At 73.0% G+C, this 56,773-nt stretch carries 48 protein-coding genes and 1 pseudogene (2 of these 49 cut by a window edge); 31 read left to right on the top strand and 18 right to left on the bottom strand.

The features are described 5' to 3' along the window. Positions 1–1,051, bottom strand: the 5' portion of a protein-coding gene (locus DEU31_RS07750) for an amidohydrolase family protein (RefSeq protein ID WP_133676690.1). It extends 449 nt beyond the left edge of the window; the window shows 1,051 of its 1,500 coding nt (coding positions 1–1,051); its start codon is at positions 1,049–1,051; its stop codon lies off the left edge, out of view. Positions 1,052–1,148: 97 nt separating this feature from the next. Here DEU31_RS07750 and DEU31_RS07745 point away from each other — a divergent pair, with 97 nt between their 5' ends. From DEU31_RS07745 to DEU31_RS07720, 6 genes are all read left to right on the top strand, one after another. Continuing rightward, on the top strand, positions 1,149–2,072 hold the full coding sequence (locus DEU31_RS07745; RefSeq protein ID WP_010549966.1) for an ABC transporter ATP-binding protein: 924 nt from the start codon (positions 1,149–1,151) through the stop codon (positions 2,070–2,072). Between the two features lie 47 nt (positions 2,073–2,119). Further along, entirely contained in the window at positions 2,120–2,926 is an 807-nt protein-coding gene (locus DEU31_RS07740) for an ABC transporter permease (protein WP_133676689.1), read from the top strand. Positions 2,927–2,949: 23 nt separating this feature from the next. Next, complete coding sequence (locus DEU31_RS07735) at positions 2,950–4,110, top strand: histidine kinase (RefSeq protein ID WP_243733774.1); 1,161 nt, start codon at positions 2,950–2,952, stop codon at positions 4,108–4,110. Then, the gene (locus DEU31_RS07730; protein ID WP_133676687.1) at positions 4,107–4,730 is read left to right on the top strand and encodes a response regulator transcription factor; all 624 of its coding nucleotides are present in this window, start codon (positions 4,107–4,109) and stop codon (positions 4,728–4,730) included. The genes DEU31_RS07735 and DEU31_RS07730 overlap by 4 nt, the downstream gene beginning before the upstream one ends. A 33-nt stretch (positions 4,731–4,763) precedes the next feature. After that, a complete protein-coding gene (locus tag DEU31_RS07725) occupies positions 4,764–5,702 on the top strand; it encodes a Na+-dependent transporter (protein ID WP_010549970.1) in 939 nt (312 codons plus the stop codon). Positions 5,703–5,798: 96 nt separating this feature from the next. Continuing rightward, positions 5,799–7,613 (top strand): ABC transporter ATP-binding protein, encoded by a 1,815-nt coding sequence (locus DEU31_RS07720; RefSeq protein WP_133676686.1) that lies wholly within the window; start codon positions 5,799–5,801, stop codon positions 7,611–7,613. Positions 7,614–7,622: 9 nt separating this feature from the next. Here the strand turns inward: DEU31_RS07720 and DEU31_RS07715 are convergent, their stop codons facing one another. From DEU31_RS07715 to DEU31_RS07705, 3 genes are read right to left on the bottom strand one after another with little or no spacing between them, the layout of a single operon-like run. Further along, the gene (locus DEU31_RS07715; protein WP_133676685.1) at positions 7,623–8,417 is read right to left on the bottom strand and encodes an ABC transporter permease; all 795 of its coding nucleotides are present in this window, start codon (positions 8,415–8,417) and stop codon (positions 7,623–7,625) included. After that, positions 8,414–9,133 carry an ATP-binding cassette domain-containing protein gene (locus DEU31_RS07710; protein WP_010549973.1) on the bottom strand — a complete coding sequence of 240 codons (720 nt, stop codon included), beginning with the start codon at positions 9,131–9,133 and terminating at the stop codon, positions 8,414–8,416. The genes DEU31_RS07715 and DEU31_RS07710 overlap by 4 nt, the downstream gene beginning before the upstream one ends. Beyond that, entirely contained in the window at positions 9,130–9,489 is a 360-nt protein-coding gene (locus DEU31_RS07705) for a hypothetical protein (protein ID WP_010549974.1), read from the bottom strand. Before DEU31_RS07705 ends, DEU31_RS07710 begins: the two co-directional genes overlap by 4 nt. A 73-nt stretch (positions 9,490–9,562) precedes the next feature. Between DEU31_RS07705 and DEU31_RS07700 the strand changes: the two genes are divergently transcribed. Beyond that, positions 9,563–10,144 (top strand): helix-turn-helix domain-containing protein, encoded by a 582-nt coding sequence (locus DEU31_RS07700; RefSeq protein ID WP_010549975.1) that lies wholly within the window; start codon positions 9,563–9,565, stop codon positions 10,142–10,144. Here DEU31_RS07700 and DEU31_RS07695 read toward each other — a convergent pair. From DEU31_RS07695 to DEU31_RS07685, 3 genes are read right to left on the bottom strand one after another with little or no spacing between them, the layout of a single operon-like run. Next, positions 10,099–11,013 (bottom strand): SRPBCC family protein, encoded by a 915-nt coding sequence (locus DEU31_RS07695; RefSeq protein WP_010549976.1) that lies wholly within the window; start codon positions 11,011–11,013, stop codon positions 10,099–10,101. The two genes, DEU31_RS07700 and DEU31_RS07695, sit on opposite strands and share 46 nt — an antisense overlap. A gap of 24 nt (positions 11,014–11,037) precedes the next feature. After that, complete coding sequence (locus tag DEU31_RS07690) at positions 11,038–11,361, bottom strand: metalloregulator ArsR/SmtB family transcription factor (protein ID WP_010549977.1); 324 nt, start codon at positions 11,359–11,361, stop codon at positions 11,038–11,040. A gap of 12 nt (positions 11,362–11,373) precedes the next feature. Continuing rightward, positions 11,374–12,318, bottom strand: a complete 945-nt coding sequence (locus DEU31_RS07685; RefSeq protein ID WP_133676684.1) for a bile acid:sodium symporter — start codon at positions 12,316–12,318, stop codon at positions 11,374–11,376. 92 nt (positions 12,319–12,410) lie between these two features. On the opposite strand from DEU31_RS07685, the gene DEU31_RS07680 reads away from it, so the two are divergent. The 5 genes from DEU31_RS07680 (at position 12,411) to DEU31_RS07660 (ending at position 17,353) form a co-directional block, all read left to right on the top strand. After that, entirely contained in the window at positions 12,411–13,631 is a 1,221-nt protein-coding gene (locus DEU31_RS07680) for an SPFH domain-containing protein (protein WP_133676683.1), read from the top strand. A 31-nt stretch (positions 13,632–13,662) separates the two neighbouring features. Continuing rightward, complete coding sequence (locus DEU31_RS07675; protein ID WP_243733773.1) at positions 13,663–15,015, top strand: TFIIB-type zinc ribbon-containing protein; 1,353 nt, start codon at positions 13,663–13,665, stop codon at positions 15,013–15,015. Between the two features lie 42 nt (positions 15,016–15,057). Beyond that, positions 15,058–15,378, top strand: coding sequence for a hypothetical protein (locus DEU31_RS07670; protein WP_133676682.1), 321 nt, complete (start codon positions 15,058–15,060; stop codon positions 15,376–15,378). Continuing rightward, positions 15,378–17,033 (top strand): FAD-binding dehydrogenase, encoded by a 1,656-nt coding sequence (locus DEU31_RS07665; RefSeq protein WP_133676681.1) that lies wholly within the window; start codon positions 15,378–15,380, stop codon positions 17,031–17,033. The genes DEU31_RS07670 and DEU31_RS07665 overlap by 1 nt, the downstream gene beginning before the upstream one ends. A 65-nt stretch (positions 17,034–17,098) precedes the next feature. Continuing rightward, positions 17,099–17,353: an addiction module protein gene (locus DEU31_RS07660; RefSeq protein ID WP_133676680.1), complete on the top strand. Its 255-nt coding sequence runs from the start codon at positions 17,099–17,101 to the stop codon at positions 17,351–17,353. A gap of 382 nt (positions 17,354–17,735) precedes the next feature. Here the strand turns inward: DEU31_RS07660 and DEU31_RS07655 are convergent, their stop codons facing one another. Continuing rightward, positions 17,736–18,617 carry an NAD(P)-binding domain-containing protein gene (locus DEU31_RS07655; protein ID WP_029360300.1) on the bottom strand — a complete coding sequence of 294 codons (882 nt, stop codon included), beginning with the start codon at positions 18,615–18,617 and terminating at the stop codon, positions 17,736–17,738. A 71-nt stretch (positions 18,618–18,688) separates the two neighbouring features. Between DEU31_RS07655 and DEU31_RS07650 the strand changes: the two genes are divergently transcribed. Together DEU31_RS07650 and DEU31_RS07645 are read left to right on the top strand one after the other, a co-directional pair. Next, the gene (locus DEU31_RS07650; protein ID WP_010549986.1) at positions 18,689–19,909 is read left to right on the top strand and encodes an endonuclease/exonuclease/phosphatase family protein; all 1,221 of its coding nucleotides are present in this window, start codon (positions 18,689–18,691) and stop codon (positions 19,907–19,909) included. Further along, on the top strand, positions 19,906–20,766 hold the full coding sequence (locus tag DEU31_RS07645; RefSeq protein ID WP_133676679.1) for a sulfurtransferase: 861 nt from the start codon (positions 19,906–19,908) through the stop codon (positions 20,764–20,766). Before DEU31_RS07650 ends, DEU31_RS07645 begins: the two co-directional genes overlap by 4 nt. 12 nt (positions 20,767–20,778) lie before the next feature. On the opposite strand, the gene DEU31_RS07640 is transcribed toward DEU31_RS07645, so the two are convergent. Continuing rightward, positions 20,779–22,572 (bottom strand): alpha/beta-hydrolase family protein, encoded by a 1,794-nt coding sequence (locus DEU31_RS07640; RefSeq protein WP_010549988.1) that lies wholly within the window; start codon positions 22,570–22,572, stop codon positions 20,779–20,781. A gap of 61 nt (positions 22,573–22,633) precedes the next feature. Here DEU31_RS07640 and DEU31_RS07635 point away from each other — a divergent pair, with 61 nt between their 5' ends. After that, on the top strand, positions 22,634–23,575 hold the full coding sequence (locus DEU31_RS07635; protein WP_133676678.1) for a phosphoglycerate dehydrogenase: 942 nt from the start codon (positions 22,634–22,636) through the stop codon (positions 23,573–23,575). A gap of 17 nt (positions 23,576–23,592) precedes the next feature. On the opposite strand, the gene mtnN is transcribed toward DEU31_RS07635, so the two are convergent. Next, a complete protein-coding gene (gene mtnN, locus DEU31_RS07630; RefSeq protein ID WP_053916449.1) occupies positions 23,593–24,318 on the bottom strand; it encodes a 5'-methylthioadenosine/S-adenosylhomocysteine nucleosidase in 726 nt (241 codons plus the stop codon). 124 nt (positions 24,319–24,442) lie between these two features. On the opposite strand from mtnN, the gene DEU31_RS07625 reads away from it, so the two are divergent. After that, on the top strand, positions 24,443–25,378 hold the full coding sequence (locus DEU31_RS07625; RefSeq protein WP_010549991.1) for an alpha/beta hydrolase fold domain-containing protein: 936 nt from the start codon (positions 24,443–24,445) through the stop codon (positions 25,376–25,378). Between the two features lie 9 nt (positions 25,379–25,387). Here DEU31_RS07625 and DEU31_RS07620 read toward each other — a convergent pair whose 3' ends face one another. Together DEU31_RS07620 and argS are read right to left on the bottom strand one after the other, a co-directional pair. Continuing rightward, on the bottom strand, positions 25,388–26,095 hold the full coding sequence (locus DEU31_RS07620) for a lysoplasmalogenase family protein (RefSeq protein ID WP_133676677.1): 708 nt from the start codon (positions 26,093–26,095) through the stop codon (positions 25,388–25,390). 133 nt (positions 26,096–26,228) lie between these two features. After that, positions 26,229–27,986 (bottom strand): arginine--tRNA ligase, encoded by a 1,758-nt coding sequence (argS, locus tag DEU31_RS07615; RefSeq protein ID WP_133676676.1) that lies wholly within the window; start codon positions 27,984–27,986, stop codon positions 26,229–26,231. An 81-nt stretch (positions 27,987–28,067) separates the two neighbouring features. Here argS and DEU31_RS07610 point away from each other — a divergent pair, with 81 nt between their 5' ends. The 9 genes and pseudogenes from DEU31_RS07610 to DEU31_RS07570 all read left to right on the top strand — a co-directional run bounded on the left by DEU31_RS07610 (position 28,068) and on the right by DEU31_RS07570 (position 37,486). Next, the gene (locus DEU31_RS07610; RefSeq protein ID WP_010549994.1) at positions 28,068–28,487 is read left to right on the top strand and encodes a YccF domain-containing protein; all 420 of its coding nucleotides are present in this window, start codon (positions 28,068–28,070) and stop codon (positions 28,485–28,487) included. Positions 28,488–28,489: 2 nt separating this feature from the next. Next, a complete protein-coding gene (locus tag DEU31_RS07605) occupies positions 28,490–28,987 on the top strand; it encodes a flavin reductase family protein (RefSeq protein ID WP_010549995.1) in 498 nt (165 codons plus the stop codon). Beyond that, positions 28,984–29,919: an alpha/beta hydrolase gene (locus DEU31_RS07600; RefSeq protein ID WP_133676675.1), complete on the top strand. Its 936-nt coding sequence runs from the start codon at positions 28,984–28,986 to the stop codon at positions 29,917–29,919. Before DEU31_RS07605 ends, DEU31_RS07600 begins: the two co-directional genes overlap by 4 nt. Beyond that, positions 29,916–31,367 carry an alcohol acetyltransferase gene (locus DEU31_RS07595; protein ID WP_133676674.1) on the top strand — a complete coding sequence of 484 codons (1,452 nt, stop codon included), beginning with the start codon at positions 29,916–29,918 and terminating at the stop codon, positions 31,365–31,367. Before DEU31_RS07600 ends, DEU31_RS07595 begins: the two co-directional genes overlap by 4 nt. Continuing rightward, positions 31,364–32,029 carry a DUF6320 domain-containing protein gene (locus tag DEU31_RS07590; RefSeq protein WP_010549998.1) on the top strand — a complete coding sequence of 222 codons (666 nt, stop codon included), beginning with the start codon at positions 31,364–31,366 and terminating at the stop codon, positions 32,027–32,029. Before DEU31_RS07595 ends, DEU31_RS07590 begins: the two co-directional genes overlap by 4 nt. Before the next feature lie 113 nt (positions 32,030–32,142). After that, positions 32,143–33,840: a hypothetical protein gene (locus DEU31_RS07585; protein ID WP_133676673.1), complete on the top strand. Its 1,698-nt coding sequence runs from the start codon at positions 32,143–32,145 to the stop codon at positions 33,838–33,840. A 40-nt stretch (positions 33,841–33,880) separates the two neighbouring features. Further along, a complete protein-coding gene (locus DEU31_RS07580; protein WP_133676672.1) occupies positions 33,881–35,194 on the top strand; it encodes a solute carrier family 23 protein in 1,314 nt (437 codons plus the stop codon). Between the two features lie 21 nt (positions 35,195–35,215). Continuing rightward, a pseudogene (locus DEU31_RS07575) lies at positions 35,216–35,377 on the top strand (iron chelate uptake ABC transporter family permease subunit); the annotation flags it as partial. A gap of 195 nt (positions 35,378–35,572) precedes the next feature. Continuing rightward, a complete protein-coding gene (locus DEU31_RS07570) occupies positions 35,573–37,486 on the top strand; it encodes a BCCT family transporter (RefSeq protein WP_010550004.1) in 1,914 nt (637 codons plus the stop codon). A 37-nt stretch (positions 37,487–37,523) separates the two neighbouring features. Here DEU31_RS07570 and DEU31_RS07565 read toward each other — a convergent pair whose 3' ends face one another. The 4 genes from DEU31_RS07565 to DEU31_RS07550 form a co-directional block, all read right to left on the bottom strand. Continuing rightward, positions 37,524–38,552 carry an ornithine cyclodeaminase gene (locus DEU31_RS07565; protein WP_133676671.1) on the bottom strand — a complete coding sequence of 343 codons (1,029 nt, stop codon included), beginning with the start codon at positions 38,550–38,552 and terminating at the stop codon, positions 37,524–37,526. A gap of 124 nt (positions 38,553–38,676) precedes the next feature. Beyond that, positions 38,677–39,699, bottom strand: a complete 1,023-nt coding sequence (gene adhP, locus DEU31_RS07560; protein WP_133676670.1) for an alcohol dehydrogenase AdhP — start codon at positions 39,697–39,699, stop codon at positions 38,677–38,679. Positions 39,700–39,865: 166 nt separating this feature from the next. Then, a complete protein-coding gene (gene adh / locus DEU31_RS07555) occupies positions 39,866–41,389 on the bottom strand; it encodes an aldehyde dehydrogenase (RefSeq protein WP_133676669.1) in 1,524 nt (507 codons plus the stop codon). A gap of 94 nt (positions 41,390–41,483) precedes the next feature. Beyond that, on the bottom strand, positions 41,484–42,746 hold the full coding sequence (locus tag DEU31_RS07550; RefSeq protein WP_133676668.1) for a helix-turn-helix domain-containing protein: 1,263 nt from the start codon (positions 42,744–42,746) through the stop codon (positions 41,484–41,486). 237 nt (positions 42,747–42,983) lie between these two features. On the opposite strand from DEU31_RS07550, the gene DEU31_RS07545 reads away from it, so the two are divergent. Then, a complete protein-coding gene (locus DEU31_RS07545) occupies positions 42,984–44,600 on the top strand; it encodes an NAD-dependent epimerase/dehydratase family protein (RefSeq protein WP_010550009.1) in 1,617 nt (538 codons plus the stop codon). A 218-nt stretch (positions 44,601–44,818) separates the two neighbouring features. Then, the gene (locus DEU31_RS16775) at positions 44,819–44,971 is read left to right on the top strand and encodes a hypothetical protein (RefSeq protein WP_157998636.1); all 153 of its coding nucleotides are present in this window, start codon (positions 44,819–44,821) and stop codon (positions 44,969–44,971) included. A 10-nt stretch (positions 44,972–44,981) separates the two neighbouring features. Here the strand turns inward: DEU31_RS16775 and pulA are convergent, their stop codons facing one another. Next, a complete protein-coding gene (gene pulA / locus DEU31_RS07540) occupies positions 44,982–50,870 on the bottom strand; it encodes a pullulanase-type alpha-1,6-glucosidase (protein WP_133676667.1) in 5,889 nt (1,962 codons plus the stop codon). A 212-nt stretch (positions 50,871–51,082) separates the two neighbouring features. Here pulA and glsA point away from each other — a divergent pair, with 212 nt between their 5' ends. The 4 genes from glsA to DEU31_RS07520 are packed head-to-tail and all read left to right on the top strand — an operon-like array spanning position 51,083 to position 54,933. Further along, positions 51,083–52,135 carry a glutaminase A gene (glsA, locus tag DEU31_RS07535; RefSeq protein WP_133676666.1) on the top strand — a complete coding sequence of 351 codons (1,053 nt, stop codon included), beginning with the start codon at positions 51,083–51,085 and terminating at the stop codon, positions 52,133–52,135. Then, a complete protein-coding gene (locus DEU31_RS07530) occupies positions 52,132–52,611 on the top strand; it encodes a GNAT family N-acetyltransferase (protein WP_133676665.1) in 480 nt (159 codons plus the stop codon). The genes glsA and DEU31_RS07530 overlap by 4 nt, the downstream gene beginning before the upstream one ends. Before the next feature lie 10 nt (positions 52,612–52,621). After that, complete coding sequence (locus DEU31_RS07525; RefSeq protein ID WP_133676664.1) at positions 52,622–53,452, top strand: DUF5926 family protein; 831 nt, start codon at positions 52,622–52,624, stop codon at positions 53,450–53,452. After that, positions 53,449–54,933, top strand: a complete 1,485-nt coding sequence (locus DEU31_RS07520) for a glycosyltransferase (protein ID WP_133676663.1) — start codon at positions 53,449–53,451, stop codon at positions 54,931–54,933. The genes DEU31_RS07525 and DEU31_RS07520 overlap by 4 nt, the downstream gene beginning before the upstream one ends. Here the strand turns inward: DEU31_RS07520 and DEU31_RS07515 are convergent, their stop codons facing one another. Next, a protein-coding gene (locus DEU31_RS07515; protein ID WP_166649425.1) for a hypothetical protein crosses the window boundary here: on the bottom strand, positions 54,934–56,773 show its 3' portion. The gene runs 155 nt beyond the window's last position; only the last 1,840 of its 1,995 coding nucleotides appear in the window; its start codon lies beyond the right edge, outside the window; the stop codon is at positions 54,934–54,936.

Genomic DNA, 56,773 nt, shown 5'->3' with positions numbered 1-56,773 from the left:
CCGAGGCGATGACGGAGAGCGCGGCCATGGCGTCGATGTCGTCGTCGGTGAGCATCTGGGCGTGCTCGATCCTCGCCGCGATCCCCACCTCGGCGATCGCGGCGAGGGCGACCTGCGCGGCGGCGTCCCCGATCGCATGGACGGCGGCGGTCAGGCCGCGCCGACGGGCTTCCGCGAGGGCGTCGCGCAGCGCCTCCGGACCGACGCTGAGCACGCCGTGGCCGGCGTAGCCGTGCCCGTCGGTGTAGGCCTCGCGGGTGTAGGCCGAGTGGGAGCCGAGCGCCCCGTCGACGATCACCTTCAGCGGCCCCATCGTCACCAGGCCCGACGGATCCAGCGCCGTGCCCGTCGGTCCCGGTGCCGCGGCGAGCTCCTCGGGGTACACGGCGGTGCGGATACGCATCCGTGGGCTGCGGTGCGGCCAGGACTCCCAGGGCCTGCCCCACTCCATGTCCACCAGGCCCACGACCCCGCGCTGCAGGGCCTGGCGCTGCAGCATCGCCGCGCCGGTCGCCACGGACTCGGCGACCCCGGGCAGCTCGGGCAGGTGCGGGGCGAGCGCGAACCAGTCCTCCTCGGCGACGATCCCGTCCCGCGGCGGCAGGCCCAGGGCGTGCAGCGCCGCGGAGTTCAGCCAGGCGTGATGGGCGTCGCCGCCGATCAGCACCGTCGGCACCGAGCCGGTCGCCTCGTCGAGCGCCGGCACCGTCGGCGGGATCGCGAAGTCGACCAGGCGGTGTCCGAAGCCGATCAGCGCCGCGCCCGCCGCCCCGGTCTCGCGCCGCGCGGCGAGCTCGGCGCGCACCCGCTCCAGGAGCACTCCGACGCTGCCGGCGCCGGTGGTCTCGAGGCGGGCATGGGCCTGGGCGAGCTGCCCGGTGTGCACGTGCTGGTCCCAGAGCCCCGGGATCGCGAGCGCACCGCCCGCGTCGAGGACCTCCTCGCCGGCGCGGCGCGGCAGCGACGCACCGACCTCGACGATCACCCCGTCGTCGATCCGCAGGTCCGAGGGGACGGCGGCGTCGAGGGCAAGCACCTGTCTGATCAGCACCGATCCAGCGTAGCCCGCCGCGCCCATGACGACTGTCATGGGGCGGACGTGATCGCGGGGGCTGGGGGCCGGGGGTGCGCGAGGGAAGGGTGGAGCCATGACCACCACCACCCTCACAGATGCACTCAGCCTCCGCGGCGTCACCCGCAGCTACGGCGAGGTCCGCGCCCTCGACGGACTCGACCTCGAGATCCGCCCCGGCGAGATCGTCGCGCTGCTCGGCCCGAACGGTGCCGGGAAGTCCACCGCCATGGAGATGATGCTGGGGCTCGCGACCCCGGAGCAGGGCAGCGTCCGCGTGCTCGGCACCGATCCCACCACCGCGACCCGCACCGGACTGATCGGCACGATGCTGCAGGCCGGGGCGCTGCTGCCCGACCAGAGGGTCCGCACCATGCTGAGGATGCTCCACTCCCTGCAGGCGCATCCGATGCCGATGGCCGAGGTGGTCGCCCAGGCCGACATCGCCGAGCTCATGCCGAGGCGGATCAGCGCCCTCTCCGGCGGCCAGTCCCAGCGGGTCCGCTTCGCGATCGCGCTGCTCGGCGACCCGCAGGTGCTGCTGCTGGACGAGCCGACCGTCGGCATGGACATCGGCGCCCGACGCGCCTTCTGGCAGCAGATGCGCCGGGTCGCCGCGAGCGGCCGCACCGTCGTCTTCGCGACCCACCACCTCGAGGAGGCCGAGCGGGAGGCGGGCCGCGTGGTCGTCATGGACCGCGGCCGCGTCGTCGCCGACGGGACCGGGGCCGAGATCGCCGCCGTCGTCGCCGGGCGGGTGATCACGCTGCGCGGGGTCGCCGCGGAACGGGTCGCGGCGCTGCCCGGGGTGGACAGCGCCGGGGCCGACGAGACCGACGACCGACGGGTCCGCGCCGTGTGCACCGACTCCGACGCCGCGCTCGCCGCGCTGTTCACCGGACCGCTCGCCCGCGAGGTCCACGACGTGCTGGTCGCGGCGCCGGGCCTCGAGGAGGCGTTCCTGCGGATCACCGAGCACGAGGACGAGGCAGCGCGATGAGCGCCGCCGACCCCGCCGCCCGCCCCGCCCATGACAGGAGTCCAGCCATGACCGCCCCCTCCGACCTCACCGTCCTCAGCTCCGCCCCCGCGCCGCGCACCGACGCCGCGCCCTCGGCCGCGACCCGCACCCTGCGCTACGCCGCCCACACCACCGCCATGACCCTCACGAACGTCGCCTTCATGGTGTTCACCATCGCGCTGCCGGTGGGGATGTATCTGCTGTTCTCGATGATGTTCGGCGCCGAGGCCGAGGGACAGGCGCGCGGGATGATCATGATCAACATGGCCGCCTACGGCGGGCTCGGCGCCGCGGTCACCGCCGGTACCCAGATCCAGGAGGACCAGCGGAACGGCTTCCTGCGCCAGCTGGTCGTCGCCGGGCTCTCGCCCCGCTCCTTCCTCGTCGGCTCCGTGATCGCCGCGAGCGCCGTGATCGTGCCCGCGCTCGCGGCCGTCGGCCTCGTGGGGCTCGCCACCGGGGTCGAGGCCTCGCCCGGCCGGTTCCTGCTCACCCTCGTGGTGCTGTGGCTGGGCCTGCTGCCTACGATCCTCATCGGGCTCGTGCTCGGCATGGTGCTCCGGGGCGCCGCCGCGATGGCCGGCGGCGTGGTGACGATGATGGCGATGGCGATCTTCGGCGGGCTGTGGATGCCGCTGGAGATGTTCCCGCAGTGGATGCAGGAGCTCGGCCGGCTCCTGCCCACCTACTGGATCGCGAGCCTGGGGGAGTGGTCCCTGCAGGGGGCGGAGCTGCCGGTGACGGGCCTGGTCGTGATCGGGGTGTGGACCCTCGTGCTCGGGGTGCTGTGCATGGTGAGCATGTCCCGGGCGGTGGGTCTGCAGCGGCGATGAGAGACGCTGGCACAATGACCGCCATGAGCACCCCCGACGCCCCGGACTGGGGGCGGTGGGCCCGCGACCCCGCCGAGCCGGGGGAGGAGGCCGCCGCCCGGCCCCTCACCCCGCGCGGCGTGCTCCGGGCCGCGCGCGAGTCGGGCGGGCTCGCGTTCTCCCTCCCGCCGGTGATGTTCGTGCTGGTCCCGATCGTGGTCGGCTGGATGCAGGCACCCGGGCCCACGATGGTGCTCGCCACCGCGCTGCTGCTCCTGTACGGGGCGATGTTCGCCGCCACCACCGGGATCGCGCTGTACCCGCGGCGGGTGCGCCTGATCTGGTTCGCGCTGTGCACCGGGATCCTGCTGGTGCTGATCCCGGTGATCGGCCTGAACGTGCTCTACATGGTGATGTTCCAGGCCATGACGCATGTGCTGCTGCTGCCCTGGCGGTGGGCGGTGCCCTCGATGCTGCTGATGAGCCTCGCCGTCATGGCGATCGCGCTCGTGGCCGGCCAGCCGATCGCGGCGGGCTTCGCCGTGATGGGCACGATCATGTCCTGGGGCATCGGGCACGGCATCCGTCAGCAGGTGCTGCAGGAGCAGCTCGAGGCCGCCCACCGCCGCAACGCCGTGCTCGCCGTCGCCGCGGAGCGGGAGCGGATCGGGCGGGACCTCCACGACCTCGTCGGCCACTCCCTGACCTCGCTGACGATCTCCGCCCAGCTCGCGCGGCGCCTGCTGGATAGCGACCCCGAGGCCGCCCGCGCCCAGCTCGAGCACATCGAGACCACGACCCGCCAGGCGCTCGCCGACGTGCGCGCCACCGCCTCCGGCATGCAGACCGTGCGCGCCGCGACCGAGATCGCCTCCGCCCGCACCGTGCTCGGCACCGTCGGGATCCAGGCCGAGGTCCCCACCGCCCTGCCGCCCCTGCACGAGGACCTCGCCGAGCTGTTCGGCTACGTGATCCGCGAAGGGGTCACCAACATCGTGCGCCACTCCCGCGCCACGCGCGCCCGGATCACCGTCGAGGAGGACGCGGTGACCGTCGCCGACGACGGCATCGGCATCCCCCACGGCGCCTCCCGCAGCGGCCTGCAGGGCCTCGAGGCCCGCGTCGTGCTCGCCGGGGGACGGCTCCGGGTCGAGACCTCCGAGACCGGCACCACCCTGAGGGCGACCATGGACCGGGCGACATGATCCGCGTCGCCGTCGCCGACGACCAGGCCATCCTCCGCGGCGGCCTCGCCGCCCTGCTGCGCCTGGAGCCCGACCTCGAGGTGGTGGGGGAGGCTGCGACCTGCGCCGGGACGCTCGAGATGGTCCGGCAGGCAGAGCCCGACGTGCTGCTGCTGGACGTGCAGATGCCCGCCGGGGCCGACGGCGCACCGGCCGACGGGATCGGCGTGGCCGAGCAGCTGCAGGGCACCGACGGCGCCCCGCGGATCATCGTGCTGACCACCTTCGGCAGAGCCGGCTACCTGCGGCGGACGATGGAGGCCGGGGCCAGCGGGTTCATGGTCAAGGACACCCCGGTCGAACGGCTCGTCGACGCGATCCGTCGCGTCCACCAGGGACTGCGGGTGGTGGACCCCGAGCTCGCCGCGCAGTCCCTCGCCGTCGGTCCGAGCCCCCTGACCGCGAAGGAGACCGAGGTGCTGCAGGCCGCGGCCGTCGGCGGCACCACCGCCGCGATCGCCGGGCGGCTGTTCCTCTCCGAGGGGACGGTGCGCAACCACGTCTCCGCCGCGATCGGGAAGCTGGGGGTCGCGAACCGGGCAGAGGCGGTGAGGACCGCCTCGGACAACGGCTGGATCTGAGCCCCTGCCACGGGTGACGCGTAGTCTGCCGGGGTGGATTCGATCGAGGTCCTGCTCGGCGCGCTGATCGACATCAGCGTGCCCGCCTTCGCGATCGCCTCCATGCTCTCGATGGGGCTGCGTACCCCGCTGCGCGCCTTCCGCGACCAGCTGCGGGACCGGCGCACCGTCCTCGCCGTCCTCGGCGCGAACTTCGTCGTCGTCCCGGCCGTCGGCACCCTGCTCATCTGGCTGCTCGCCGGCCTGCTGCCGCACCACACGGGGGAGGGGTTCGTCATCGCGCTGTGCGCGGCCGGCGCCCCGTTCGTGCTGCAGCTCGGGGCGATGGCCCGTATCCCCTACGGCGAGACCGCGGGGCCGATGGCGGTGCTGCTGCTCGGCTCGATCGCCTTCATGCCGCTGGTGGTGCCCTTCCTCCTGCGGGACGTCGAGGTGCACGGCTGGTCCGTCGCCCAGCTGCTGCTGGGCACGATGCTCTCCCCGATGATCGCCGGCATCGTCATCGCCGCGGTCTGGCCGGGACGCGCCGATCTCTTCGCCCGGATCGCGGGCGGCGTCGCCGCGGTCTCGGCGGTGCTGATGTTCCTCTCCGGCTTCGGCGCGAACTCCGGCCTCGTGCTGGACCTGCTGCTCTCCCCGGTGCTCCTCGTCGCCGCGGGTCTCGTCGCCCTCGCCTTCGTGGCGGGCCGCTTCGCCGGCGACCTCGCCGGGGACACCCTCACCGTCCCCGACGGTCCCGCGATCCTCACCAGCCAGCGCAACATCGCCGCCGCGCTGCTGGTCGCGCGCACCGGGGCGGAGGGCAGCGAGCAGACCGGCTCGATCGTCGTCGCGATCCTGCTGCTGAGCGCTGTCGGGTTCGTGATGCTCGTGCCCTATGCGCTCGCCACCGGCTGCGTCCGTCGACGCCGGGCGGGGGAGCGGGCCACGCTCGGGGTGCTGCTGGGGATCGTCGGACCGAAGGACGAGTGAGCAGGCACGAGGGAGCCGGCCGGTTCGCTCAGGGCGTCGCGCCCGGGTGAGGCGGCTCATGGACCGCGCCGCGCCGCCTCCGTAAGGTGGTGGGACGTGGCATCCCTCCTGCGCATCGTGCGCTTCACCCGTGCTCTCGCCCCGCTGTACACCGCGATCATCCTCTGCTCGGTGCTCACCGCGGCGGCGGCCCTCGCCGTCCCCTTCCTGATCGGCCACGCGACCGACACGGTCGCCGGGGCCGTCGGTGGGCAGACCCCCACCGGCACCGCGGTGCGCGCCGTGGTGCTGATCGCGGCCGCCGTGCTGGTCGCGGAGCTGTTCAACACGGTCGTGTCGAACATCGGCGGCTGGTTCGGCGACGTGATGAGCAACCGGATGCGCACGATCCTCTCGGTGCGCTACTACGACAAGCTCCTCCACCTGCCCCAGCGCTGGTTCGACGGGGAGATCACCGGCACGATCGTGGCGCGGCTGAACCGCTCGATCACCGAGATCACCAACTTCGCGAAGATGATGTCGAACTCCTTCGCGTCGATGCTCATCACCACGGTCGCGGTGCTCGCGATCAGCGCCTGGTACGCGTGGCCGCTGACCGTGCTGCTGCTGATCGTGTTCCCGCTGTACGTGTGGCTGACCTCGCTCACCTCCGTGAAGTGGCAGCGGCTCGAGGGGGAGAAGAACGAGCAGGTCGACATCGCCTCCGGCCGCTTCGCCGAGGTCGTCGGCCAGATCCGGGTCGTGAAGTCCTTCGTGCGCGAGCGCTCGGAGCTCGAGGACTTCCGTCGCCGCTTCGGGTCCACCGACGCCACCACCCGCGCCCAGTCCACGCACTGGCACCGTATGGACGTGATCCGCCGTGCGGTGCTGAACCTCGTGTTCTTCGGCATCTACGTGATCATCTTCGTGCGCACGGTCCAGGGCTCCTTCACACTCGGCGAGATGGTGCTGCTGGTGCAGCTGATGAGCATGGCCAAGGCCCCGGTGGAGTCGATGAGCTGGGTGATCGACTCCTCCCAGCGCGCCATCGCCGGGTCCAAGGACTACTTCCGCGTGATGGGGACCGAGGTCGACCCGCGCACCGCCGCGATGCTCGCCCGGTCCGAGGACGACGTGCCGCCGCCGGCCATCGAGCCGGTGCCCGGCGCCCCGGTGGTCCGCTTCCGGGACGTGTCCTTCGCCTACGAGGACGGGGAGGACGTGCTGCACGGGATCGACTTCTCCGTCGCCCGCGGGGAGAAGATCGCGCTGGTCGGGGAGTCCGGCGGCGGGAAGTCCACGATCGTGAACCTGCTGCTGGGCCTGTACGAGCCGCGCGCGGGCGAGGTCGAGGTGGTGGGACGCACCAGCGCCGAGCTGCCGCTGGACGAGCTGCGCTCCCGCATCGGCGTGGTCTTCCAGGACGCCTCCCTGTTCTCCGGCACCCTGCGGGAGAACATCGCCTACGGCCGGCCCGGCGCGAGCGACGAGGAGGTCGCCGACGCGGCCCGCCGCGCGAACGCCGACGGCTTCGTGCGCCGCTTCCCCGGCGGCTACGAGCAGGTGATCGGCGAGCGGGGGCTGAAGCTCTCCGGCGGACAGCGCCAGCGCATCGCCGTGGCGCGCGCGATCCTCAAGGACGCGCCGGTGCTCGTGCTCGACGAGGCGACCTCGGCCCTGGACACGAAGGCGGAGCGGCAGGTGCAGAAGGGCCTGGACGAGCTGATGGAGGGCCGCACTTCCCTGATCATCGCCCACCGCCTCTCGACCATCGCGAGCGTGGACCGGATCATCACGCTCGAGGACGGGCGGATCGACGAGATCGGCACCCCCGCCGAGCTCGCCGCCTCCGGCGGGATCTACGCCCAGCTGCTGGACCTGCAGAACAGCGGCGACCGCAAGCGCCTGGCGCGCTTCGACATCACAGGCTGAGGGCGTCGCTCAGGCGAGGTCCCGCCGCAGGGGGAGCAGGACGGCCGCCCCGGCGGCGAGGGCCGCGTAGCCCAGCAGCACGAGCGCCCCGAGCAGCGGGGGCAGCAGCGGCGAGGAGGCCACCGCGGTCTGCGCGCTGACCGCGTCGGCGACATAGGTGAAGCGGGTCAGCGCCGCCGCGGCGCCGCCCGGCAGGAAGGGATGCACCGCGCTCACCCCGGGGATCAGCATCAGCAGGTGCTCCAGGAGGTGGAAGTACCCCAGCGCGATCCCGATCGCGAGCAGCTGATGGCGGGCGAGCGCCCCGATCCCGACGCCGAGCACCATGTGCACGGCGGCCGCGAGCGCGAGCTGCAGCAGGATCCACGCCAGCTCCCCGGGCGGCACGCCGAGCCGCTGCCCGTGCAGCGCCGCCCCGAGGACCACGGCGAGGCCGGAGACGAGGGAGGAGACCAGTCCGTAGCCGAGCCCGAGCAGGGCGTAGGCGGCGAGCTTGGCCCCCAGCACCCGCTCGCGGTGGGGCTCGACCAGGAAGCTCGTGCCGATCGTGCGGTGTCGGTACTCGGCGGTGACGGCGACGGTGCCCAGCAGCACCGGGACGAACATCATCAGCCCGCCGAGCCCGAGCACCGTGCCCACGCCCTCGGCGGTGTCCAGCCCCGGCATCGGCGGGTCCGCGCTCTCCGGCCCGATCAGGGACAGCAGCACGGCCAGGCCCCCGCCGCACAGCACCGCGCACAGCAGCGTCCACAGCGGGAGCCGGGTGGCGCTCAGGCGGAGCAGCTCCGCGTGGAGGTGCCTCATGACGCGGCCCCCGCCCCGGTGGCGGCCAGCACGGCGCGCTCGAGGGAGCCGGCCGTGGCGACCAGGTCCTCGAGCGTGCCGGACCAGGCGGTCCTGCCGGCGTCGAGCAGGACCACGTCGTCCACGCTCTGCTGCACCTCGGCGAGCACGTGGCTGGACAGCAGCACGGTGCGGCCGCGGGCGGCCCGTTCCCGCACCAGGGACCGCAGCCAGGCGATCCCCGCGGGGTCGAGCCCGCTGGATGGCTCGTCGAGCACCAGCACGTCGGGGTCCCCGAGCAGGGCGGTCGCGAGCGCCAGGCGCTGGCGCATGCCGGTGGAGAAGGTGCCGATCCGAAGCCCCGCGAACCCCTTGGCGTCGACCTCGGCGAGGACCGCGCCGACCCGCTCGCGGGGGAGCCCGCCGAGCCGCGCGTAGGTGCGCAGATGCCCTCGGGCGGTCATCCGCGGGTGGGCGGAGGCGAGGTCGATCACCGCGCCGACGGTGCGGGAGGGGAAGGGGAGGTCCCGGTAGGGCCGGTGGGCGATGAGCGCGCTGCCGCGGTCGGGTCGCACCAGCCCCAGCAGCATCCGCAGCGTGGTGGTCTTCCCGGCCCCGTTCGGTCCCAGCAGGCCGGTGACCCGTCCCGGACGGGCCGTGAAGCTCACCTCGTCCACGGCGCGGAGCGTTCCGAAGCTCTTGGACAGGCCGCGGGCCTCGACCGTCACGGGGGTCATGACCGCACCGCCGAGGTGAGGGTCGCGGCCAGGCGCGCCGCATCGGGGGCGCTCAGCAGCAGCTCGTCGAAGCCGGTCGCGGCACGGTCCACGCCCACGCGCAGCAGCGGCATCCCGCGTCGCATGGAGACCAGGCGGCGCAGCCCGGAGGGGTGGCGGAAGATCCCGAGCTTGCGCCGGCCGGAGACGACCAGACCGGAGCGGATCCCGAGCGTCTCGGAGGTCCAGCCGGGCTCGACCCGGACGTCGCGCAGGGCGTCCATCGGGATCTCGAGGCGATCGCGGCGGACCATCAGGGACTCCCAGCCCGGGAAGTCGAGGCGGAGGCGGGTGCTGTCGGCGGTGACGGTGGTCATGGCGGGGCTCCTGCCCTCGTAGAATGGTCTCGTACTGCAAACATTATCAGCATGAGAACGATAGGGGAAGAGCATGCCCGATCCTGTCGATCCCGCACGGCTGTCCGAGGTGATCACGCATCCCGTCCGGCTGCGGATCATCCAGCAGGTCGGCGGTCGTCGCCTGACCACCGCCCAGCTGCGCGAGGCCCTGCCCGAGGTCACGCAGGCCACCCTCTACCGCCACGTCGGCGCGCTGCTGGAGGCCGGGTTCCTGGCCGTGGTCGACGAGCGGCGGGTGCGCGGCGCCGTCGAGCGCACCCTCGCCCTCGGCGACCAGATGGCGCACGTGGACCAGGACGGGCTGCGCGCCATGGACGCGGCCCAGCTGCGCGCCGCCTTCCTCGCCTTCCTCGGCGAGCTCGCGGCCGACTTCGATCGCGTCGTCGAGGACGAGGATCCCGCGCTGCGCGGGATGATGGGCTTCGGTCGCGGGCCCGTGTACGTGGACGAGGAGGACCTCGCACGGATCCAGGACGGCTTCGCCGAGCTGCTGGCCCCCTATCTCGAGGACCGCGGTGAGGGGAAGCGGCGCGTCGGCCTCGCGACAGTGCTCCTGCCCGAGGTCGATCAGAAGGAGAGGTCGAGCGCGTCGAGCGTGTCGCCCCAGCCCTGACGATAGTTCTCGGCCGGGGCGTCGTCCGCCCACGGGCCCGTGTGGCGGATCGTGAGCAGGGTGCTCCCGTCGTGCTCGCCGACGAGATGGAGGTCCACCGCCTCGTCCTCGGAGTCCCCGTCGGCGTCCCGCCAGGTCCAGGTGAAGGACAGGCGGGTCGGCTCGTCCACCTCGAGGTAGGTCCCCTCGAGCGTGATCCCGACGGCGGGGGCCTGGATCCGGTAGGCGCCGCCGGGGCGGACGTCGGCCTCGATCATCACGTCCGGCCACTGGTTCCACCACCATGTGCGCAGCCCCTCGGCGGAGGCGAATGCCCGCCAGACGCGGTCGACGCCCGCCGCGAAGCGCCGCTCGATGTGCAGGGGTGAGCGGGTGAGTAGTCGGAACGTGCGCACTCCCTCGGCCTCGATCTCCTCGTCCGGGAGGGCCTGCGGGGAGCCCTCATCGAGGGCGCGGGCGAGGGACTGCAGCGTCTGCTCCCAGCCGCCGCCGTAGCCGGCGGCGTGCCCGGGCTCGGCGAGCGCGTGGTGCAGGCGCAGCTCGGCGCCGCCCTCGCCGAGGGGGACGATGCGGGCGGTGATCACGCTCTCCGCCTCGCCCTGCCAGGACCAGGAGACCTGCACCAGGTCCTCCTCGCAGGCCAGCACCCGGCCGACGGCGACGTCGTCGGGGTCCTCGCTGAGGGAGGCCGTGAAGGCGTCGCCGACGGCGGCGGGGTCGCCGTCGATCTCGCCGAACCAGCGGGCCAGACGGCTGGGGTCGTGGAGCGCCCCGCGGAGGTTCTCGGGGGCGGCGTGATAGCTGCGGCGGAAGACGAGCTCGGGATGCTCGGGGGTGCCGATGAGGGCGTGGGCGGTGGGACGGTGCACGGGGTGCTCCTCGCAGAGGTGACGTCAGCGATGACGCTCGTGGCGGGCGAGCTCGGTCTCGAGCGCGTCCAGTCGTCCGGGCCAGAGGTGCGAGTAGCGGTCCACCCAGGCGGTGACCTCCTCGAGCCCGCCGGGCGCGAGGGAGTACAGCCGATAGGACCCCTCGCGACGCGACTGCACGACGTCCGCGTCGCGCAGCACCCGGAGCTGGTTGGACACGGCCGGCTGGCGGATGCGGAACTCCGCGGAGACGGCCTCGCCGATCGTGCCCGCCGACTGCTCCCCGTCGCTCAGGATCTCGAGGATCCGCCTGCGCACGGGGTCGGCGAGCAGGGCAAAGGAATTCACGCCGCGATGATATCAGCGATCAGTGATATCGGGAAGGGGGAGCAGCCGCGGCAGCACCCGCACCAGCACCACCATCCCGACCAGCTCCACCAGGGTCTGGGCCACCACGGCCGCAGGTGCGAGCGGGGAGGGCGTCGCCAGCGCCAGCGGGAGCACGACGAGGGAGTTCCGGGTCGCGCCGGAGAAGGTCACGGCGCGGGCCGAGGCGGCGTCGAGGTGCGCCAGGCGCGCGAGCAGCAGCCCGGCGACCATCATGAGGGCGAGGAAGGCGACGTAGATCGGCACGACGGCCGCCAGGGCCGCGCCCGCCCCGAGCGCGCGCGGGGCCTGCGAGGCCGTGACCGTCAGGAGCACCACCAGCATGAGCGGCACCATCGCCGGGGCGAGCACGAGGCGCGGGGCGAGACGCTGCAGGAGCGCGGCGAGCAGCAGCGGCAGCAGCACCAGCAGCACGAGGGCCCGCACGAAGGGTCCCGGATCGAACAGGCCCACCGCGGCGTCGCCGCCGAGCAGCGGCACCAGCACGGGCAGGGCGAGGACCTGGGCGAGCATCAGCAGCGGCGTCGCGGCGAGGAGCTTCTCGTGCGCGCCGCGGGCCAGAGCCGTGAACACCACGACGTAGTCGATGCACGGCGCGAGCAGCACCAGCAGCGCTCCGATCAGCAGATCGGGCCGGTCGCGCAGCGGCAGGGTCAGGGCCCAGACGACCGCCGGCACCACCAGGAAGTTCATCGCCAGCAGGGCGAGCAGGAAGCGCCTGTCCGCGAGGGTCTCGCCGAGACGGACGAGCGGGATGCCGTGGAAGGTCACCAGCAGCAGCGCCGCGATCGCGGGCTCGACCGCAGGGGCGAGGACGGGGGCGGTCCCCGGAGCGGCCCCGCCGAGCAGGACGCCGACGGCGATCGCGGCGAGGTAGAGGGGGACCTGTCGGCGCTCGAGCAGCTGCAGCAGGTCCATGCGGGGAACTGTATCCGGGCCCTCAGCGGACGCCCGGGGACGGGCGGTAGCATGGCCGCGATCACAACTTCGGGGGCGACGAAGGAGCTCACATGGGATTCATCCAGGCATTCAAGGGCGCGGTCGGCGGCATGCTCGCCGATCAGTGGAAGGACTTCCTCACCGTCCCGAACGGGCTGCCGCAGACGGCGGCGCTGTTCCCGGCGGTCCCGCAGGGCACCAACGCCGGCCGCGGCTCGAACACCCGCGGCTCCGAGAACGTCATCACCAACGGCTCGAAGATCCTCGTGCCCCAGGGGTACGGACTGATCACCGTGGTCGACGGCCGCGCGACGGGCCTGGTCACCGAGGCCGGCGGCTACGAGTTCAACGACTCCTCCCCGGACGCCCGCTCCGTCTTCGCGGGCGAGGACCTGCTCGCCTCGACCGTGGGCACCTCCTGGGAGCGCTTCAAGTACGGCGGCCGCCCCTCCTCGCAGCAGCTCGCCTTCTACGTGAGCCTCAAGGAGATCCCCGACAACCGCTTCGGCACCCAGTCGGAGATCTACTGGGACGACGCGTATCTCAACGCGCAGGTCGGTGCGGTCACGCGCGGCTCCTACACGCTGCGGATCATCGACCCGCTGCTGTTCGTGCACAACTTCGTGCCCGCCTCGTTCATCTCCGCGAACGCCCCGGTGTTCGACTTCTCCGATCCCGACAACGCGGCCGGGAACCAGATGTTCCAGGAGGTCGTCGGCTCCCTCGCCCAGGCGTTCTCCCGCTACACGAACGATCCCGACAAGGGCAACCGCATCTCCCGCATCCAGGGCGACTCGGTCGGCTTCGCCCAGTCGCTCTCCGCCGCCGTCGAGGAGGGCTACCGCTGGTCCAGCGATCGCGGCCTCGCGATCGTGAAGACCGCGATCGTCTCGATCGAGTACGACCAGCGCACCCGCGAGCTGCTGGCCGACGTGCAGAAGGCCGACGCGCTCTCCGGCGCCCGCTCGCAGTCCTTCATGAACCAGGCCGCGGCGCGCGGCGTGCAGGCCGCGGGCGAGAACGGCGGCGGCGCGGGACTGGCGATGTTCGGGGCGGGCATGGGCGCCGCCGGCGGGATGGTCAACCCCGTCCAGCCGTGGGCGCCGCCCGGCCAGCAGGGCGCCCCGCAGCAGCAGGCCCCCGCCGAGGGTCAGCAGGCCCCGCAGCAGCAGGCCGCTCCCGCGCAGGAGGACCCCGTCGCGAAGCTCGCCCAGTACAAGCAGATGCTGGAGCAGGGGCTGATCAGCGAGGAGGACTACGAGGCGGCGAAGAAGGCCGCGCTCGGCCTCTGAGCCGCGCCCGCACTCCCGGAGCACTCTCTCGATGACCTCACCCCCTCCGCAGGATCCGCAGGGCCCGCCGTGGGCGCGCCCGCCGCAGCCGCCCCGGGCCCCGCAGCCCGGAGGCGCGGCGTCGTCGAGCACCGACGCCCCGATGCTCGGGGACGAGGCCGTCGCGCGCGCCGCCGAGGCCGCCGCAGGCCACAGCTCCGAGCGGATCATCGACACGAGCTCCGGCCGGGACGACGGGCTGAACAAGTGCCCGCGCTGCGGCAGCACCGAGATCCAGTACTCGCTGACCGCGAAGGCGCTGGTGTGCTCGTACTGCCGCCACAGCTGGAACGAGGACATCGCCGAGCAGCGCTTCGGGCTCGACTCCTCGATCGCGGAGCTGCGCGGCCACACCATGGCCTCCGGCACCGCGGACGTGCGCGAGGACCTCACGACCGTGACCCTGAAGTGCCAGGGCTGCGGCGCGGAGATCGTCCTCAACGTCGACCAGCAGATGCAGGCCCGCTGCCACTGGTGCCGTCAGACCCTCTCGATCAACTCGCAGATCCCCAACGGCGCGGTGCCGGACGCGGTGCTGCCCTTCCTGCTCACCCGCGAGGAGGCGGTCGAGCGGATCGACGCCTTCGCCGGGAAGCGCAAGACCTTCGCGCTGGGCCGCTTCACGCAGGAGTTCGTGCCTGAGAACGTGATGGGCGTGTACATCCCGTATCTCGTGGTCGACGGGAACATGCACGCCGTGCTGCGCGGCACCGGCGAGGTCACCACCCGCGAGTACACGGTGCGGCGCCGCGTGGGCAAGGACAACTACGTCACCGAGACCTACTACGACGCGGACGTCTACGCCGTCCAGCGCGCCTTCGACCTGCTGGTCGACGACCTCACCGTCGAGTCCGCGAGCCGGTTCGACGCGGACGAGAACGAGGAGGCGACCAACAACATCCTGAGCGCCGTCCAGCCCTACGACACCGAGAACGCGGTCACCTACAACTCGAACTACCTCAAGGGCTTCACCTCCGAGCGGCGCGACCTGAACGTCCGGGACGTCGACGCCGAGGTGGAGGACAAGTTCCTCGCGATCGCCCGGGCGAAGGCCGCCCCCACCATCTCCCGCTACGACCGCGGGGTGCGCTGGAAGGAGGAGGGCGTGGCCGTGCACGGCACGCGCTGGGTGTCGATCTACGTGCCGGTGTGGCTGTACAGCTACGCCGACTCCGCCAAGGGCGAGGGCGCGCTCACCCACTACATCGCCGTCAACGGCCGCACCGGCACCACGATGGGCTCCGTGCCCGTCTCCCATCCGAAGATCTTCGCCGCCTCCTGCGCCGCGGGCACCGTCGCCGCCGTGGTCGGCGCGCTCGCCGGGCTCGCCTACATGTTCTTCTGATGAGCACGCCGACCACGACCGACCACCCCCGAGGAGGCCCGCATGCACCCGCTGCTCGCTGAGATCGCCGCGGACCCGACCGCCGCGATGCTGCTGGCCGACTCCGGGGACGGCGCCGCCGGGATCGCCTTCCCCTTCCTGCTGGGCCCGGCGGTGTTCCTGGGCACCTACCTCGGCATCTACCGCTATTACCGCAACCAGGACAAGCGGCACGAGTTCGAGAAGAAGACCGACGTCGCCGTCGGCAACCTCCGCACCGGCGACCGGCGCGTCGGGACCAACAACCGCCAGAAGAGCCGCACCATGTCCGGCGTCAACAGCCGCGACCATCTCGAGCGCGTCCGACGGATCAGGGTGGAGTGATGGCGGGGACGGAGGTCGTCGTCGTCGGAGCCGGGCTGTCGGGCCTGGTCGCCGCGACCGAGATCGCCGACGGCGGACGGCGCGTGCTGCTGCTGGAGCGCGAGGGGGAGCAGGACCTCGGCGCGCAGGCGTGGTGGAGCTTCGGCGGGCTGTTCCTCGTGGACAGCCCCGAGCAGCGCCGCTTCGGGATCCGCGACTCGCTCGAGCTCGCCCGACAGGACTGGCTCGGATCCGCCGCCTTCGAGCAGGGGGCCGACGACACCTGGCCGCGCCGCTGGGCCGAGGCGTACCTGCAGTTCGCCGCGGGGGAGAAGCGCGACTGGCTGCGGTCGATGGGGCACCGGCTCTTCCCCGTCGTCGGCTGGGCCGAGCGGGGCGACGGCCGCGCCGAGGGGCACGGCAACTCCGTGCCCCGCTTCCACCTCACCTGGGGGACGGGGCCGGGCCTCGTCGAGCCCTTCGCCCGGCGGCTCGCCGCGCACCGCGAGGCGGGGCGGATCGCGCTGCGCACCCGGCACGCGGTGGAGGACCTGCTGCTGGAGGAGGGGCGCGTGGTCGGGGTGCGCGGCAGCGTGCTCGCGCCCGACGGCTCCCCGCGCGGCGCCGGCTCGACCCGCGAGGTCACCGGCGAGTTCGAGGAGCGCGCCCCGGCGGTGCTGCTCGCGACCGGCGGGATCGGCGGGAACGAGGAGCTGGTGCGCTCGCTGTGGCCCGAGGAGCTCGGCACCATGCCGGAGGACTTCGTGCACGGGGTGCCGGCGAGCGTGGACGGCGCCGGGATGCTCGCCGCCGAGCGGGCCGGAGCGCGCTGGATCCACCGTGACCGCATGTGGCACTACACCGAGGGGATCCGCAACTGGGACCCCGTCTGGCGCGGCCACGGGATCCGGATCCTGCCCGGACCGTCCTCGCTGTGGATCGACGCGCGCGGCCACCGCCTGCCCGCCCCCGCCTATCCCGGCTTCGACACCACGGGCACCCTGCGCCATCTGCGCACCACCGGCCACGACCACTCCTGGTTCGTGCTGACCCGGAAGATCATCGAGAAGGAGCTCGCGCTCTCCGGCAGCGAGCAGAACCCGGACCTGACCGGCAAGGACTGGAAGCAGGTGCTCGGACGGGTGCGGCCCGGCGCGCCCGGCCCGGTGCAGGCCTTCCTCGACCGCGGCGAGGACTTCCTCCAGGCCCGCGACGTGGAGGGGCTCGTCGACCAGATGAACGCGCTGGTGGGGGAGGACCTGATCGACGCCCGTGCGCTCGAGCGCACGATCCGTGCCCGGGACGCCGAGGTGGGCAACCGCTTCTCGAAGGACACCCAGATCACCGCGCTGCGCGGCGCGCGCGGCTATCTCGGCGACCGCCTGATCCGCACCGCCTCCCCGCACCGGCTGCTCGATCCCTCGGCGGGTCCGCTGATCGCGGTGCGCCTGCACGTGCTGCTGCGCAAGACCCTCGGCGGTCTCGAGACCGACCTCGGCGGCCGCGTGCAGCGCGAGGGCGGCGCCGCGCTGCCCGGCCTCTACGCGGCTGGCGAGGCGAGCGGCTTCGGGGGCGGCGGCATCCACGGCCACAACGCGCTCGAGGGCACCTTCCTCGGCGGCTGCCTGTTCTCCGGCCGGCAGGCCGGGCAGGGGATCCTCGCGGACCTGCGCTGAAGCGCACTGTCCACAAGAAGGTCCGCGCACTGGTACAGGGTGAACGAGCTTCGTAGACTCGACGTATGGGACTGGAGATCGCGGAGGTGGAACGAGCGCTGCTGGCGCTCGACCCCGAAGCGCGCGCCGAGGTCATCCGGCGGGGTCTGCGGAGCCTTGACGAGGGGTACGCAGCTCCGGAGGGAACGGTCGCCGCCGACGAGTGGCGTGATGAGCTGAAGCGCCGTGCCGACGACGTCGTCGAAGGCCGTGTGGAGCTGGGGACATTCGCCGCCACGAAGGCAGAGTTCGAGCGTCGTCATCCCCGTACCGCGGAATGACGGACCCGGTCCGCGAGCACCCGTCCGCAGGATCAGAGCTCCTCGCCGCCGCTGAGTATTACGAAGGCCTGGTGCCAGGTCTCGGACACGAGTTCATGATCAGGGTCGCCGAAGCGGTGCGGAGCATCGGTGCTGGACCCGAGAGCTGGCCGCCGGTCGCCGACGCCGGCGGCGGGGTCGTCGCACGGCGCGGATCTGTACGGACCTTCCCCTACAGCGTCGTCTACATCTACCATCGCGCCGAGATCGTCATCCTGGCGTATGTCCATGACCATCAGCGACCGGGATACTGGCGCGGCCGTGCAGCGGGGTCTGCTGACGGATGAGCGGCTCAGGCCGTGGAGATCAGCCGCGCGACGCCCCTTCGGTCTGACCCGAGGCCTCACTCCCCGGTGCGCTCGGCACCCTCCAGCAGGATCGTCGAGAAGTCGTCCTCGCCGTGGCCGGCGGCGATCTCCGCGTCGAGCGAGGCCAGGGCGCCGCGCAGCGCGGGCAGGTCGCTGCCGGGGCGAGACGAGCCGTCGGACGCAGCGCCGTCGACGGTGTCGATCATCAGCCGGGCGTCCTTCGCGATGGCGTCCGCGGTGAAGTCCCCTCCCTCGGTGCTGCGCTCTCCGCGCACGAACGGGCCCTTCATCCCCGCGATGAACGCGAGCCCGGTGGAGCCGAGCATGTCCAGGGTCGCCTCGGGGGAGGTGCCGGTCGCCTCTCCGAGGGCGAGCGCCTCCCGCAGACCCTGCGCGGAGACGGCCAGCGCCAGGTTCGCCAGCAGCTTCCCGACGGCGGCCTCGCGGCCGGAGCCGACGCCGCGCAGGCGCTCCGGATCGGCCCAGGGGGCGACGAGGTCGAGGACCTGCTCGCGCCGCCCGTCGTCGGGGGTGCCGACGTAGACGCCGAGCGTGCCGCTGCGGGCCGGGCCCAGGGTGCCGACCACGGGCGCGCCCACGTAGGAGGGGACGGCGTCGGCGAACTCCTCGGCGTCGGCGGGGGAGACGGTGGTGGTGTCCACCCAGGTCACGCCGGCCGGGATCAGGGACGGGGCGATCACCGTCTCCCGCACCGCGTCGGGGCCGAACAGCGAGGTGACGACCAGCTCGGCGTCCGCGACGGCCTCGGCGGCGGTGGAGGCGACCGCGGCGCCCGCCTCGGCGACGCGCTGCGTGCGGGAGGCGGTGCGGTTCCAGACGGTGAGCTCGTGGTCGGGGAGCAGATGGAGGGCCAGCTCGGTGCCCATGCGGCCGGTGCCCAGGAACGCGATTCTCATGCCGCCAGTGTGCCACCGGGCCGTCCACAGCGGCCTGTCGTCCGGCCCCGGGAACGTGCACAATGGAAGTCATGACTCCTCGCCTCTCCCGTCGCCGGGCGCTCGTCGCCGCCGCCGCTGCCGGGCTCGGACTGCCCGCCGCCGCCACCGCCACCGCGGCGGAGCCCGCGCGTCGGGGCGGTCCGTTCCAGTCGCTGCGCGCCGCGACCTTCAACGCCTCCCTGAACCGCGGCCGGGAGGGGCAGCTGCTCGAGGACCTCGCCACCGGGAAGGACGCCCAGATCCGGGCGGTCGCCGAGGTCATCCAGATCAACAGCCCCGACATCCTGCTGCTCAACGAGTTCGACCACGACGACGAGGGACGCGGCGCGGACCTCTTCCGCGAGAAGTACCTCGAGGTGCCGCAGAACGGGCAGAGCCCCGCCTTCTACCCCTACGCCTTCACCGCCCCCGTGAACACGGGCGTGCCCTCCGGCCTGGACCTGAACCGCGACGGCGCCGTCGAGGGCCCGGATGACGCCTGGGGATTCGGCCAGTTCCCCGGCCAGTACGGGATGGTGGTCCTCTCCCGCTACCCGATCCTCACCGATCAGGTGCGCACCTTCCAGAACCTGCGCTGGGCGGACATGCCGCAGAACCTGCTGCCCACCGAGTTCTACGGGCCGGAGATCTCCCCGCAGCTGCGGCTGAGCTCGAAGTCGCACTGGGACGTGCCGGTGCAGATCGGCACGGACGTCCTCCACGTCCTCGCCGCACACCCCACCCCGCCGAGCTTCGACGGTCCCGAGAAGCGCAACCAGCGCCGTAACCACGACGAGATCCGGCTGTGGGTCGACTATCTCCAGCCGGGCCGTCGCTCGCAGTGGATCGTCGACGACGCCGGGGTGCGCGGCGGTCTGGATCCCAGCGCCCCCTTCGTGATCCTCGGCGACTTGAACTCCGACCCGGTCGATGGTGACTCCTGGCCCGGCGCGATCGAGCAGCTCCTGCGCCATCCCCGCGTCCAGGACCCGAAGCCCACCAGCGACGGCGCCGTCGAGGCGGCCGAGACGCAGGGAGGCGCGAACGCCGGGCACGGCGGCGAGGCGCGGTACGACACCGCCGACTTCGCCGAGCCCACCCCGGGGAACCTCCGCGTCGACTACGTGCTGCCCGCCCGCGAGCTGCAGATCGTTTCCTCGGCCGTGTACTGGCCGCGCCAGGGCGAGCCGGGCAGCGAGCTGACCGGCAGCCACCCCTTCCCCACCTCCGACCACCGCCTGGTGCGGGTGGACCTGCAGGTGAAGGCGTGAGCCCGGCCTCCGCCCCGCTCCTCGACGTCGCCGCGCTGCACGCGCTGATCGACGAGATCGGGCAGGAGGGTCGCCCCCTGGTCCTGCTCGACGTGCGCTGGGCGCTCGACGGCAGCAAGGGCGAGCACGACCACCTCGCCGGGCATCTCCCCGGCGCGGTCTACGTCGACCTCGGCACCGAGCTCGCGGCCCCGGCGCGCCCCGAGGCGGGCCGTCACCCGCTGCCCGATCCCGCGGACTTCGCCGCGACCCTGCGCCGTCTCGGCGTCACCGAGGACTCCCGCATCGTCGCCTACGACGACGCCGACGGCGGCCCCGCCGCCCGCCTGGTGTGGATGCTGCGCGCCCTCGGCCACGAGGGCTCCGTGCTCAGCGGCGGCCTGCACGCCTGGAACGGACCGCTCGAGAGCGGGCCCGTCACCCCGGAGCCCGGGGACGTGCCGGTGCGGGACTGGCCTGCGGACCGGATCGCGAGCGCCGACGAGGTCGCGCAGCTCGCCGCCTCCGAGGAGGCCGTCGTGATCGACGCCCGCGCCCCCGAGCGCTATCGCGGCGAGGTCGAGCCGATCGACCCGCGCGCCGGCCACGTGCCCGGCGCCGTGAACCTGCCCTATGTCGGCAACCTCGATGCGGAGCGGCGCTTCCTTCCCCCCGAGGAGCTGCGGGAGCGCTTCGAGGCCGCCGGCGTCACGGCGGACGGCGAGACCGTCGTGTACTGCGGCTCCGGCGTCACCGCCACCCACGACCTGCTCGCGCTCGAGGCCGCGGGCTTCCCGCGGGTGCGGCTCTTCCCCGGCTCCTGGTCGCAGTGGAGCACGGACCCCGAACGGCCCGTCGCCGTCGGCCCGAACCCTTGAGCCCCCTCCCGCTCACGCTCCCGGGTTGATCTCCCGGATCGCCGCGATGATCTCGCGGTGCCGGCGTCGCTGCGCGGGACGCTGCTCCTCGGGCACGTCCTGGCCCAGCACCGCCGCCCAGATCGGGACCATCTCCTCGCGGTACGAGTGCCCGTGCCCGCCCGGCGCCGCGATCGACAGCGGCATGTCCGAGGCGATCTGCCAGAAGGTGATCCAGGGGAACCAGCGCATCGCCGGGGTGACGTCGTGCCCCACCCGTTCCTGCAGCCAGGCCGGCTCCCGCCACAGCAGCGAGGGATCGAACCACACCACCGGGTCCGAGGGATGCTGGGCGAAGACCACGCGCGGGCTCTCCCACGGCACGTACAGCCCGCCCCAGTAGTTGCGGTCCAGGTCCCGGGGACGGGTGACTACGCGGACGTGCCGGCCGTCGTCGATGATCGGCGCGACCGCGGGGGAGCCGGGCCGGGCACGGGAGGTCAGCTGCTCCCACAGCGGGGTGAAGCTCGGGGTGCCCGTCCACACCGCCCCGTCGACCGTGCGCAGCAGCTCGGGCAGGTCGCGGAACGCGGCGGTGCCGCCGAAGGCGCCCAGCGACTCGCCGGCCACGTACAGGCGCGGACGCCGCTCAGGCGGGAGCTGTGCCATCCGGCGCCGCACGCCCTGGACCAGCAGCGCGCCGGCGCGCTGCGGGGAGCGGCGGTCGGCGAGATAGGTGAGGGGGCTCGGGAAATAGGAGTACTGGAGGGAGGCGGTCGCGCAGTTCCCCGCGGTGAGGAACTCGATCGCGGACAGCGACCACTCCTGCAGCCAGCCGGTGCCGGTCCCGGTGAACAGCACCAGCACCTCCCGGTCCCAGGCGCCGGTGCGGTCCAGCTCCGCGATGACCGCGTCGACGGTGTCCTCGAGGGTGCGGGAGCCGGACTTCGCGGCGTACACGCGGATCGGCTCGGCCGCCTCTCGGCCGACGGTGCGGGAGATCGTGGCCGCCTCCGCGCCGGCGGAGACGATCTTGCGGCCCGGCGCGCCGAGGGACTGCCAGGTCTCCAGCGAACCCGGCCCGCCCGAGCGCAGCGCGGAGGTGGGGCGGGGCACGTCGGGGGAGATCAGCCGGTTCGCCGCGTCGGCCCGCTCGATAATGCCCTCGAGCACCCGCCCGCGGATCAGCCGGTCCACCGCCACCGCGACCGTGGCGGCGGTCAGCAGCAGCGAGGCGGCGCCGACCACGCGCGCCGGCAGGTAGGGACGCAGCAGTGAACGGTAGAAGTGCGCGGTCGCGACGGTGGACCGGGCGGCGACGAGCGCGGCGAGGGAGAACCCGGCCCCGGCCGCCGTGCCGACCAGGTGCGTGGCGAGGTTCTTGGGCTCCTGGTGGACCAGATGGCTGATCTCCCGCTGCCGCATCACCCCTCGCACCCACGAGTAGGCGGTGATGCCGACGAGGGCGCACGCCCCCGCCCAGCGGGCGCGGCGGCGATGGTCCGGGGCGATGTCCACCTCGAGGCCGATCGCGGCGCCGGCGCGGCGCACGGCACGGCCGGCGAGGGCGCCGGCGGCGTAGCCGTAGACCTCCGACAGCCCGATGTTCGCCGCCCACATCCACCAGGTGCGGGGCAGCAGGCTCGGGGAGGTCGAGATCCATGCGGTCAGCGAGGCGCCGAGGAAGCCGCCGGTGTCCAGCGGGGCGGCGATCGCCGAGCGGCGCGCCCCGCGACGCGCCCGACGGGTGGTGCGGCGCAGCGCTCGCGCGGCGCCGCCGGTGAGGCCAGTCAGGGAGGACAGTGCGGAGGCGGGGCCGAAGCGCATGGGGGAAGGCTATCGGAGCACGCCCGGCAGGCGCGATGCGCTTCCTCCGTACCCTGGGGGCATGAAGATCCTGCTTCCCGACACCATGCCCCTGGACCCGACGCTGCCGGAGGGCTGGGAGGCGGTCGTGGTCGACGCCCGCGCCGAGATCCCCGCCGCCCATCACGACGCCGCCGCCCTCGTGGTCTGGGGCTCCTCCCGCCGCCACCTCGCCTCCGCCGCCGCGGACCTGCCGCAGCTGCGGCTGGTCCAGTCCCTCGCCGCCGGGGTCGAGGGGATCCTCGCCGCCGGCTTCGCGGACGACGTCGTCGTCGCCACCGGCGCGGGCCTGCACTCGAGGACCGTCAGCGAGCATGCGCTCGCCCTGCTGCTCGCCCTCGTGCGGCGCCTGCCCGAGGCCCGCGAGGCGCAGGAGCGCCACGAGTGGAGCGACGAGCTCGGGGGCCTGCAGCCCCTGCACCCCGAGGGACGCCTCACCACGCTGCTCGGCGCGCGCGTGCTGATCTGGGGCTTCGGCAGCATCGGGCAGACCCTCGCCCCGATGCTGCAGGGCCTCGGCGCCCAGGTGCGCGGCGCCGCTCGCAGCGCCGGCACCCGCGCCGGCGTCGAGGTGATCGCCGAGGCCGATGTGCCCGCCGCCCTGCCGGGCACCGACGTGCTGGTGAACATCCTGCCCGCCACCGAGCGGACCGCCGGGATCGTGGGCCGCGAGGTGCTCGCCGCGCTGCCGGACCACGCGATCCTCGTCAACGTCGGCCGCGGCGCGACCGTCGACCAGGTCGCGCTGCGCGAGGCGCTCGAGGCGGGGACTCTCGGCGCGGCCGGCCTCGACGTCACCGAGCCCGAGCCGCTCCCGTCCGGCGACCCGCTGTGGGACGCGCCGCGCCTGCTGATCACCCCGCACGGCGCAGGAGGCCGGCCCGTCGGCGCCGATGAGCGGATCGCCGCGAACCTCCGCGCCCTGGTCGAGGGCGGCGAGGTGCTGCACCCGGCCGCGCGCTGACGCCGCGCCGGGGCGCCTCAGCCGGCGAGATCGGCGGCGAGGCGCTCGACGGCCCGGGCCGAGGTCTCCGCGACCACGTCGATCTCGAGGTGGAACTGCTGACCGGCGGCGGGACCGCACAGGTCCGAGACGGCGCGCAGCGCCACGAAGGGCACGCCGAGCGCCTCGGCGGTGCGGGCGGTGGCGGTGGTCTCCATGTCGGCGCTGAGCGCGCCGGGGAACCGCTCCCGCATCGGGTCCGCCAGCGGGGCGGTGACGAAGGCGTCGCCGGCGAGCATCAGCCCGCGCCGCACCGCGGCCGTCTGGTCGGCGCGGGCGGCGCGCTCGGCCCGGTCCGCCCAGGACGTCTCGGCCACGATCCGCTCGGGCCCGCCGGGCAGCTGCCCGGGGGCGTAGCCGAAGGCGGTCGCGTCCGCGATCGACCAGGCGAAGGTCTCGCCCACGATCACGGTGCCCACCTCGACATCCGCGGCGAGGCCGCCGCAGGAGCCGGCGGCGACCACGAGGGCGGGGGAGAGGGCGAGGACGCCCCAGGTCGCGGCCGCGGTCGCGGCGGCGACGCCGATGCCGGTGGTGACCACGACGGCCTCGGACCCGCCGAGGCGACCGCGGACGGCCGCGACCGGGGCGGGGAAGGGGACCTCGACGGGGGCGGGGCCCTCGAGGCGGGAGGTCAGCGGCGCGGCCTCCTCGGGCATCGCGACGAGGACCAGCAGGGGAGCGGGGGCGGAGGTCTCGGGCATGGTCGAAGCGTACCGGCGGGCCGGAGCCCGGCCGGTGCCGCTCCCGCACCGTCCAGGCGGGTTCGTTAGTCTGGGCGGACCGGCACAGAGGCGGCCCGAGCGGCCGCGGACAGGAGGGCAAGCGATGGGTCGCATCCGAGACGCCGTGGTGACGGGGGCTCGCGCCGCCGCGAGGATCCCGATCCCCTCCGCCCTCACCCATCAGGCGCTGCGCGAGGCCCGCAGCCCGCAGCCTCCCTCGCACGTGCTGAAGTCCCATGCGATCGAGCAGGAGATGATCGGCCGCACCCGCACCGTGTGGCTGGACCGCCACCACCGCGGCAACGGCCTGATCATCCACCTGCACGGCGGCGCCTACGTCTCGGGCCCCTTCACCAGCGACTGGGCCTGGCTCTCCCGCCAGGTCGAGGCGCAGGACTGCGCCGGGCTCATGGTCGACTACCGCAACGCCCCCGATCACCAGCACCCCGTCGCCCGGGACGACGTCGAGGCGGTCCTCGCCGCGCTCGCGGCCGACGGGCGGCTGGGCGAGGGCCCGTGGGTCCTCAGCGGCCAGCACTCCGGCGGCGGGCTCGCCGTGGTCGTCGCGCGGCGACTGGTCGAGCAGGAGTCCGAGGCGCTCGCGCCGGTGCCCGCCCCGGCCGCGATCGTGCTGATGTCGCCCTGGCTGGACCTGGAGCTGTCCGCCGCGTGGATGAGCGAGACGGACCAGTCCGATCCGGTGCACGAGCGGCGCCTGCTGCGCGATGCGGCCCGCCGCTACGCCGGGCGCACCCCGCTGGACGATCCGGACCTCTCCCCGATCAACCGGGGCCTGGAGGGCCTGCCGCCGCTGCACCTGAGCGTCGGCCAGAAGGACCTCTTCGCCTCCGACGCGCGGGTCGCTCGGCTCCAGCTCGAGGAGAACGGCGAGGAGGTCGCCTATCGGGAGATCGGCGGCCGCCTCGGTCTGCAGCTGATCCCGCGCAAGGGCGAGGACATCGAGCGGCTGCACCGCGAGCAGTCCGAGCTGATCGGCCGCGCCCTGGGCCGGAAGGACCGGGACGGCCGGGAGGGCTGAGCGGCCCCGTCAGCCCTCGACGATCACGAGCGAGGGGGCGGGGGCGGCGACGGTCCAGCGGTGCCGCGGCATCGCCTTCACCAGCCCCGCCACGAGCAGGGCGTGGCCCACCAGGTAGGTCAGCATCACCAGCTCCGTGCTGAACGCGATCGCGGCGCCGGGCAGGAACCAGTCCATCCCCAGCAGCGAGCTCGACAGCAGGAACAGGGTGCCTCCCGTCCAGGTCAGGCCGTTGCCGCCGGCGGAGAGGAAGGCCATCGTCGCCAGCGCCACCGCATAGGCGGCCACCATCGGCAGCAGGGAGCCGGCCCCGTCCGCGCAGGCGACGAACAGCCCGATCACCACGGCGCCGTAGGGGATCGCGAGCGCGATGCGCATCGGGTCGCGGGAACGGGTCCACAGCGGCACGAGCGCGGCCGAGTAGCAGATCAGCGCGCCCAGGAAGCCGACGACGGCGAGCATCCCGCTGCCCTCGACGGGGACCTGCCCCACGCTGTCGCCGATCCATGCGCAGACCAGGGCGCCGAGCATCAGCCCCGTCGTGCGGGAGCGGTACGGGGCTGCGGTGAGCACCACGGCGATGAGCACCGGGGCGAACATCGGCTGGGTGATCCGGCCGATCAGATCCGCGTCGGCCAGGAGCGCGCCGAGGTGGACCAGTGCGAGGAGCGCATAGGCCCCCCACAGGGCGCGATGGGCCGAGCGGATCGTGGACACCGTCCCAGCGTAGGAAGCAGATCCTGGCTCTGACCAGGGATCGACCGCCGGACTGGGGCACGTTTGGGTAACGGCGGACACGGTTCGGTCACGACGGGGGAGGGATGTCCGAAATGCCGCGCCGGGGGTGCCCTCACATCTGCTGCGGCGCCTCCACCCCGAGCGCGTCGAGGCCCTCGACGAGCACGCGCTCGGTGAGCTGTGCGAGGGCGAGACGGCCCGCGCGCACCTCCGCGTCGTCCTCCTTGAGGATCGGGGAGGCGTCGTAGAACGCGGTGAACGCCTGCGCGAGGGAGAAGAGATACGCGCACAGGCGGTGCGGCTCGTACTCCGCGCCGACGGAGGCGAGGACCGGGCCGAACTCGAGCAGCTGCAGCGCGAGCGCCCGCTCCGCGTCGTTCACGACCAGGGGCGCCGCCGCGGCGGTGACGCCGGCCGTCTCGGCCCGTCGGCCGATCGAGCGGATCCGCGCCACCGCGTACTGGAGGTAGGGCGCGGTGTTGCCGGTCAGCGCCAGCATCCGGTCGAGGTCGAAGGTGTAGTCCGAGTCGTGCGCGGTGGAGAGGTCGGCATACTTCACGCCGCCGATGCCGATCGCGTGCGCGATCTGGTCGCGCTCCTCGTCGGAGAGGTCGGGGCGCAGCTCGTCGATGACGGTGCGGGCCTTCGCCACCGCCTCCTCCAGCAGCGCCATCAGCCGCAGCGAGGCGCCGGAGCGGGTGCGCAGGATCTTGCCGTCCTCGCCGAGCACGGAGCCGATCTTCACATGGGTCGCCTCGACCTCGTCCGGCAGCCAGCCCGCCTCCCGTGCGGTGGCGAACACCATCCGGAAGTGGAGCTCCTGCGCGGTGCCGACGACATAGGCGATGCGGTCCGCCCCGAGGTCCCGCACGCGATGGCGGATCGCGGTGAGGTCCGTGGTGGCGTAGCCGTAGCCGCCGTCGGACTTGCGGATGATCAGCGGCAGCGGCTGCTCGTCGCGGCCCGTGAAGCCCTCCGGGAAGACGCACAGCGCCCCGTCGGAGATCCGGGCGATCCCGTCGGCCTCCAGGTCGGTGCAGGTGGTCTCGAGCTGGTCGTTGTAGGTCGACTCGCCGGCGAGGTCCTCGTCGGTCAGCGTCACGTCCAGCATCTCGTAGATGCGGTGGAAGTACTCCTTGGACAGCCCCACCAGGTGCGTCCAGATGCGCAGCGACTCGGCGTCCCCGGACTGGAGGGTCGCCACGCGCCGACGCGCTCGCGCGGCGAAGCCGGACTCGCCGTCGGCGGCGGCCTCGGAGGCGTCGAACTTCGCGCGCGCCGCCTGGTAGAACGCGTTGGGGTCGGTGGTCAGCAGCTCCGCCTCGGCGCTGTCCTCGCCCACCTCGAGGAGGTGCTCGATGAGCATCCCGAAGGGGGTGCCCCAGTCGCCGATGTGGTTCTGGCGCACGACGGTGTGGCCGAGCTTCTCGAGGGTGCGGGCGATCGAGTCGCCGACCACGGTGGTGCGCAGGTGGCCGACGTGCATCTCCTTGGCCACGTTCGGCGCCGAGTAGTCGAGCACCACGGTCTCCGCCCGCTCGGGGGAGGAGACGCCGAGGCGGGCGTCGCCCGCGAGCTCGGCGGCCTGCGCGGCGACCCAGTCGGTGCGCAGGCGGATGTTCAGGAAGCCGGGTCCGGCGATCTCCGGGGTCTCCGCCATGTCCGAGAGGTCCACGGCCGCGAGGATGTCCGCGGCGATGTCGCGGGGCTTGCGGCCGAGGCGCTTGGCCAGTCCCATCGCGGCGTTGCACTGGAAGTCCGCGAACTGCGAGGGGCGGATGATCGGATCGGCGTCCGCGAACTCGGGCCCGAAGGCGGCGGCGAAGGCGGACTGGAAGCGCTCGGTCAGCGCGATCTCGGGAGCTGGCATGCGTCCCAGGGTAGTGGCCCTCCCGCACGGTCGGGGGACAGCCCCCTGGCCGCGGACATCAGCGGTGCCTACCCTGGCTCCATGCGTTCCCTCCTGAGCCTGGTCCTGAACATCATCTGGCTGCTGACCGCCGGCTGGTCGCTCTTCCTCGGCTACCTCCTCGCCGGGATCCTGGCGTGCCTCCTCGTCGTCACCATCCCGTTCGGACTCGCGTCCTTCCGCATCGCGGGCTTCGTGATCTGGCCCTTCGGCCGCGAGGTCGTCGACACCGGCCGCGGCGGCGCCGCCGGCACGATCGGCAACGTGATCTGGTTCGTGATCGCCGGCTGGTGGCTCGCGCTCGGCCACGTCGTCACCGCGCTCGCCCAGGCCGTCACGATCATCGGCATCCCGCTCGCGTGGGCGAACCTCAAGCTGATCCCCGTGACCTGCTTCCCCTTCGGCAAGGAGATCCTCGACGCGGACTCGGCCCGCGCCCGCATGCTCCCCACCGCGCGGTGAGCATGGCGCATCCCGGCGTCGACCAGGACGAGTACCGCCGCCTCAGCGACCTGCTCGCCGTGGGCCTGGCCGTGGTCAGCACCCGGCAGGGGCCCCACGACCTGCTCGTCACCGTCGACTCCTATCTCGACATCTCCTACGACCCGCCGACGATGGGCCTGGCCCTGTACGGGCTCTCCCGCGCCGCGGAGGCGGTGGAGGAGGCGGGCCACTGCTGCCTGAGCCTGCTCGCCGAGGACCAGCAGGCGCTCGCCGACCGCTTCGGCACCCCCGGCGCGCCGCTGCAGGGGATGCTCGCCGGGATCGAGGCGGGGCGCACCGCCGACGGGGACGCGATCCTCCCCGGCGCGCTCGCCCACTTCGCGCTGCGCATCGAGCAGGGCGTCGACGCCGCGACCCACCGCCTGCTGATCGGTCCCGTCGTCGGGATGGGGCAGGGCGGCGCCGAGGCGGGTCCCGCGATCCGCTTCGCGGGGGAGAAGCGGGAGCTGCGGCCGTGAGCGCCCTGCTGCGCCTGGCCCTGCGGGCGGTCGCCCGGGCCGGCCGCTTCGACGTGCGCGAGGACTACCAGCGCGTCCGCGCCCTCCAGCGACGTCTGGCCGCGCTGCCGACGGCCCGTTACCGCACCCCCACCTGGGACACCTTCTCCGACGCCCCGGACGGGCATCGCGTGCCGGTGCGGGTGTTCGCGCCGACCGAGCGGCGTCGCGAGGACCTGCTGCTGTTCTTCCACGGCGGCGGCTGGGTCACCGGCGACATCGAGAGCTACACCCCCGCCTGCGCCACCATGGCGGACCTCACCGGCTGCCACGTCGCCTCCGTCGACTACCGCCTCGCCCCCGAGCACCCCTTCCCCGCCGGGCTCGAGGACTGCTACGGCGTCGCGCGCGGCCTGCTGGAGGACCCGGGCCGGGCGGGGCTCACGGACCCGGACCGGATCGTGCTGGTCGGGGACTCCGCGGGAGGGAACCTCGCCGCCGCCGTCTCGCTGCTGCTGCGCGAGAGCGGCCACCGCGTCCCCTCGCGCCAGATCCTGCTCTACCCGGTCACCCACTACGACCACGACCCCGCCACCTCCCCCTTCGAGTCCGTGCGCCGGCTCGGCGACCGCTACCGGCTCACCAGTACGGAGGTCCAGGACTATCTCGACCTGTACGTCCCGTACCCCGCGCTGCGCCGCAGCCGCCTGGTCGCCCCGCTGATGGCCGAGGACCTCTCCGGACAGCCGGACACCCTCCTGCTCAGCGCGGGCCTGGACCTGCTGTGCGACGAGGGGGAGGCCTACGGACGCGCGCTCGCCGCGGCCGGGAACCGGGTGCGGATCCACCGCCTCGAGGAGGCGCTGCACGGGGTGATCACCCTGCCCCGCTTCGCGCGCCCCCTGAAGGAGGCGTACGAGGTGATCGACGAGTTCCTGGAGCAGGGGCCGTGAAGCTCTCCCTGCCGGTCCGGCGACGGCACTGGGTGCGCCTGGACAACGCCTCGAACATCTTCCTCGCCGCGCGCAGCGACGTGGACACCAAGGTCTTCCGCATGGCCGCCGAGCTGGACCACGAGGTCGACCCGGCGCTGCTGCAGGAGGCCCTGGATGCGACCTACGAGCGCTTCCCGCTCTACCACGCGGTGCTGCGCCGCGGCGTGTTCTGGTACTACCTCCAGGACAGCGACCTCCGCCCCGTCCTCGAGCCGGAGACCGAGCACACCTGCGCCCCGATCTACCAGGCGGACCGCCGCACCCTGCTGTTCCGCGTCGTCCACCACCGCCGCCGCGTGAGCCTCGAGGTGTTCCACGCCCTCTCCGACGGGACCGGGGCGCTGTGGTTCCTCACCGCCCTGCTGGAGGAGTACTGCCGCCGCCGCTTCGCCCCCGAGGACACGACGGACGTGGCGGGCTCGGTCGAGCCGGAGGTCCACGAGCTGGCCGCCGACTCCTTCGCCCACCACTTCCGTCGGCGCACACGGGCCGAGCGCGCCGCCCGGGCGCGGGAGGAGCAGGAGCGGGCCGCGCACGAGGAGGAGTTCAGCCGCGAGGCCGCCTCCGCGATGCTGCGCGCCGGGGAGGAGGAGCCCGCGGGCGAGGACCGCGAGACCTCCGGAGCCCCCGACCCCGCCCCGCCCGCGCCGCGACGGGTGCTGCGCCTGCGCGGCACCCGCACCCCCGACCACCGCACCCGCGTCCTCGAGCTGACGATGCCGGTGGCGCCGGTGCTCGCCCTCGCGAAGGGGGAGGGCGTGGCGATGTCGATGTTCCTCACCGCCGCGTTCTTCGAGGCGATCCGCCGCACCGGCGCGCTGGAGCGGGACGCCCGCGGCGCCCGCACCCTCGCCGCCTCGGTGCCGGTGAACCTGCGCCAGTTCTTCCCCTCCGACTCGGCCCGCAACTTCTTCGCCACGATCACCGTCTCCCACACCTACGGCGCCGGCGGCGACTCCCTCGGCGAGGTCGCGCGGCGGCTCCAGGAGGACTTCGGCGCCGAGGCGAGGCCGGAGGCGCTCGAGGGGAGGCTGCGCCGCCTGATCCGGGTGGAGCGCGCTCCGCTGGCCCGGATCGTGCCCCGCCCGCTCAAGGACGTGCTGCTGGGGCTGGCCAACCGGGCGAACAACCGCTCGCTCACCGTCGCGATCTCGAACCTGGGCCGGGTGACGCTGCCCGAGGCCGCCGCCCCGCACGTCGGCCGGATGCTCTTCCACGTCTCCGCCGCACGGCCCCAGTTCTGCGCCATCTCCCACGCCGGCCTGCTCACGATCTCCTTCACCTCGCCCTTCGTCGAGACGGAGCACGTGCGGGAGTACGCGCGGATCCTCACCGAGGCCGGCATCGAGGTGTCCGTGGCCGCGTCCCGGACCACCGAGGCGGAGCTCGCGGAGGTCGGCCGATGAGGAGATGCCCCGACTGCGCGGTCGGCGTCGAGGGGGAGTGGACCCGCTGCCCCCTGTGCGCGGCGACGCTCGAGGGCACCGCCTCGCCGAGCCCCTATCCGGCGGTGCCGCTGCGCTTCCGGCGCCGCCGGGTGCTGCGCGTGCTCACGCTGACCTCGCTGGCGGTGATCGCGCTGTCCTTCCTCGCCCAGCTGCTGTTCCGTCCCGAGGAGCAGGGCCTGGGGGCGCTGCGCTCGGTGTGGCTGGGCGTGGTCGCGACCTGGCTGGTGGTGCTGGTCGCGGTGGGCAAGCGCCGCAACCTCGCGAAGTTCATCGTCTATCTCGTCGCGCTCGCCGGCGGCGTCTGCGTGTACTGGGACTACCTGACCGGCTGGGACGCCTGGTCCCTCACCTTCGTGGTGCCGATCCTGTGCGCCGCCTCCCTGATCGGGCTGGTGATCACGGTGCGGGTGGTGCGGATGCAGGTGGGCGACTACATCGTCTATTCCGGGCTGACGGTGCTGCTGGGGCTCACCCCGATCGTGTTCCTGGCGCTGGGCTGGGTGGGCACGGTGATCCCCTCGGCGATCTGCGGCGGCCTGAGCGTGCTCTCGATCGTGCTGCTGCTGACGGTGCGCGGCGGCGCGGTGCGGCAGGAGCTGGCCACGCGCCTGCACCTGTAGCGAAGATCCCACGGCGCGCCGACGGCCCCAGCGCCCCTGCGCTCCCTAGGATGCGAGGGGCAGGCTTGCGCCCGGGCGACCGTCCGGGCGACGAACAGCAGGAGAGAAGGTCGATGGACAGGGATCCGCGCTCGGAGGAGGACCAGGACGCCGACTGGATCTTCGCCATCGACGACCCCCACAGCCTCCCCACCGATCGCCTCCCCGGCCGCGAGGAGTTCGACCGCTACGCCCAGCCGCTGCTCGCTCGCCGCGGGCAGGGCCCGGCGCTGCCGGACCAGGACCGCCCCGGCGCCGAGCCCGACGCGGTCACCGGCGCGATCCCCGTGGTGGAGGGCGAGGAGGACGGCTCCGACGGGACCGACGACGGCACCGTCGCCCCGCTCGCCCGCCCCCGCGTCGTCTCCTACGCCCGGTCGGGCACCACCCCGAACGCCGAGGACGACGAGATCCCGATCGCCGGCTTCCAGCTGCCGGAGCGCTTCAAGGACCTGGGCCTGTTCGACGCGCTGCGCGACGTGCTCGCCCTGATCTGCCTCACCTCCGCCCTCACCACGACGTTCACCGTCGCGGACAACCCGGTCCTGGACCTGCTGGGCCGGATCTCGATCGGCGTCGCGCTCGTCGCGCTGGTCGCCGTCCACGCCCTGCGCTGGATCCCCGCCGCGCCGCCGCTGCGCGCGATCCGGACGCTGCGCGTGGCGGGCATGGCCCCCGCCCTCGCCATCGCCCTGCTCGTGCTCGGCGCGGACCTCGTCCTCTCCCTCCCGGTGCTCTTCGCTCCCCTGCCCGACGGGCCTCCCGTCGGGATCGGCGTCGGCGTCTCCCTGCTGCTGCTCGGCGCGATCCTCGGCATCGAGCCGCGCGCCCACGAGGGCTATCTCCCGCAGGAGCGGGCCCGTCGTGCCGCTCGACGGCTGCTCCTAGGGGTCGGGATCGCCGCGGCGGCCGCGCTGCTGCTGGCGCTGGTGATGATCGTCGGCCGCCTGTTCACCACCGGCTGGGCGTTCTCGCTGATGACCTTCGCGAACACGCTGATCTCCGCGCTGCTGCTGGCCGTGGTGCTGGCCTCCGCGCTGCGCCGGGAGCGCTCCTGGTACGTCTTCTCCACCGCCGTCGTCGCCGGGCTCGCGATCGCGGCGCTGGCCGACAACACCCTCGGGCTGCAGTTCGCCGCCCCGATCAGCGTCGCTCGCGGCTTCGTCTACCTGCCCTTCCTCCTCGCCGCGCTGGGGCTGATGATCTCCCGCTCCTTCGTGCGCTCCATGCCGCTGTCGTTCCGCCGCACCGACTGGCTGGTGTACTCGGTGCGCGCCCTCGAGCTCAGCGCCCTGATGCACTCCGCCGCGGTGCTGTGGCACCTGATGGGCGCCCTCGCGGCGACCTCTGTGCCCCGCCCCGGCGGCCCCGTCCTCCACCTGGCCGACGCCGCGGTCTGCGCCTGCTTCGTGGTGGTCTCCGTCTTCGGCCGCACCGCGCTGCTCTCCCGCCCCGCGGTCAGCGCCCGGGCCAGCGGGGTCGTCGCCTCGCTCGTCCTGGTCGTCGTCGGCTTCCTCGACGTCATCGTCAGCTCGATCGCGACCGCGAGCGGCGCGGGCCTGGTCACCGGCGGCGTCGCCCTCGTGCTCGGCATCGCCACCGCGCTCATGCTCACGGTCCCCGCCCCCGTGCGGGACGAGTTCGGCGCCCCGGACATCACCCGCATGTTCGCCGACTTCCGTGCCCGCGACAACGGCCGCGTCTCCCTCCTCGACCTGGTCCCCGACGTCTCCGGCGCCACCGCCGAGCGAAAGATCTTCCCCGGCCGCTGACCGGCCCGCCGGCCCCGTCCCTCCCCACCCCTGGAGAACCATGTTCCGCTGGAGCCTGCACGGAGACGGCCGCACCGTCGCCCCCGACGCGATCGTCCTGCCCGAGGAGCGGCTCGCCTGGCCGCTGACGATCGGGATCGGCGCCCAGCACGTCATCGCGATGTTCGGCGCGACCTTCCTGGTCCCCGTCATCACAGGCTTCCCACCCTCGACCACGCTGCTCTTCTCCGGCATCGGCACCCTGCTGTTCCTCACGATCACCAGGAACCGGGTGCCCAGCTATCTCGGCTCCTCCTTCGCGTTCATCGCCCCGATCACCGCTTCCACCCAGGCCGACTCGATGGGCGCCGCGCTCGGCGGGGTGCTCGTCACCGGCGTGCTGCTGGCCCTGCTGGGCCTGCTCGTGCAGCGGATCGGCACGGGCTGGATCGGCCGACTCATGCCGCCGGTGGTGATGGGCTCGATCGTCGCCCTGATCGGCCTGAACCTGGTGCCCACCACCTACCAGAACAACTTCTCGCAGGCCCCGGTCACCGCGACCCTCACCCTGATCGCGATCCTGCTGTGCACCGCCCTGTTCCGCGGGCTGCTGGGACGCATCAGCGTGCTGGTCGGCGTGGTCATCGGCTACCTGATCGCGCTCGCCCGCGGCGAGGTCGACTTCACCCCGGTGCGGGAGGCGGCCTGGCTGGGCCTGCCCGAGTTCCACCACCCGGAGTTCGACCTGGGCCTGCTGCCGATCTTCCTGCCCGTGATCGTGGTGCTGCTGGCGGAGAACGTCGGCCACGTGACCAGCGTCGGCACCATGACCGGGAAGAACCTCGACCACATGGTGGGCCGCACCCTCTTCGCCGACGGCGCCGCGACCGCGCTGTCGGCCACCTTCGGCGGCTCGCCGACGACCACCTACGGCGAGAACATCGGCGTCATGAGCGCCACGCGCGTCTACTCCACCGCCGCGTACTGGGTCGCGGGCCTCGCCGCGATCGGCCTGTCGCTCTCCCCGAAGGTCGGCGCGCTGATCAACACCATCCCCCCGGGCGTGCTCGGCGGCGTGACCTTCGTGCTCTACGGACTGATCGCGATCGTCGGCTTCCGCATGTGGATCGACGGGAAGGTCGACTTCGCCCGTCCCGTGAACCAGATGACCGCGGGCGTCGCCCTCGTCATCGCGATCGCGGACCTGCACTGGGAGGTCGGCGGCTTCGCCTTCACCGGCATCGCGCTGGGGACCGTGGCGGCGCTGGCGATCTTCCACGGCATGCGCGGCATCGGCCGCCTCACCGGGACCGAGCGCGGCCCGGCCGACGGGCGCGGCGACCGGGATCAGGAGCCTGCTCGACTCCGGCGATGAGGTGCGACGGGAGCGCACCCGCGTGCGCTCCCCGTCGTGATGCTGTCGGGAGGGGTGCTGGTCGCCCTCGCGGACGTGCTCGGGCGCACCCTGATCGCGCCCGCCCAAGTGCCCGCCGGGCTCATGGTCTCGCTGATCGGGGCGCCGTACCTGGTCTGGCTGCTCTGGCGCTCGCGAGTGTGATGAGCCACGTGCGCCGGGTCGGGCATGTGAGTTCGCCGACCGTCGCGCCGGACGGCGCAACAGCGCGTGGAAGCGTGCTGATCTGCGCAGATGCCGGTTGTCCGACCTTCGAACTCTGGATCGGCCTATTCTCGGCATACCCTGGTCGTCCTGCACAGTTGGTGGGAATCCGATAGTCGACAAGAAGGGACCGCTATGAGCAGCTCAGGTCACGACCAGGGAGCGGAGGTGCCCGCGCAGGGCCCCGACATCTCCGCATGGCCCGAAGAGCTTCCCAGGACCGTTCATCTCCCCCGGTCCCAGCAGATCGCCACCGACGACTCCGACGACGAGATCACCGAGAAGCTGCGCCGACAGGGCGCGCGCATCAGCAAGGGCACGATCGCGCCGGCCGTGTTCTGGCCCGCGATGGCCGTGATCCTCGGCGTCGCACTGCTGTCGGTGCTGTTCCCCGAGAGCGCCGGCGACGTGATGGAGACCTCGCAGGGCTGGATCGTGGCGAACCTCGGCTGGTTCTACATGCTGGCCATCGGAGTCTTCGTCGCCTTCGCGATCATCGTCGCGCTGTCCTCCTGGGGTTCGATCCGCCTCGGCCGGGACGACGACGAGCCCGAATTCGGGCTGCTGTCCTGGTTCGCGATGCTGTTCTCCGCCGGCATGGGCGTGGGCCTGGTCTTCTACGGCGTCGCCGAGCCGCTGAGCTACACCACCACCGCGCCGAAGCCCGGCTGGGACGTCGAGGGCGTCGAGGCCTCGGGCCTCGCGATGGCGCAGACCTTCCTGCACTGGGGCCTGCACCCCTGGGCCGCCTACGCCGTGATCGGCCTGGCCATCGCCTACGCGATGCACCGCCGCGGCCGCCCCGTCTCCATCCGCTGGGCTCTCGAGCCGATCTTCGGCGACCGGGTGAAGGGCTGGGTCGGCGATGTGATCGACGTGCTCGCCATCTTCGGCACCGTCTTCGGCATCGCGACCTCGCTGGGCCTCGGTGCCCAGCAGATCGCTGCCGGCATGCAGGCCATCGGCCTGGTCGACGAGGTCTCCACGAACTTCCTGGTGATCCTGATCGTGGTGATCACCCTCATCGCGACGCTCTCCGTGGTCAGCGGCGTCGGCGCCGGCATCAAGTGGCTCTCCAACGGCAACCTGACCCTCGCGGGCCTGCTCGCTGTCGCCGCGCTGCTGTTCGGCCCCACGGTGTTCATCTTCCAGAACTTCGTGGAGTCCCTCGGCATCTACCTCAGCGAGGTCTTCCACCTGACCCTCGACGTCGGCGCGTACACCCGCTCCGAGGAGGCGCAGAGCTGGTTCGCCGGAAACACCCTGTTCTACTGGGGCTGGTGGATCGCCTGGGCGCCCTTCGTCGGCGTCTTCATCGCCCGCATCTCCAAGGGCCGCACCGTGCGCCAGTTCGTGGCCGGCGTGCTGCTGGTCCCGACCGTGGTGGGCATGATCTGGTTCTCGATCTGGGGCGGCAACGGCCTGTTCCGCCAGTGGTTCGGCGCCGGCGACCTCGGTGACGTCACCGCCGAGGAATCGATGTTCCGCATCTTCGAGCAGTTCCCTGCCACCCAGCTGCTGTCGGTGCTCGGCATCGTCCTGGTCGCGGTCTTCTTCGTGACGTCCTCCGACTCGGGCTCACTCGTCGTGGACATGCTCGCCTCGGGCGGACACCCGAACCCGCCGATGTGGTCGCGGGTGCTGTGGGCGCTGCTCGAGGGCCTGCTCGCCGCGGCGCTGCTGCTCTCGGGCGGCCTGACCTCCCTGCAGGCGGGCTCGCTGATGACCGCGCTGCCGTTCAGCGTGATCCTGCTGCTGATGTGCGTGGCTCTGGTGAAGGCGCTCAGCCTGGACCGGGCGGTGCTCTCCGAGCACGAGCGGCTCGCCCGCCTGGAGCGGGTCACCGCGCACATCACCGACGAGGTGAGCCGCACCCACGCCTCGACCGACGAGATCGCCTCGCTGGTCGACGACCGCATCGACTACCGCCTCACCCGCACCCGCGGCGGCATCGGTCGCGGCGGACACCGGACGCGGGTCGGCGGGCGAGGCGCGGAGAGCGAACCCAGCGCCCCGAGCGCGCCGAGCGCGACCCCCGCGGAGGACTGACCCTCCCCGCTTCCCTCGCCGACGGCCGGCGCCCTGCTCAGGGCGCCGGCCGTCGCTCCGTCACGAGGGAGAAGAGGTCCTTCGGATCGTCGGGGTCGGCGATCATATCGATCCAGCCCAGCAGGTCCGTGCCGGAGGTGGCGTCCAGCGCGCAGCGCAGAGCCGAGAAGTCCCCGAGCGCGAAGCCGACGGAGTCCAGCACCGTCACCTCCTGATCGGAGGTGCGCCCGGAGGCGTCCCCGGCGAGGATCCGCCACAGCTCGGTCACCTCGAAGTCCTCCGGCAGCTGCTGGATCTCGCCCTCGATCCGGGTCTGCGGCGCGTACTCGACCACCACCCGCGCGTCCTCGAGGATCGCCGGGTCCAGCTCGGTCTTGCCGGGACAGTCCCCGCCGATCGCGTTCAGGTGCATGCCGGGCCGGACCTGCTCGCGGTGCAGCACCGCGGCTCGGGCCTTGTCCGCCGTGCAGGTGGTGACCACGTCGGCGCCCTCGAGCGCCTCCTCGACCGTGGCGGCGGCATGGACGCGGAAGCCGAGCGGCTCGAGGTTGCGCCGCACCTTCTCCACGGCCGCGGCGTCGAGGTCCATCACGCGCAGCTCCTCGATCCCGAGCACCGTCCGCATCGCCAGCGCCTGGAACTCGGCCTGGGAGCCCGCCCCGATCAGGGCGTGGATGCGCGCGCCGGGACGGGCGAGCTCCCGCGCGGCCAGCGCCGACATCGCCGCGGTGCGCAGCGCGGTCAGCAGCGTCATCTCCGCGAAGAGGATCGGGTAGCCGTTGTCGACGTCGGCGAGCACGCCGAAGGCGGTGACCGTCTGGAGGCCCCGGGCGGGGTTGTGGGGATGGCCGTTGACGTACTTGAACGAGTACAGCTCCCGGTCGGTGATCGGCATCAGCTCGATCACGCCGTGCGGGGTGTGGCTGGCCAGACGCGGGACCTTCTCGAACTCCTCCCAGCGCAGCAGATCGGACTCGAGATAGCGCACGAGTCCGGCGAGGACGGTGTCGAGGCCGTCGCGGCGGATCCAGCGGACGGTGCCGGGGACGTCGAGCAGGTGAGGCATCGTTCTCATCTCCTGTCGGGGGTCGCGTCGTCGCGCGGGGGTCGAGGAGTGCTCCACCCCCAGCGTAGGCCGACGGGCGGGCCGACCGGCGCGGAACCGGTCGACCCGCCCGTCGGCGGCGTGCTCAGTACTCGATGACGACGCGGCCGTCGATCTTGCCCTCCTTCATCTCGCCGAGGATTTGGTTGATGTCCTCGAGCGAGCGGCGCGAGTAGGTGGGGTGGATCTTCCCGGCCGCGTAGAACTCGATCGCCTCGGCGAGGTCCTGGCGGGTGCCGACGATCGAGCCGCGGATCGTCAGGCCCTTCAGCACGATGTCGAAGATCGGGGCGGGGAAGTCGCCCGGGGGCAGGCCGTTGAACACGATGGTGCCGCCGCGGCGGGTCATCCCGATCGCCTGCCCGAAGGCCTTGGGGTGCACGGCGGTGACGAGAACGCCGTGGCTGCCGCCGACCTGCTCCTGGATCGCCTCGACCGGGTCGACCCGGCTCGCGTCCACCACGATCTCTGCGCCGTGCTTCGTGGCCAGGTCGAGCTTCTCCTGGGCGATGTCCACCGCGATCACGCGCATTCCCATCGCGACCGCGTACTGCACCGCGATGTGGCCGAGCCCGCCGATCCCGGAGATCACGACCCACTGGCCGGGCCGCACCTCGGTGCGCTTGAGACCCTTGTACACCGTCACCCCGGCGCACAGCACGGGGGCGATCTCGTAGGGATCGGCGCCCTCGGGGATGCGGGCGGCGAACCTGGTCTCCACCAGCATGTACTGCCCGAAGGAGCCGTCGACGCTGTAGCCGCCGTTGTTCTGCTCCTCGCAGAGGGTCTCCCAGCCGGTGCGGCAGTACTGGCAGTCGCCGCAGACGCTCCACAGCCAGGCGTTTCCGATCAGGTCGCCGACCTTCACGTCGGTGACGCCCTCGCCGACCTTCTCGACCGTGCCCACGCCTTCGTGCCCGGGCACGAAGGGCGGGGACGGCTTGACGGGCCAGTCGCCCTCGGCGGCGTGCAGGTCGGTGTGGCACACGCCTGAGGAGATCAGCTTGACGAGAGCCTGGCCGGGGCCGGGCTCGGGCAGCGTGTACTCCTCGACGGACAGGTCCCGTCCGAACTCGTGGACGACGGCGGCGGTCATGGTGGTGGGCATGCGGGTCTCCTCGATCGGCCCGTCTCCGGGCAGGGATGGGAGAGGTCGCTCCGCGCGGCGCGCAGGGACCTCTGGGTCGTGAAGGGGTGGGGCCGGCGGGGGCGGGGCGTGGCGCACGCGGCGCGGCCTGACCGCCCCCGTCGGACGATCATGTCTCCCGGACGGCTCAGAAGAAGCCGAGCTTGTTCTCCGAGTAGCTCACCAGCAGGTTCTTGGTCTGCTGGTAGTGGTCGAGCATCATCAGGTGGTTCTCGCGGCCGATGCCGGAGGACTTGTACCCGCCGAACGCGGAGTGCGCGGGATAGCTGTGGTAGTTGTTCACCCACACGCGACCGGCCTGGATCGCGCGACCCGCGCGGTAGATGGTGTTCTGTTGGCGGCTCCACACGCCCGCGCCGAGCCCGTAGAGGGTGTCGTTCGCGATCGAGATCGCCTGCTCGTAGTCGCTGAACCGGGTCAGCGCCAGCACCGGGCCGAAGATCTCCTCCTGGAAGATGCGCATGGAGTTGTCGCCCTCGAAGACCGTGGGGGTGACGTAGTAGCCGCCCGAGAGGTCCCCGCCGAGGTCGGCGCGCTCGCCGCCGGTGAGCAGCTTCGCGCCCTCCTGCTTGCCGATGTCGAGATAGGACAGGATCTTCTCGAGCTGGTCGTTGCTGGCCTGCGCGCCGATCATGGTGTCGGTGTCCAGCGGGTCGCCCTGCTTCGTGGCCTCCACGCGGGCGATGCCGTCGGCGACGAAGGAGTCGAAGATGCCCTCCTGCACCAGGGCGCGCGAGGGGCAGGTGCACACCTCGCCCTGGTTCAGGGAGAACATCGCGAAGCCCTCGAGAGCCTTGTCGTAGTAGGAGTCCTGCTGCGAGGCGACGTCCTCGAAGAAGATGTTCGGGCTCTTTCCGCCGAGCTCCAGGGTGACCGGGATGAGGTTCTGGCTCGCGTACTGCATGATGAGCCGGCCCGTGGTGGTCTCGCCGGTGAAGGCGATCTTGGCGATGCGCTTGTTGGAGGCGAGCGGCTTGCCGGCCTCGGCGCCGAAGCCGTTGATGATGTTCAGCACGCCGTCGGGCAGCAGGTCGCCGATCAGCTCGGCGAGCACCAGGATCGAGACGGGGGTCTGCTCGGCGGGCTTGAGCACGATGGCGTTGCCGGCGGCGAGGGCGGGGGCGAGCTTCCACACCGCCATCAGCAGCGGGAAGTTCCAGGGGATGATCTGCCCGACCACGCCGAGCGGCTCGTGGAAGTGGTACGCGACGGTGTCGTCGTCGATCTGGGAGAGCGCGCCCTCCTGGGCGCGGATCGCGCCGGCGAAGTAGCGGAAGTGGTCCACCGCCAGCGGCAGGTCAGCGTTCAGGCACTCGCGGATCGCCTTGCCGTTGTCCCATGTCTCGGCGACGGCGAGCATCTCGAGGTTCTCCTCGATGCGGTCGGCGATCTTGTTCAGGATCACCGCGCGCTCGGCGACCGACGTCTTCCCCCAGGCGGGGGCGGCGGCGTGGGCGGCGTCGAGGGCGAGCTCGACGTCCTCGGCGGTGGAGCGGGCGACCTCGGTGAAGATCTGGCCGGTGACGGGAGAGGGGTTCTCGAAGTACTCGCCCTTCACGGGCGGCACCCACTGCCCGCCGATCCAGTTCTCGTAGCGGGGCTTGAAGGTGACCTTCGCACCTTCTGTGCCGGGGCGTGCGTAGACAGTCATGGCATTCCCTTCTGCGGTCGACGTCGTCGTCGGTGCGTCGAACGTAATCCACGTCACGTTGCATGCACGTTGCGCGGGCGCTGCGACCGCGACGTCAGGCCGTCTCGCCCCGCAGCTCCCGGGCCCGAGTCGCGGCGGCCGTCCGCTCGGAGGCGTCGGCCGGGGCGATCTGCAGGATCGTCATGAGCACCTCGAGGTCGTGCGCGGCTTCGGGCCGCTGCGCGTAGGCCCACAGCTGCGCGGCGTCGCCGCTCCCGAGCACGAGCTCTCGCAGATGGTCGTCCACCTGGGCGCTCAGACGGCGGATCGCGGGAGCGTCGGAACCGGGCAGCAGCTCGCCGCTCCAGTGCGCGAGCGCCGTGTCCAGGTCGCCGCGCGCGAGGGCGGACCGTGTCTGCTGCAGGTCGCTGTCGACCTCGCCCTGAAGTCGGTAGGGGCGTGAGGCTATCGCGGGCCCGCCGTTCACCTCGAGCACGCGCCGCAGGCGCACCACCTCGGCGCGGACGGTGCTCTCGGCGGAGGCGCCGCCGTGGAGGTCCTCGGCGAGCTCGGCCCCGCGCACCCCGTCGGGGGCCAGGTGCAGGAGGGTCAGCAGCTCGGCGTGGCGGCCGCTGAGCTCGACGACGCCCTCGCCGAGGAGGAGCTGCGGCGTGCGCCGTCCGGTGAGCAGCAGGTGGGCGGGCGCGGCGGGGGCGCGTCCCGCGCCCTGTGCGCGCAGCTCCGCCTGGAGAGCGCGCGAGGTCGCCTGGAGCAGCGGCAGCACCAGGGGCGCGACCGCGTCCGCGCTGCCGGTGACGTCGAGCACCCCGATCGTCGACCCCGTGCACGGGTCCAGCACCGGCACGGCGCTGCAGCTCCACGGATGGACCGCCTCGTGGAAGTGCTCCGCGCCCACCACCTGGGTGGGCGAGCCGGTGGTGAGGGCGAGCGCGGGGGCGGAGGTGCCCATCGCGGACTCGGACCAGTCGGCGCCGGCGGCGAAGCCCATCGCATCGGCCCGGGAGGTCACGGCGGAGCGTCCCTCGACCCAGAGCAGTCGGCCCTCGGCGTCGCCGAGCGCGACCACGAGCCCCGCGTCGACGGCCGGCTCGATCAGGCGCGAGCGCAGCAGGGGAAGCATCGCGGAGAAGGGATGCGCGCGGCGAGCCCGGGCGAGCTCGTCGCCCTCGAGCACGGCGTCTGCGGTGCCCGTGCCGGCGGGCAGCGCGGCCAGCGAGCGCCGCCACGAGTCCAGCACCGGGGCGCGCACCGGCCATGGCGCCGCGTCCGGCGCGGTGCTCGCGCGCAGCTCCTCGTGCGCTCGCCGCAGCTGCGCCTGGTAGACGGAATCCGTCGGCGACCAGTCGGTGACGGTCATCCTGCCTCGCTCACGATCCACCTCGTCGTCGTTCGTGCCACAGGTGCGATGACGGTACCCCGGCGGGAGAGGGGTGGCAACGAGATCCGGCGCGGCCGGACAAGGGTCCGGGAGGAGACCGAGCGGTCGGCGTCCGAGCCCTTCCCTTCTCCGCGCGGTCCCGGCGACCTAGGTTGGGACGAGACCGCAGGTGCCATCGCCCCACCGCGTACTCGGTGGGCAGAGGAGGAGCACGCCATGAGAGTCGCCGTCATCGGAGCCACGGGGAACGTCGGGACCGAGGTGCTCGCAGCCCTCGCCCGCCGGCCCGAGGTCACCTCGGTCCTCGGAATCGCGCGTCGTCTCCCCGTGCGCACCGAGGAGCCGTACGCGAGCGCGGAGTGGGCCGCGATCGACGTCGGGGGCGAGACGCCTGCGCAGGAGGCGATCGGCGAGCTCACCGAGGCGCTGCGTGGAGCGGATGCCGTCATCCATCTCGCCTGGCTGATCCAGCCCAACACGCACAGGGACCTCCTGCGCCGGGTGAACGTCGAGGGGACGGCGCACGTGGGCCGGGCCGCCGCGGAGGCGGGAGTCGGCACGCTGGTGGTCGCCTCGTCGGTCGGTGCCTACTCTCCGTCCCCGGGACGGGAGGTCCGTGACGAGTCGTGGCCGACGGACGGCGTGCGCACCTCCCACTACAGCGTGGACAAGGTCGCCCAGGAGCAGGTTCTCGACGAGATCGAGCGGCTGCATCCCGAGATGACGCTCACCCGCCTGCGCCCCGCGCTGATCTTCCAGGGGGACGCCGGCTCCGAGATCCAGCGCTACTTCCTGGGCCGATGGATGCCCGTGCAGCTGCTGCGCGCCGGGCGGCCGCCGCTGCTCCCGCTGCCGCGCGGGCTGCGGATCCAGGCGGTGCACGCCCGTGACGTCGCCGAGGCCTACGCCGCCGCGGCCGTGGCGAAGGTTCCCGGCGCCTTCAACATCTGCGCGGACGATGTGCTCGACGTGCGGGACCTGGCCCGTCTCGTGGGGACGGGACGGGCGATCGAGCTGCCCGTGCCCGCGGTGCGCGCCGCGCTCGCCGCGGGGCACCGCGCGGGATTGGTCGCCGCCGACCCCGGATGGGTGGACATGGGCATGAACGTGCCCGTGATGGACAACGGCCGTGCCGAGCGCGAGCTGGGCTGGCGGCCCCGTCACAGCGCCGCCGACGCCCTCTCCGAGCTGCTCGAGGGGATGGCCGACGGCCGCGGCACCGGCTCGGTGCCGATGCGTCCGCGCGACAGCCGACGGGCGCGCCTCCCGGTCGGCGGGATCGCCGCGGGCGGGGGAGGGGGCGGCGACGCCGGGCCCTCGCCGCGGATCGACGCCGGGCTCCTCGGCCTCTACCTCTCCGACCACCTCACCGGGGCCACCGCCGGCGCTGCCCGCATCGACCGGATGGCGGCCGACTACGTGGACACCCCGGTCCATCCGGTGCTCTCCTCGATCGCCGAGCAGATCCGCGCCGAGCGGCGCTTCCTCCACCAGCTGATCGACGACCTAGGACTGCGACGCCGGCGCTACCGGCAGGCCGCGGCCTGGCTCGGCGAGCATGCGGGCCGTCTGAAGAGCAACGGGCGGCTCGTCGCGCGCTCCCCGATGACGATGGTGCTCGAGGCGGAGCTGATGCGCAGCGCGGTGATCGGCAAGCGGGGCAGCTGGCTCACCCTCGCCGACAACGCCCAGGAGCTCGGACTGGACGAGGAGGGGTTCCGCGAGCTCGCCGAGCAGGCACTGCACCAGTTCGAGCAGCTCGAGGCGGTCCACGCCTACGCCCGCCGGCGCGCGTTCCGCACCGACCGCGGGACCTTCGACCCGCCGGAATGAGAGGGACGAGGCGCAGGGAGGTACGGTCGGTCCGTGACGAGCGCACCGACCTCCCTGTCCCTGTGCCTCGACCGTCTCATTGCAGCGCTGTCCATGGCGACGGGCTCCGCCGCGCCGCATGACGCGATCCCGGACTCGGCATCCTGGCGGATGATCCGTCCTGGAGCGGACGCGCCGAGGCCGTCGACGAGGTCCTCGCCTCCCACGGCTTCGACGCCGTGGGCGACGCGGGCCGCCGCAGCGGCGCCCCCGCCTACGGCTTCGACACGACACGCCCCGACGGCGCACGCCTCCAGCTGTACTCCGTCCCCGGCCAGACGGTGATCCGCCTGTCCGGCGTGCCCGTCGACCCCTCGGCCTGCGACGGCTGAGCGCTCCCGCTCACCCCTCGCCCGCGGCGCGCCCCTTCGCCTTCCCGTTCGAGTGCGCGGGCGGGCCCTGCTCCCCGGCGTGCCCGGGCTTCCCCGTCTGCCCGGCGTGCGCCGGCGGGCCGGTGCGCTTGCCGTCCTCCTGCCCGGCGACGAACACGGCGACGGTGTGCGCGGGCACGCTCACGGTCCCGGTCTCCGCGTCCCAGCTCGCGCCCTTGACGACCTCGTCGGCGCCGTCCGCCTGCACCTCGTGCAGCGTGTAGCCGAGCCCGGCCATGTGCTCGATCTGCTCGGTGAGCGGCTCGTCGGAGGCGTTGAAGACGGTGACCACGCCGTCGAGGGCGGGGTCGACGTCGGGGCCGACGGTGTCGTCGATCCGCATCACGAGCAGGCCCGGGGTCGCCTCGGGGCCGGCGTTCGGGAAGGTGACCTTCTGGCGGATCAGCTCCGCATCGCCGAGGGTGAACAGCGGCGTGGAGGAGCGCAGGCGCAGCAGGTCCAGGGTGGCCTCGCTGCTGCTCGCGATGTCCTCGGGGGCGGGGTTCTTGGCCGGGTCCTCCAGCATCGGCACCATCAGGTCCCAGGCCTCGCCGTTCTTGCCCTCGGGCGGCAGGCCGTTCGCGTACCCGCTGTCCTGCTCGGTCCAGTCGATGGCGTTGAAGTGGTCGCCGGAGTCGTAGCTGTCGCGGTCCAGGGACTTCGAGCGCATCAGGTCGGTGCCGCCGGCCCAGAAGGAGGGCGACTGTCCCAGCGCCACGGTCGCGAGCGAGAGCGTGTTCATCCGCACGCGCACGTCCATGGGGGCGTCCTGCGGCAGCTTCCACACGTTCATGTCGTACAGCGCCTCGTTGTCGTGCGCGTCGACGTAGTTCACGGTCTCCTCGGGCCGTGTCGCGTACCCGGCCGGCGCGCCGTTGTAGTCCAGCTGGTCGCCGCGCACCACCTCGCCGGTGGAGCCGAGCAGCTCGTAGTCGGCGAGGTTGCCCGCCATCCCGAGTCGGATCAGGTCGGTGCGGTGGCGCAGGTCGGTCAGCTGCTCGGCCTCGCCCACCTCGGCGTGGCCGTTCGGCATGGTGGCGAGACCGTTGCCGAAGCCCTGGGAGGTGCGCTTGTCGGTGTCGAAGGGGCTGCCGCCGTGGACGGCGTCGCGCAGCCGGTCGTTGAAGGTGCCGATCGAGGTGCCGCCGAGCTGCCCCTGCGTGGCCTGGGTGAAGCGGGCGTTGCCGGCGACCTCGCCGAAGTCCCAGCCCTCGCCGTAGAGGTAGATGCCCTTGCCGTCCACGCCGTCGGCCTCGAGGGTCAGCTCGTCCAGTGCCTCGCGCACGGCGAGCATGTTCTCGCGGCTGTGATGGCCCATGAGGTCGAAGCGGAAGCCATCGACGCCGTAGTCCCGCGCCCAGGTCACGGTCGAGTCGACCATCAGCTTCTGCGCCATCGCGTGCTCGGTGGCGATGTTCGAGCAGCAGGTGGAGTTCTCGACGCCGCCGGCGAGGTCCAGGCGCTGGTAGTAGCCGGGGACGATGCGGTCGAGGACCGAGCGCTCGGACTGCCCGTGCGCGGCGGTGTGGTTGTACACCTGGTCGAGCACGACCTGCAGGCCCATGCCGTGCAGCTCGCCCACCATGGCGCGGAACTCGCGGGTGCGCTCGCCGCCGACCTGGTGGCCCTCGGTCGCGTACGAGCCCTCGGGCGCCATGTAGTGCAGCGGGTCGTAGCCCCAGTTGTAGGCGTCCTCGCCCGCGACGGCCGCGACGGCCTCCTGCTGCGCGGGGGAGGCGGGGCCGGCGTCGGCGGGGATGTCCGGGCGCAGCTGTGCGGCGCGGTCCTCCTCGATGGTGGCGATGTCGAAGGTGGGCAGCAGGTGCACGGTGGTCATGCCCGCCTCGGCGAGCTCGGCCAGGCGCGCGGAGCCGGCCGAGTCCGGGTGGCCGACGGCGGCGTAGGAGCCGCGGATCCCCTCGGGCAGCGCCTCGTCGCCGGCGGAGAAGTCCCGCAGGTGCATCTCGTAGATGGTCTGGTCGGCGAACTGCGCGACCTCGGGGGCGGGCGTGTCGGTCCACACCTCCGGCGCCCAGCGCGGGTCGTCCAGGTCCACGAGCACCGAGTGGGTCGAGTTCACGGTCAGGCCCACGGAGTACGGGTCGGTGACGACGTTGGTGACGACCTGGTCGAGGGCGGGCACGTACACCTCGACCGCGAACGTATAGGCCTGGCCGGTCCAGTGCTTCCTGCCCTCGAACGTCCACGCGCCGTCCGCGCCGCGCCGCATCGGGTACGTCCGCACGGGGTCCGACGGGGCGGTCGCCTCGTCCGCCGGGCCGTGCAGCTGCAGGGTGACGGAGCGGGCGGTCGGCGCCCACAGCGCGAGGCTCGGCGCGCCGTCCTCCCAGCTCGCGCCGAGCTGCTGCTCCGCGGCGGCCTCGGCGTAGAGCGCGTCGAGCACGCCGGGGATCTGCAGCCCGGTGAGCACCTCGAGGCCGTCCGGTCCGTGCTGGGCGACGACCAGCTGGCCGCGCAGCGCCTTCTCGAGCACTCCGCGCTCGAGCTCGGGCAGGTCGAGGGCGAGGTGGCCGGACAGGTGCGCGCGGCCGACGAGCTCGTCCTCGGCGAGGCCGCCGTCCCGCAGGGTCAGCTCGCCGAGGCTCTGCCCGCCGGTGACCTCGTCGCCGTAGGCGGAGATCCCGCCGCCGGCCGCGGCGAACAGCTCCCAGCGCGTCGCCTCCGCATCGGTCACGAGGTCCGCGGGCCAGGCGATCGTGTCCGTGTCGATGAAGTGGGCCAGCTGCTTGCCGGAGCCTGCGGTCAGCGAATCGGAGGCCTCGATGGTCAGCTGATGGGTGGCCGGGTCGTACTCGAAGGTCACGATCTCTCCGTCCTGGGTGGAGAAGGTGTGGTTGGCGCCGTCGAGCACGCCGTCCACGCCGTAGTTCTCCGCCCACGATCCCCCATGGGCGACCTTCACCTCGTAGGACCCGCGGGGCAGGTCCCCGGTGGAGAAGGTGTAGATCCCGTCGCCGTCGGCGTCCTGCATCCAGGTGCGCATGCACCCGGGCATCCAGTCCTCGGGGCAGCCGAGCGCGGCGTTCATCGAGCCGGGGAGGGTGAGGAAGGGGCCCTGGGCGCTGTTCTGCACGACGTGCGTGACCGGGTCGTACCAGAAGGTGAGCGGCCCGCCGTCGTGGGTGTAGGTGATATCGCCGCCGCCGGGCACACCGCCTGCGCCGTAGTTCTCGTCCCAGCTGCCGCCGATGGCGACCTTGAAGGCGTAGTCGCCGGCGGGCACGTCGAAGGTGCCGGTGTACTTGCCGGAGTCGGCGTCCAGGTCCAGCTGGGCGGAGGTGCAGTCGGGCTGCCAGTCGCCCGCGCAGCCCATCGCCGCGTTGTGCGATCCGGGCAGGGTCACGGACTGCTCATCGACCTCGCCGGTGTCCCCGTCCTGGGAACCGGTCGCGGAGAGGTCCGCGCCCACCACCGCGGTCGCGGAGTCCGCCACGCGCTCGCCGCTCGCGTCGGTGGAGACGGCGCGGTACTCGATCAGGGTGCCGACGGGCAGGTCCGCCACGTCGTGGAAGATGCGCGGGGTGTCGTCCTCGGCGGTGCCGAGCGGGGTCCACGCCACCTCACCGGCCGCCCGCCAGCTGAAGGAGGTCTCGGCCCAGCGGTCCTGGGCCACGGTCGCGGAGATCGGGGCGTGTCCCTCGACCTTCCCGCCGTCGGCCAGATCCAGGGCGATCGCCTGCGCGTCACCGGCCGGCGCGACGGGCTGATCGGCCACCAGGACCGCCGCGCCGAGCGAGGGGATCGTGAGCTCGAGGGTCCCGTCGGCCGCGGCGGTCACCGCGGCGTGGTCGCCGTACAGCGGCGAGTAGGTCGCCCCCGGGGTGAGGGCGGTGAGGGTGACGGTGCGCTCCTCGGGTGCGTTGTTCAGCGCCACCAGGTGCTCGATCTTCTCGTCGCGGTCCACGCGGGAGAAGGCGTAGACGCCGGCGCCGTTCTCGGCGTACAGCTCGATCTGCGCGCCCGTGGACAGCGCAGGCGTCTCGCCGCGCAGTGCCGCGAGCTCGCTGATCAGCGGGTACAGCTGCGCCTCGGTCGAGAAGTGCTCGCCGCTCCCGTACGGGGTGCCGTCGATCAGGGTGTCGTCGAGGTAGGACGGCACCTGGCTTGCGAACATTGACTGGCGGGCGTCCTTGTCGTTGCCGTCGCCCACGAAGCCCTGCTCGTCGCCGTAGTAGATGACGGGCTGGCCGCGGGTCAGCAGCATGGTCTCGTGCGCGAAGGCGGCGCGCTCGTCGAGCCGGTCGGAGCTGCTGAGCAGGTTCCCGATGCGGCCCATGTCGTGGTTGCCCAGGAAGGTAGGCAGGTCCGCGGCGGAGGAGTCGGCGGTCGTGTAGTGGTCGTCGGCGGCGAACAGCCCGGCCATGCCCTGCGCGGTGTAGCCCTTGGCCCAGTTGGTCGCGGAGGCCTGGTAGGCGAAGTCGAGCACCGAGTCCATCTCGGTGTCCCGCACGTAGGGGGACAGCAGCGTCGCGTCGGCGTCGTACACCTCGCCGAAGGTGAAGAACTGGTCCCCGGCCGGGGTCGCGGCCTGGTGGTCGACCAGGGCGGAGGTGAAGGTCTGCCAGAAGGCGAAGTCGACGTGCTTGACGGTGTCGATGCGGAATCCGTCGATCCCGAAGTCCATCCAGGTGGTGTAGATGTCCGTCATCGTCTCGGCCACGCGCGGGTCTTCGGTCATCAGGTCGTCGAGGCCGTCGAAGTCGCCGAAGGTGACGGACTCGCCTTCCCACGTCGAGTTGCCGCGGTTGTGGTACATCGTCACGTCGTTGAGCGCCTCGGGGACCATCACTCGGTTCTGCTCCGAGCGGACCGGGGTGTAGGGGAACGAGGTCTCCGCATCGAAGGCGGGGAAGTCCGGGGACTGGGCGAGCGCCGTGACGTCCACCGGGTTTCCGTCCTGGTCGAGGTAGGGGGCGGTGGCCTGGTCGACGTAGCCGTACTCGCCCTCCTCGTAGTCGATGAGGTCCGCGGTGTGGTTGGTGATGATGTCGAAGTACACCTTGATGCCGCGCGAGTGCGCGTCCTCGATCAGCGCCTTGAGCTCCTCGTTGGTGCCCAGATGCGGGTCGATGGTGGTGAAGTCGGTGATCCAGTAGCCGTGGTAGCCGGCGCTCGCGTCGGCGCCCTCGCCCTGCACGGGGTTGTTCGTGAAGGACGGGGTCAGCCAGATGGCGCTCATCCCCAGGCCCTCGATGTAGTCGAGCTGCGAGTGGAGCCCGGCGATGTCCCCGCCCTGGTAGAAGCCCTTGTCGGTGGCGTCGAAGCCGTGGTCGAGGCGGTCTCCCTCGAGGCCGCCGGTGTCATTGCTCGGATCGCCGTTCTCGAAGCGGTCGGTGAGCACGAAGTAGAAGGTCTGCCCGCCGCCGGGATGGCGGTAGGGGGCTGCGGCGAGCTCGTCGTCCGCCTCGGTGTACTCCCCGCCCTGCTCGGCCAACGCGACGGACAGCCGCGAGGTCTCCGCATCGAAGCGGAAGGTGATCTCGGCGGGCGCGGCGACGGCCAGCGGGATGTTGTCCTCCCCGCCGTCCAGGCCGTAGGCCTCGTCCCAGCCGCCGCCGATCGCGGCCTTGACCTCGAACTGCCCGGCAGGCACCTCGAAGGTCGACTCCCACTGCCCGGCCGTGTCGGTGGGGGAAAGGGCGGTGGCCTCGCAGGCCGGGTCCCAGTCCTCGCCGCAGCCCAGCTCGTCCTGCAGGGAGCCCGTGAGCACCGGCTGCCCGGGGCCGACGGCGTGCACGAGCGGGGCGGTGCCCAGCATCGTCGCCGTGCCCATCGCCAGTGCTCCGGCGATCGCGAGCAGACGGGTTCTCATCGGGCGGGCGGACGGCTGGATCGACATGCGGGGACTCCTCTGTCCGGGCAGCAGCGTCGACCGGGGCCGACGGGAGAGGCAGGCGGTGCGGAGCATCCGACCTGCAAGAACTTGCAGTGCATCTGCCGCTCCTGTGCGGCCGACGCGTCGACCACCGTAAGCGGGCCAGGTCGCATGCTCAAGGGAGCCCGCGAAACCTGCAAGAACTTTCAGGGCGGTGGGGGCGGTACCGTCGAGGCGTGACCAGCGCACTGACCACGTACCTCGACCGGCTCACCGCGGCCCTCGCCTCCGCGCAGACCTCCGATGTCGCCGATGCACACGGCCCCGGCGACCTGGTGCTCCCCGACCGCGGCATCTCCGGCAGCGCGGAGGAGGATGGCGACATCCCCGAGCTGTCCTTCCTCTCCGGCGCCCGGGAGGATCACCTGGGCGTCGCCGTCTGCACGATCGACGGCGAGATCACCGCCTCGGGCACCGGGCACGCCTTCCCGATGCAGTCCATCTCAAAGGCGTTCGCCTACGGCGCGGCGATCGACCTGCACGGCGCGGAGTATGTCGAATCGCTCGTCGACGAGGAGCCGACGGGGGAGGAGTTCAACGCCCTCAGCCTCGACCCGTACACCAAGAAGCCGAAGAACCCGCTGGTCAACATCGGTGCGATCCGCACCCACGCCATGCTCGGCACCACCCGGGAGGAGCGCACGCAGCGGCTGCGCGCGGTGCTCGACGCCGCGGCGGGCCGCCCGCTCGCCCCGCACGAGGTGACCTGGCGCGAGGAGCTCAAGAGCGCCGACCGCAACTACGCGCTGGCCTACATGCTGCGCGCCGCCGGCTCGATGACGGAGGACGCGATCGAGGTGGTCGCCGGCTACATCGAGGGCTGCTCGGTGCTCACGACCGTCACCGACCTCGCCGTCATGGCCGCGACCCTCGCCTCCGGCGGTACGAACCCGCTCACCGGCCAGGAGGTGTTCTCCCGCGTCGCCGCCCGCCAGGTGCTCTCGGTGATGCTCACCTGCGGCATGTACGACAACGCCGGCGACTGGGTCAGCGACGTGGGCCTGCCGGCGAAGTCCGGGGTGGGCGGCGGGATCATCGCGGGCCTGCCCTCCCGCTTCGGGGTCGCGAGCTATGCCCCGCAGCTGGACCTGCACGGCAACTCGGTGCGCGGCACGCTCTTCTTCGAGCGGCTCAGCGCCGACTTCGCCCTCCACATGCTCGACGGCGTCGAGCCGCGCGAGCTCGAGGAGTGCGCGCGGGAGCTGATGGACGCGGGGACGCATCCGTGAGCACGGTGCGGGAGATCTCCGCCTCGGACTGGCGGATCTGGCGCGCGCTGCGCCTGAGAGCGCTGCGCGAGGACCCGGACGCCTTCGCCAGCACCCTCGCCGCCGCCCTCGAGCGGGACACGCAGGACGGGGAGGCCTATTGGCGCGGCTACTTCACGCGCCCCGGCCCCGTCCTGATCGCCGAGGTGGACGGCGCCCCCGTCGGGATGGCGCGCGTGGTGGTCGAGGACGGCCCCGCGCACCTCTACTCGATGTGGGTCGCACCCGAGGCGCGGGGGAGGGGTGTCGGCGCGCGCCTGATCACGGCCGGTCTCGACTGGCTCGCCGCGCACCACCCGGGACGCACGCTGCGCCTGGAGGTGGTCGAGACCAACCTCCCCGCGCGCCGCCTCTACTCCCGCTGCGGCTTCGCCGTCGTCGGCCCGAACCCCGAGGACGCGGCCGAGATCGTCATGGAGCACGTTCCCGATCGGTAGACTTCCCGCCATGAGTTCCCCTTCGCGCAACGAGCTGGTCCGTCGCCCCTTCGAGGGCCTCCCGAACGAGCAGGACCTGGTCGCGATGCGCCAGCTGATCCCCGCGGCGACCATGTCGGCGAGGACCACCGAGGAGTACGACGCGGTCGACGTCGAGCTCGCCACGATCCTGCCGATGGCCTGGCCCGCCGTGCGCCGCACCGACGGCACCGTCACCGTCGGCGTGCAGGCCCCGTTCCCCGGCGGCGACCTCTCCCGCGGCCTCGGCCAGGCGATCCGCCAGGCGGTCGCGCTCGAGCCGGGCAGCCCGATCACCTCCGTGTCCCTCGAGGACGACTCCCCGCGCCTGCAGGACGTGCTGGACCTCTCCGGCGACTTCACGATCCGGGTCCAGGACACCTTCGAGTTCTGGCTCGACCCGAGCGCCGAGCGCACCGGCGAGATCGAGCAGGCGATCACCCAGGCGAACGACTCGATCATGCCCACCCGCCCGGTCGAGGGCCTGCCCCACGCCTACTGGGTCGACGCCGGAGCCAAGGAGCACGTGCGCTGGGTGCTGGACGCCGACGAGGACCGCGTCATCGACGCCGTCACCCGCCTCCACGCCCGGCGCGAGTCCGCGCTCTGCGAGGGTGCGAAGTACGTCGGCTCCTTCCGCGCCGAGGGCCTGTCGATCCCCGTCTGGGACCTGCCGAAGGGCTCCGGGGTCGAGGCCGCCGAGGCGGAGGCCGAGTCGTTCCGCGCCCGCTTCGAGGAGGCGCTGGCCTCCACCGAGCCGCTCACCGCGATGGAGCGTCGCGCTCGGGGCGGCATCGTCGCCCGTCAGGTGACGCTGCGATGAGCGCCGCGGGGCCGCTGACGGCGCACCGCCCCGAGCGGGTCGCCGTCGTGATCCCCGCCAAGAACGAGGCGGAGCGGATCGAGACGACCATCGCGTCGGCCCGGGGGATCCCGGGGGTCGACCTCGTGGTCGTCGTCGACGACGGCTCGTCCGACGCCACCTCCGCCGTGGCGATGGGGGCCGACGCCCTGGTGGTGCGGCACAAGACCAACCGCGGCAAGGCCGCGGCGATGGCGACCGGCGCGCAGATGGTCGCGATCCAGGAGGGCGCCGAGCGGGCCGACGGCGGGGAGAGCTTCTCCGAGGAGCTGCACGCCGAGCCCCGCTCGCCCGGCCACACCGGCCCGCTGCCCGTGATCGACGACCGCGCCGCCGTGCCGCGCGCTCTGCTGTTCCTCGACGCCGACATGGGTGACTCCGCGGCGGCGGCGCAGCCGCTGGTCGAGGCGGTCCTCGGCGAGGGCGTCGACATGGCGATCGCGCTGCTGCCGCCGCAGTCGGGCGCCGGCGGGATGGGCGTCGTGGTGCGCACCGCCCGCCGCGGCATCCTCCGCGCGACCGGCTGGGAGGCGACGCAGCCGCTGTCCGGCACCCGCTGCATCACCCGCGAGACCTGGGACGCCTGCCAGCCCCTCGCCCCCGGCTGGGGCGTGGAGACCTCGCTGACGATCGACGCGCTGACCGCCGGCTTCTGGGTCAAGGAGATCCCCGCCGACCTCCACCACCGCGCCACCGGCAACGACCTGCGCGGCCGCCTGCACCGCGCCGCGCAGCTGCGCGACGTGCTGCGCGCGCTCGCCCGCACGCGCCACCTGAGCCCGGAGCTGGAGGAGGACGCCGCGGCGGCGGAGACGCCCGCAGCCCTCCCGGCGACGGCGTCCGAGAGCCAGGGAGCCGCCCCGCCCGAGACCCCGTCGGCAGTCATCCCGGAGACGGCGCCGACGACGAAGACCGGCCCCGGAACGGAAGCGGACGCAGCAGCGGAGCCGCAGCCCGAGCGGCCCGCCGCCCCGTCGGCCGGAGTCCCCGCACCCCTCCCCGTCGGCGGCGCCGACCACGACGAGGCGAAGGTCTGGGCCGGCCTCGCGGACCTCGACGAGCCGGACGCCGAGCTGGCCGAGCAGCGACGTCTCACCCTCGCGGACCTCCCCGTCGACGGCGAGTTCTCCGACGACGAGACCCGGGCGCTAGGCGATGTGGATCCGGCCGAGCTCGACGGCCTGCTGCGCGCCCTGAAGGTCGAGGGCGACTTCGCGCCCGACGACATCGTCTATCTCGCCGGCACCGATCTCGAGCAGCTCGCCGAGCGGCTGGACGCCGCGCCCGTCGAGGGCCGCTTCGAGCCGGCGCACGCGGTCATCATCGCCTCCCACCTGCAGGTGGGGGAGCCGGAGATCCCCGCCTCGCTCAACGCGCCGCTCACGCCCGAGGAGTACACCTCCCTGGTCGTGCACGCCGCGGTCGACGCCGAGAACAGCTGATCAGACGCGCTGCTCCGTCGTCCTGCTGGCCGGGAGCGGGTCCGGCAGCGTCGGCGGCAGCAGCGCGAGCCAGATCCCGAGCATCGCGGCGATCAGCACCGGCCCGGTATCGTTGACGGCGTAGCCCACCCACGCCCCTACCACGAGCGCGATCCGCACCCGGTGCGCGACGGGCTGGGACGCATCGAGCGCGGCGAGCCGCCGCCACCGCAGCCGGCGCGGCATGAGGATCGCGATCGAGGCGAGCACCGCGAGCACCAGCACCAGCGCGAGCGCCCAGTACCCGGTGGCCATGGCGATGTTCTGGGCGAGCTTGCGCACGATCACGGAGAGCAGCTCGCCGCTGAGCAGCTCGTCGATGAAGCGCCCCAGGTGGGTGCGGTCCTCGGGCGGGCGCAGCCAGTCCAGGAAGGACACCGACAGCACCGCCGCCGCCCCGCCGATGCCGAGGGCGAGCACGTGCCACACCCGCAGCCGGATCCCGGAGACGAGCAGCGCGAGCAGGCCGAAGGCCGGGACCGTGGCGAGGCCCGAGCCGAAGTCCGCACCCATCGACGGCGCGACGCACACCGCGGCGACCGCGAGCCCGACGCCGACGGTCCACAGCACCCGCGCCCGGGGCGTGCGCACCGCCGTGAACAGGCACAGCAGCGCCATCATCGCCGCGGCCAGCACCATCCCGAAGAGGTGGTTGGAGAGCCCGTAGAAGCGCCCGCCGGAGATCGGCTGCGCCCCGAGCGGGGAGGAGAGCTGCAGTCGCGACCCGACCGCGGACTCGGCCAGGATGATCCCCGCGACCAGCGCCGCGGAGACGCCGACGGGGCCGAAGCGGCTGCGGCGCCAGGGCCCGGCGAGCACGAGCACGGACAGCAGCGCGCACCCGCCCCACACCACGCCCGCCAGGGCGAGCGTCGGACTGTCGGCCCGCCACCACGGCACCAGCGAGGCGCACAGCCCCACCGGCAGCGCGAGCGGCGCGACCGCCGCGAGTGCGCGGCCGACGGCGGCGAGGCGCCGGCGTCGGGCGAGCGCCGGGACCAGCACGATCACGAGGCCGACCACGCCGAGAGCGAGCCAGGACCCGAACGCGGGGACGGTCGCGGCATCCACCAGCCGCGCCGCCTCCGACCGGTCCCAGGCGAGCTGCTGCGCGTCGTCGCTGTCGGTGCCGCGGAAGGGCTGGCCGGGGATCAGCCCGTCGGCGCTCGCGTCGTGGGAGGAGAGCACGGTCGCGACCACGTCGGTGATCATCACGACGCCGGTCTGCTTGGTGGCGCCGGAGGTGAGGGCCTGGCCGGGCAGGGCGGTGTCCATAGCGACCTGCAGGCCGACGGTGCGGGAGGCGACCGCGCCGGTGCGCTCGACCTCCTCGGGATGCTCGGGGTCGGTCGCGGCGACGGAGACCAGCAGGGTGCGCGGAAGGTCCGCGGCCTCACAGCCGCCGAGGTCCTCGAGCGCCGCGGCGACGGCGCCGTCGAGATCGGCGAGGGCGGCGGCGCGGGAGGGGTCGTCGTGGTCGGGGACGGACGGGGCGATCAGCTCGGCCACGTCCCCGTCCTGGAGCGCGCCGGCGACGGCGGCGGGGTCGTCGGTCCGGGTCACCTCTCCCGGCAGCTGCTCCCACTGGTCCGTCGGCGGGGTGGGGATGCCGCTGGTGCGCGGCGCCTCCTCGGCGAGGCCCCGGTAGCCGGTGTGCAGCGTCTCGAGCCCCTGCCGCTTCGTGGAGACGACGGTGGTGGAGGTGGTGTTCATGGCGCCCACGCCGGAGCGGTCCGCGAGGCACTGCAGCGTCGGCGTGCTCTCCGCGTCGATGTCCTCCCAGGTCAAGCCCGCTGTCGCG

It is taken from the genome of Brachybacterium sp. AG952, assembly GCF_004362645.1.
Taxonomy (GTDB): Bacteria; Actinomycetota; Actinomycetes; order Actinomycetales; family Dermabacteraceae; genus Brachybacterium; species Brachybacterium conglomeratum.
The sequence above is the reverse complement of the archived record's forward strand: the minus strand, read 5'-3'. Positions and strand labels throughout refer to the sequence as shown.

Excerpts from the sequence above, each read along its gene's own strand:
- DEU31_RS07745 (WP_010549966.1), top strand. The coding sequence starts at position 1,149 with ATGACCACCACCACCCTCACAGATGCACTCAGCCTCCGCGGCGTCACC.
- DEU31_RS07740 (WP_133676689.1), top strand. The coding sequence starts at position 2,120 with ATGACCGCCCCCTCCGACCTCACCGTCCTCAGCTCCGCCCCCGCGCCG.
- DEU31_RS07735 (WP_243733774.1), top strand. The coding sequence starts at position 2,950 with ATGAGCACCCCCGACGCCCCGGACTGGGGGCGGTGGGCCCGCGACCCC.
- DEU31_RS07730 (WP_133676687.1), top strand. The coding sequence starts at position 4,107 with ATGATCCGCGTCGCCGTCGCCGACGACCAGGCCATCCTCCGCGGCGGC.
- DEU31_RS07715 (WP_133676685.1), bottom strand. The coding sequence starts at position 8,417 with ATGAGGCACCTCCACGCGGAGCTGCTCCGCCTGAGCGCCACCCGGCTC.
- DEU31_RS07710 (WP_010549973.1), bottom strand. The coding sequence starts at position 9,133 with ATGACCCCCGTGACGGTCGAGGCCCGCGGCCTGTCCAAGAGCTTCGGA.
- DEU31_RS07705 (WP_010549974.1), bottom strand. The coding sequence starts at position 9,489 with ATGACCACCGTCACCGCCGACAGCACCCGCCTCCGCCTCGACTTCCCG.
- DEU31_RS07700 (WP_010549975.1), top strand. The coding sequence starts at position 9,563 with ATGCCCGATCCTGTCGATCCCGCACGGCTGTCCGAGGTGATCACGCAT.
- DEU31_RS07685 (WP_133676684.1), bottom strand. The coding sequence starts at position 12,318 with ATGGACCTGCTGCAGCTGCTCGAGCGCCGACAGGTCCCCCTCTACCTC.
- DEU31_RS07680 (WP_133676683.1), top strand. The coding sequence starts at position 12,411 with ATGGGATTCATCCAGGCATTCAAGGGCGCGGTCGGCGGCATGCTCGCC.
- DEU31_RS07675 (WP_243733773.1), top strand. The coding sequence starts at position 13,663 with ATGACCTCACCCCCTCCGCAGGATCCGCAGGGCCCGCCGTGGGCGCGC.
- DEU31_RS07670 (WP_133676682.1), top strand. The coding sequence starts at position 15,058 with ATGCACCCGCTGCTCGCTGAGATCGCCGCGGACCCGACCGCCGCGATG.
- DEU31_RS07665 (WP_133676681.1), top strand. The coding sequence starts at position 15,378 with ATGGCGGGGACGGAGGTCGTCGTCGTCGGAGCCGGGCTGTCGGGCCTG.
- DEU31_RS07660 (WP_133676680.1), top strand. The coding sequence starts at position 17,099 with ATGGGACTGGAGATCGCGGAGGTGGAACGAGCGCTGCTGGCGCTCGAC.
- DEU31_RS07655 (WP_029360300.1), bottom strand. The coding sequence starts at position 18,617 with ATGAGAATCGCGTTCCTGGGCACCGGCCGCATGGGCACCGAGCTGGCC.
- DEU31_RS07650 (WP_010549986.1), top strand. The coding sequence starts at position 18,689 with ATGACTCCTCGCCTCTCCCGTCGCCGGGCGCTCGTCGCCGCCGCCGCT.
- DEU31_RS07640 (WP_010549988.1), bottom strand. The coding sequence starts at position 22,572 with ATGCGCTTCGGCCCCGCCTCCGCACTGTCCTCCCTGACTGGCCTCACC.
- DEU31_RS07635 (WP_133676678.1), top strand. The coding sequence starts at position 22,634 with ATGAAGATCCTGCTTCCCGACACCATGCCCCTGGACCCGACGCTGCCG.
- mtnN (WP_053916449.1), bottom strand. The coding sequence starts at position 24,318 with ATGCCCGAGACCTCCGCCCCCGCTCCCCTGCTGGTCCTCGTCGCGATG.
- DEU31_RS07625 (WP_010549991.1), top strand. The coding sequence starts at position 24,443 with ATGGGTCGCATCCGAGACGCCGTGGTGACGGGGGCTCGCGCCGCCGCG.
- argS (WP_133676676.1), bottom strand. The coding sequence starts at position 27,986 with ATGCCAGCTCCCGAGATCGCGCTGACCGAGCGCTTCCAGTCCGCCTTC.
- DEU31_RS07610 (WP_010549994.1), top strand. The coding sequence starts at position 28,068 with ATGCGTTCCCTCCTGAGCCTGGTCCTGAACATCATCTGGCTGCTGACC.
- DEU31_RS07605 (WP_010549995.1), top strand. The coding sequence starts at position 28,490 with ATGGCGCATCCCGGCGTCGACCAGGACGAGTACCGCCGCCTCAGCGAC.
- DEU31_RS07590 (WP_010549998.1), top strand. The coding sequence starts at position 31,364 with ATGAGGAGATGCCCCGACTGCGCGGTCGGCGTCGAGGGGGAGTGGACC.
- DEU31_RS07585 (WP_133676673.1), top strand. The coding sequence starts at position 32,143 with ATGGACAGGGATCCGCGCTCGGAGGAGGACCAGGACGCCGACTGGATC.
- DEU31_RS07580 (WP_133676672.1), top strand. The coding sequence starts at position 33,881 with ATGTTCCGCTGGAGCCTGCACGGAGACGGCCGCACCGTCGCCCCCGAC.
- DEU31_RS07570 (WP_010550004.1), top strand. The coding sequence starts at position 35,573 with ATGAGCAGCTCAGGTCACGACCAGGGAGCGGAGGTGCCCGCGCAGGGC.
- DEU31_RS07565 (WP_133676671.1), bottom strand. The coding sequence starts at position 38,552 with ATGCCTCACCTGCTCGACGTCCCCGGCACCGTCCGCTGGATCCGCCGC.
- adhP (WP_133676670.1), bottom strand. The coding sequence starts at position 39,699 with ATGCCCACCACCATGACCGCCGCCGTCGTCCACGAGTTCGGACGGGAC.
- adh (WP_133676669.1), bottom strand. The coding sequence starts at position 41,389 with ATGACTGTCTACGCACGCCCCGGCACAGAAGGTGCGAAGGTCACCTTC.
- DEU31_RS07550 (WP_133676668.1), bottom strand. The coding sequence starts at position 42,746 with ATGACCGTCACCGACTGGTCGCCGACGGATTCCGTCTACCAGGCGCAG.
- DEU31_RS07545 (WP_010550009.1), top strand. The coding sequence starts at position 42,984 with ATGAGAGTCGCCGTCATCGGAGCCACGGGGAACGTCGGGACCGAGGTG.
- pulA (WP_133676667.1), bottom strand. The coding sequence starts at position 50,870 with ATGTCGATCCAGCCGTCCGCCCGCCCGATGAGAACCCGTCTGCTCGCG.
- DEU31_RS07525 (WP_133676664.1), top strand. The coding sequence starts at position 52,622 with ATGAGTTCCCCTTCGCGCAACGAGCTGGTCCGTCGCCCCTTCGAGGGC.
- DEU31_RS07520 (WP_133676663.1), top strand. The coding sequence starts at position 53,449 with ATGAGCGCCGCGGGGCCGCTGACGGCGCACCGCCCCGAGCGGGTCGCC.